Below are 44,013 nucleotides of genomic sequence, written 5' to 3' on the forward strand. Positions count from 1 at the left end.
GTGGAAGAAATCGAATCTGCAATGAAAGGTATGCTTGACCCTGAATTCGAAGAAAAAGTAATCGGGCAAGTAGAAGTGCGTGAAACATTCAAAGTCTCTAAAATCGGTACAATTGCCGGAAGTTATGTAACAGACGGTAAAATTACAAGAGACTCGCGAGTTCGCATTTACCGAGACGATATCGTTATCTTTGAAGGGGAACTCGATACATTGAAACGCTTCAAAGATGATGCCAAAGAAGTCGCTAAAGGGTATGAGTGCGGTATCACGATTAAGAACTTCAATGATATTAAGGAAGGCGATATCATCGAACCTTACATCATGCAGGAAATTAAGCGCGTGTGATTGTTTACGCAGAGTGTTCGTTCATCATTCCAATGGCGGCTTCTCTCAAAGACAAACGTTCTGTGCTTAAACGTATGATAGATCGTGTGAAAAATGGGTATAATGTTTCTATCTCTGAGTTGGATCATCAGGATCTTTGGCAGCGGACTACGCTTGGCGTCGTTGCGGTTGCCTCTTCTGCGGAAGCTGCTGAACGTGAAATCCATCGCGTACAGAGATTTCTTGAGTCCAATCCGGAATGGGAACTGACTGAAATACAGATTGAGTATCCAGGATAGTGAAGCGGGGTGAAACTCCATGTCAATGCGTGTAAATCGAGTCGCAGAACAAATGAAAAAAGAACTCGGTGACATTATAGGTCAACGTTTGAAAGATCCTCGCATTGGTTTCGTCACAGTGACCGATGTGGAAGTAACGGGTGATCTTCAACAAGCGACAATCTATATTTCTGTTCTCGGAAAAGACTCCGAGAAAGAAGCGTCATTAGAAGGGCTTAAGAAAGCAAAAGGATTCATCCGCTCTGAAATCGGAAAAAGGATCCGTTTGAGAAAAACACCAGAAATCGATTTCGCGTTTGATGAATCCGTCGCATACGGCAACCGAATCGAATCACTTCTTCGCGATGTGAAGGAAGACGAGTCGGGCAATTAAACAAATGGGATCGGTATCCAATTGGATTTCCGATCCCTTTTTCATTTTACATAGCTCTTGGATCAACATTCTAAAGGAGGCGCTGAAATGGACGGAATTCTGCCGCTGTGGAAAGAAAAAGGGATGACATCACACGATTGTGTATTCAAATTACGTAAAATCCTTCACACAAAAAAAGTGGGTCATACCGGAACTCTCGACCCGAATGTAGAAGGAGTTCTTCCGATTTGTATAGGTTCAGCTACTAAAGTCGCGACATACATTACAGATTCGGGCAAAGAATACATTGCTGAAGTATCCATCGGAACAGCGACTGAAACTGAAGACGCAGATGGCTCCATTGTTGAAAGTGATTTATCAGAGAAGGTCATCACCCGTGAACAAGTATTGCAAGCTCTAAGTTCTTTAACCGGCCATATTACACAAATTCCCCCTATGTATTCTGCAGTTAAAGTGAATGGCAGAAAGCTTTACGAGTATGCAAGAAAAGGAATTGAAGTTGAACGGCCAGAACGTAAGGTCGCCATTCACGAAATCGATTTGATCAGTGAAGATGCGCTGTTTCAGGGAATCGAACCTCGGTTCACGATCAGAGTGAGTTGTGGAAAAGGCACCTATATACGGACACTTGCGGTTCAAATTGGAGAGCGTCTTGGGTACCCAGCCCATATGTCTCACTTAGTCAGGACAGCCTCGGGGTCGTTTCGGCAACGTGACTGTCGTACACTTGAAGAAGTTCGCGCTATGCAGGATTCAGGTGTCCTGGAATCGTTTTTGAGACCATTGGAAACGGCTCTGCATGACATCGTTGAGGTGCATTTGGATGATGATGAAGAGTTGTTGACAAAAATTTTAAACGGTCAAGTCCTGCCCCTTCATCCGATATTCGAGACAGAGGACCAAGCAGTATTTGTTGAACGCGGCAGGGTCATTGCTCTGTATGCACCACATCCAGAAAAGTCAGGACTAATGAAACCTGTGAAAATGTTCCTTGCGAACAGAGGAGAGGAGGGTGAATATATTGGAAACAATTGAATTGCAAGTTGATCAGGGGATTCCGCATATTGCAGACAAAGAATTCTCATTGGCTGTCGGTTTTTTCGATGGATTGCATAAAGGTCATCAGACAGTCATTCAACGAGCGGTAGACACTTCAAAAAAACTGGGTCTTGTACCAGCGGTCATGACGTTCAATCCTCATCCATCGCATCTGTTTTCCAATGAAAATGGAAAGATCGGTTACATCACTCCTCTGGAAGAAAAACAGAGAATCTTGAAAAGCATGGGAATCGATACGTTATTTATCGTGACGTTCGATCAAAACTTAGCCAATTTGACTCCTGAAGAATTTGTTGTACAAGTATTGAAAGAATTGAATGTCCGTCATGTGACAGCTGGATTTGACTTCACTTTTGGTGCTAAAGGTAAAGGGAATATGGAACAGATGACTTCGTTATCAAATGGGGTGTTTGGCACGACAAGCGTTGAAAAAGTTGCCGAGGGTGGTGAGAAAATTTCGTCCACACGTATTCGTAAGTTACTGGCGGAGGGGAATGTTGCAAAAACGGCATCATTGCTTGGCAGACCTTTTCGATCTATCGGTACAGTAGTCGATGGAGACAAACGTGGAAGACAGCTTGGTTTTCCAACTGCAAATATTATTCCGAGTGATGAGGTCATAGTGCCGCAAAATGGAGTCTATGCAGTACGGTTCACAGTAGATGGGAATAGATATGATGGAGTTTGTAATATAGGTGTCAAGCCAACTTTTGATCATCCGGATGAGGCACGTAAAACGATTGAAGTGAATGTCTTCGATTTCGATGAGGACTTATATGGTAAACAGGTATTTGTTGACTGGATCGATCATATCAGAACTGAACAAAAATTCGATTCAATCGACAACCTGGTCAATCAGATCGCCCAAGATAAAGAAACTGCAAAAAACATTCTTTCTAAAAAAGACTGAAGGTTGCAGTCATTAGTCGTGCATGCTATGATAGGGGAGTGTACAGTGTACACAAACCTTTCCTTGGCATAGCGATTCACCAACGTATGCTTGGGACTTGGGGATATTAAAGAATGGGAGGTGACTAGGATGGCTATAACACAAGAGCGTAAACATGAATTGATCAACGAATTCAAAACTCATGAAAACGACACAGGGTCTGCAGATGTTCAGATCGCTATCCTTACTGAAGAGATCAACAACTTGAACGAGCACTTACGTACACACAAGAAGGATAACCACTCACGCCGCGGTCTTTATAAGATGGTCGGTACACGTCGTCGTCTTTTAAGATTCTTACGTGAAACAGAAGTTGCACGTTACCGTGATCTTATCGCTAAACTCGGCCTACGCCGTTAATATTGACAACCGAAAAAGCGGGCTTTGCCCGCTTTTTTCTATGCAAACGTATGCCGATACAACTGTTGCAAACCCTATATCCCATCACTTAATGAAATATTTCGCAAACCATTGCTTAATTTGATACACTATTACGTAATACATACTACGTATTCAAAGGATGTAAATCGAGAGGAGATCAATCATGACAGAACACAAAAAGTTTACTATGGATTGGGCTGGCAGAGAGCTCACTATCGAAACAGGGCAACTCGCTAAGCAGGCAAACGGGGCTGTTCTCGTACGGTACGGAGAAACGACAGTACTCTCTACTGCGACAGCATCTAAAAAGCCGAAAGCATTAGATTTCTTTCCTCTTACAGTGAACTACGAAGAACGTCTCTATGCTGTTGGTAAAATTCCTGGAGGATTTATCAAACGTGAAGGGCGCCCTTCTGAAAAAGCGATTTTGACGAGCCGTCTAATTGACCGACCAATTCGTCCGCTATTTCCGGATGGATTCCGTAACGACTTGCAAGTCATTTCTCTCGTCATGTCCGTGGACCAAAACTGTTCTTCGGAAATGGCGGCAATGTTAGGATCATCACTTGCGATCTCTATTTCGGACATTCCATTTGACGGGCCGATTGCCGGCGTTCAAATCGGACGAGTCAATGGAGATTTCATCGTGAATCCGACACAGGAACAACTTGAAGCAAGCGATCTCGATTTGGTAGTCGCTGGTACGAAAGACGCGATTAATATGGTAGAAGCAGGCGCGAAAGAAGTGTCTGAAGATATTATGCTGGAAGCAATCATTTTTGGTCACGAAGAAATTAAAAAGCTCATTGCTTTCCAAGAAAAGATCATCGCTGAAGTCGGTAAAGACAAGATGGAAATCGAATTGTTCGAACTCGATCAGGACCTTGTTGCTACGATCAAAGAAAGCTGTAACAGCGATTTAGTCCAAGCAATACAGACTGAAGAAAAGCATGCGCGTGAAGAAGCGATCACTGCTGTGAAGAACGAAGTGATTTCACGTTACGAAGAGAGCGAAGCGGACGATGCGACGATGAAACAAGTCCGCAATGTTTTGGAGAAGCTTGTGAAAGACGAAGTGCGTCGTCTTATCACAGACGAAAAAATCCGTCCGGATGGTCGGGGACTTGAAGAAATCCGTCCACTTTCATCAGAAACAGGAATTCTTCCTAGAGCTCACGGTTCAGGTCTTTTTACACGCGGGCAAACGCAAGCGCTTAGTGTGTGTACATTAGGAGCGCTCGGTGAAGTGCAAATTATCGATGGCCTTGGACTGGAAGAGACGAAACGGTTCATGCATCATTATAACTTCCCGAACTTCAGTGTTGGAGAGACAGGTCCTATACGTGCTCCAGGACGCCGTGAAATTGGTCACGGTGCGCTGGGTGAACGCGCATTGTCTACAATTATTCCAGATGAAAAAGACTTCCCTTACACGATCCGTCTTGTAGCTGAAGTACTAGAATCCAATGGGTCTTCATCACAAGCTTCGATTTGTGCATCGACAATGGCAATGATGAATGCTGGTGTTCCAATCAAAGCTCCGGTTGCAGGAATTGCAATGGGACTCGTGAAAAAAGGAGACAACTATTCGGTGCTTTCTGATATCCAAGGTATGGAAGACCACTTAGGGGATATGGACTTTAAAGTAGCCGGTACATCCGAAGGTATCACTGCACTTCAAATGGATATTAAAATCGACGGTCTTTCACGTCAAATTTTGGAGGAAGCGTTGACTCAGGCGAAAATCGGTCGTATGAAGATTCTTGGCCATATGCTCGAAACAATTGCCCAGCCTTCACAAGAACTTTCAAAATATGCACCTAAGATTATTATGATTCACATCAATCCAGACAAAATCCGCGATGTTATCGGACCAGGCGGAAAAGTCATCAACAAAATCATTGAAGAAACCGGCGTGAAAATCGATACTGAACAAGATGGTACGATTTACATTTCGTCTCCGGATTCCGAAATGAACGACAAAGCGAAGAAGATGATTGAAAACATCGTCCGTGAAGCGAAAGTCGGAGAATATTACATGGCTAAAGTGAAACGTATCGAAAAGTTCGGTGCATTCCTTGAGTTATTCCCAGGCAAAGACGGATTACTCCACATTTCCGAAATTCAGGAAGAACGTACAAAGGCAGTGGAAGACGTAATGAAACTGGGTGACGAATTGTTCGTCAAAGTCATTGAAATCGACAACCAAGGCCGCGTTAACTTATCCCGTAAAATTGTCATCAAAGAAGAAAAAGAAAAAGCGGAACAACAAGGCGAGTAATTCAAATCGCAAAAGCCTCCCTCCCACAGTTGTGAGAGCGGGGCTTTTTTGTTTACGTACAAAAAGGGAGGCAACATAATGATTACCATTCAAACACTGGACAATGGCGTAAGAGTCGTCAGTGAACCTATTTCACATGCTCGTTCTGTATCGCTTGGCATATGGGTTAAAGTAGGGTCTGCTGACGAGTTGACTCATGAGGAAGGCATCGCGCATTTCATAGAGCATATGCTTTTTAAAGGTACAGCATCACTAACCGCAAAAGAAATCGCACAACAATTCGATCGTTTTGGCGGAGACATCAATGCATTTACTACAAAAGAAGCAACTTGTTTCTACGCAACTGTTTTAGAAGACAGAGCTGAAGACGCAGCACGCATATTAGCAGACATGTTATTGAATTCCAAATTGGATGAACAGGAAATGACCAAAGAAAAGTCCGTCATTATCGATGAACTTGCATCTGTTGAGGATTCGCCGGAAGAAGATGCAGACGAACGATTATGGGCTCTTATGTATCCAGACCACGCAATTGGGAAACCGATCGGCGGGACACCTGAACGTGTCCAATCTTTCACGAGACAGAAACTTGTCACTTTCATGGATTATTATTATACACCTGAGCGGATTGTTGTCTCTGTTGCAGGAAAGTTTAATGACTCGCTTTTACAAGAGATCGGGAAAATATTTGGGAATTTCAGCAAACCGGTTCAAAAAGAGACACGTCAATCAGTAGGAACAGCCCGATTTATAAATGGGGAAGGACGAAAAGAAAAAGATATTGAGCAGTCTCATCTATTCTTGGGCTATCCAGGACTTCCTCTGAAGCACCCTGACATATATAGCTTAGCACTGCTCGATAGTATTCTCGGAGGTACGATGTCATCACGGCTGTTTCAAGAAGTGAGGGAGGAAAAAGGGCTGGCGTACTCAGTCTACTCTTATTACGCATCTCATGCTCAAGAAGGAGCATTTGTCATTGGTTGTGCAGCTTCGCCGGAAAATGAAAAACTGTTATTTGAAACGGTCCAATCAGTGATTAAAGAAATCATCGAGCATGGAGTCACTGCAGAAGAACTCCAGAATGCGAAAGAACAAATGCGAGGCAGCTACTTAATCGGCTTGGAGACTACTGAAGCAAGAATGCATCGCAATGGTAACAACGAGTTGATCCATGGTGAACACCGCACGGAGGAAGAAATCATAGCTCGCATCGAAGCGGTTACAACCGAAGACGTAGCAACTATGGCAAATACCTTGTTAGGAAATACGCCTGCAATTTCCATACTATCTCCAAAACAAGACTAATCAGGCGGATTGTCAGCTTTTCACATGTTCAATCATAGACTGATGGTAAAGAGACTAGGAGGAATGCATGTGTTATTATCTGAACTCGCTCAAAAAGAGCTGATTCAAGTGGAAGAAGGAATCCGTTATGGATTTTTAGCGGATACGGATCTGCTATTCGATCGGTCGAGCGGTACAATCATTGGATTTGAAATTCGAGACCGAACGAGTAAAATACCGTTTCTTCAAAAGAAAGAAGCGTCAAAGCAATATATTCCATGGAGCGAAATTGTATTGATCGGAGAACATCGTATTTTGTTCGGACGCACTCACTTCCTCGATGGAGCGGAATTCGATGAGTGAAGCGCGTTGGCTGTTAATAGGGTCCGATCGACGGATAGAAGAGACTGCACGACTGTTCAAAGCAAAAGGGTTGGATGTAACTGTCCACTTAAAGGATGAAGTGACAAATGAGCTTACCGACAAGATTGCCGAAATTCATCCTACTCATATCGTATTGCCGATACAAGGGTTGAAGGGAATACTCGACACCCAGCGATTGCCGGTAGGAACTGTGTTTTTTACAGGAATTATTTCTGACATCCAGGAAACCGAATTGAAATCTGCAGGTCTTTTTGTTTCCAGCTATTTGAAGGATGAACGGTTTGTATGGAATAATGCCCGACTCACCGCCGAAGGTTTCGTAAAAGACTTTTACCTGGACACGAAAGCCCCGATTGCAAACACGCATTTCCAAATCGCTGGTTTTGGAAGGGTAGGAAGAATGCTTGCGCATGTCCTGGCGGCAGCAGGAGCCCAACTGACGATTTTTGCACGATCAGAAGCTCAACTTGGAGAAGCGGAAGCTTTGGGGTTTGAAGTGGAGAACCTATCGCACGATGTGGAATTCAAACCCGGGTATCTGGTCAACACCATTCCAGTGCAATGGCTTGAGTTACAGGAAGGCGATCCTCTGCGTGTGTTTGATTTGGCGTCTAAGCCTGGGTGCCTAAAGCCCGGCATGACCTCTGCATACTATACGTTACACCTCGGACTGCCGGGAAAACACTTCCCACAAAGAGCGGCAAGCTATCTGGCAGATACACTTTTGAGGATGTGCAGAGGAAAGGAGTAAAAAAATGCTTGAAAACAAACGTATCGGTCTTGGGATTACAGCGTCCCATTGTACGTACGAAGAATTATTACCCATGATTACCAAGCTCCAAGATGCGGGTGCGACTGTTGTACCTGTCATTACTCACTCTGTCCTTACAGCAGCTACCCGTTTCGGAACGGGAGAAGAATGGATCCAAAGGATTGAACAGGCAACCGGAGAAAAAGTGATCTCATCGATTGCGGGCGCCGAACCTTTTGGGCCGTCCACTCCCGTCGACTGCATGATCATCGCTCCACTTACAGGAAATTCGATGAGCCGTTTTGCGAATGCGGCCACCGATTCCCCTGTTCTAATGGCTGCGAAAGCTACATTACGCAATCATTCACCTGTCCTATTAGGAATCTCGACGAATGATGCATTAGGACTGAATGCCTCAAACCTAGTCAAACTACTGAACATGAAAAATGTATTCTTCATCCCATTTGGGCAAGATGACCCCTACAAAAAACCGAACTCCCTCATTAGCGACTTTTCATTGATTGTTGAAGCGGCAGCTGCTGCAATTGACAAGGAACAACTACAGCCTCTTTTGATCGTTCATTCTTCAAAGAAATAAAGCTCCCGACTATTCATTGTTATGGTATAATTCCTGCAATACGAATTATCGGTGTTCTTATTTCAAAGGGCATCGTGTTAAAGAAGGAGAATCATCATGCAGACTTATACGATTGCGATTGTTGGTGCGACAGGTGCAGTGGGTGCCAAAATTCTTGACAAACTCATTGAGCGGGCGTTTCCGTTTCGGACAGTAAAGTTGTTAGCTTCTTCACGGTCAGCAGGAACAGTTATTCAAGCGGGTGGAAGATTATTCACAATCGAAGAAGCGAAACCAGAGTCATTCAATGGCGTCGATTTTGCTTTTTTCAGTGCGGGTGGGGCTATTTCAGAGCAACTTGCAAGTGAAGCCACGCGTCGTGGAGCGATTGTGATTGATAATACCAGTGCGTTCAGAATGGATGCAGGGGTTCCACTCGTAGTTCCTGAAGTCAATCCCAAAGCACTGAATACCCACAGCGGTCTGATCGCAAATCCGAACTGTTCAACGATCCAGATGGTCGTTGCACTTAATCCTATAAAAGAAGCATTCGGCATTAAGAAAATTCTCGTATCTACTTATCAAGCGGTTTCTGGTGCAGGTGCGGACGCCATCTTAGAGTTGAAATCCCAGAGTGGGCAATTTGACAACAGAGCGGAAAATGCAGCATCCCAGCTGCCGAGTGCGGGCGCTGAACGCCACTATCCAATAGCGTTCAACGCGATCCCTCAAATCGATTCATTTGACGACATGGGGTATACGAAAGAAGAATGGAAAATGATCAAAGAAACAAAAAAAATCTTCAATGATCCGTCCATCGCCGTTTCTGCAACGTGCGTCAGATTGCCAGTCGTCACAGGACATTCGGAATCGGTTTATGTGGAGATTGATAAAGAAGGGATTACTGCTGAGGAATTCAGTAGGGCGATTGCAAAAGCGCCAGGCGTAGTCGTCCAAGATAATCCTGCAACACAAACGTATCCAATGCCGCTTTTTGCTGAAAACAAGGACGATGTCTATGTGGGACGTATCCGGAAAGATCCAGATCATCCTAGAGGCTTTCACTTGTGGATTGTCGCGGATAACTTGCTGAAAGGCGCAGCGCTGAATTCTGTTCAAATCGCAGAACAGCTCCTGAAGAACCGCGAAGCACAAAACAACTAGATCACTGTAAAGGAATGGTGCGAGTGGAGTTAGGTTCGATTGGTACAGCGATGGTCACACCGTTCAACGAAGATGGTAAGATTGACTACGAAGTGACAGCACTTCTGATAAATCACTTAATCGATAACGGAACAAATTCGCTCATTGTCAATGGAACGACTGGAGAATCACCTACTTTGTCGGACGAAGAAAAAGAGCAATTGCTAACTCATGCAATTTCGATAGTGGATGGACGAATTCCTGTCATTGCCGGTACAGGAAGTAATGATACCCAAGCTTCCATACGAGCAACTAAACGGGCAGAACAGCTTGGTGCGGATGGTGCAATGTTGGTTGTCCCTTATTATAATAAGCCCGATCAACAAGGCATGTATGAACATTTCAGACGGATTGCTGAAAACACATCACTGCCGATCTTGTTGTACAACATCCCGGGGAGGTCTGGGGTGAATATGTCTGCAGACACAGTGATTCGATTATCAAAAATAACGAATATTGAAGCAGTGAAAGAAGCGAGTGGAGATTTGGCACAAATGGCTGCAATTATTGAAGGTACAAACGATACATTCAACGTTTACAGTGGTGATGATGCGCTAACGCTGCCACTGTTGGCAATTGGTGGTGCGGGAGTCGTTTCTGTATCCTCGCATATTGCGGGACTTGAAATGCAGCGCATGATCTCCGATTTTCAAAATGGAAATACAGCCTCTGCTGCAACACACCATCAAACTCTCATGCCGCTTTTTCAAGCTGTATTCTCAAAACCTAATCCAGTCCCCATCAAGTATTTCTTGAGAAAGGCCGGTCTTCCGGTCGGTGATGTACGACTTCCGCTTGTAGGGATTTCAGGGGAAGATTCTTATTTGGACCTTACGATGCAAACATTTAAACGACATTTCGGATCGAAAAAGGAATAGCCGGCGAGACAGCCGGCTTTTTTTGTTTGTGCAGAAGTGCTCTGTCAAGTATAATGAGAACTAGTCGTTTAGCGCGGGAATTTTATATAGGAGGAAACAATGTGACTAAAGTCAAAAACGAAGTAATAAAAGTCATTCCGCTTGGCGGAGTGGGAGAATTAGGGAAATCGATGTATGTGGTAGAAATCGACGATGAATTATTTGTTGTCGATGCGGGCCTGATGTTCCCAGAGGAAGAAATGCTGGGGATCGATTTCGTGATTCCGGATATGACATACCTAGAAGAAAACAAAGATCGCGTCAAAGGGATTTTCTTAACACACGGTCATGAAGATGCAATTGGAGCCATTGCGTATTTACTTCAAAAAGTACAAGCTCCAGTCTATGGTTCAAAACTGACCCTTGCACTTGCGAAAGAGCATTTGAAAGTGATGCCTGCTCCTTCTAATGTGAAGTTCTTCGAAGTATCTACGAAGAGTCGTATGAATTTCAAAAAGACATATGTGACGTTTTTCAATACGACGCATAGTATTCCGGATGCGCTCGGCATTGTGTTCCATACGAGTGAAGGAGCAATTGTTCATACAGGTGAGTTCAAATTCGACCAGGCGGCAAAAGGGCCCTACAAGCCTGACCTTGGAAAAATGGCAGCACTTGGTGAAGAGGGTGTATTCATATTAATGTCCGATTCAACAGAGGCTGAACGACCTGGTTATACAACGTCGGAAACTGTCGTCGAAACCCAACTATCAAAAACTTTTTACGGCGCTGAAGGTAGAATTCTAGTGGCGGTCTATGCTTCGAATTTCCTGCGGATCCAGCAAGTTCTAGATAAGGCGGCCGAGACAGGAAAGAAAGTGGCCGTTGTCGGGAAGAGTTTGGAAAGCTATTTTGAAGTCGGCGTTAAACTTGGGTATTTGAATGTGGGAGAAGACATCGTCGTTTCAGTGAAAGATATCGGGAACTATGATGATAGCGAAGTTGTCATCATTCTGACAGGCAACCAAGGCGAGCCCCTGGAAGCACTTGAAAAAATCGTCCGTAAACATCATCGGGATATTCGTATTAAAGATACAGACACGGTCCTGATCACTGTCACGCCTTCACCTGGATCTGAAGTCTCTGTCTATTCCATGATGAATGAATTGGCAAAAGCGGGTGCGACGGTATTGACATCAGCCCGGAATGTCCATGTTTCTGGACACGGGAGTCAAGAAGATCTAAAAATGATGCTCAATCTGATGCAGCCTAAAAACTTCATACCGGTAACGGGAGAATACAGAATGTTGATTGCTCATTCAAAACTGGCACAACAGATCGGTATGCGCAAAAACCAGATCTTCATTGCGGACAAAGGCGATATCGTTGAATACAAGAATGGTAAGATCCGAATGAGCGGCCGTGTAACCGCAGGGAACATTTTAATCGACGGAATTGGTGTAGGGGACGTTGGAAATATCGTCTTACGGGATCGCAAACTGCTATCTCAAGACGGTATCTTTACAATCGTCATTACATTGAGCCGCAAGCAAAAGAAAATCGCGGCAGGCCCGGAAATCGTCTCCCGTGGATTCGTCTACGTTCGTGAATCAGAAGAGTTGCTAGAAGAAGCATCCAATCTGATACGCAAAATTGTAGAAAAATATGTGAATAAAGAAACGTTTGAATGGACAAACATTAAACAAGAGATCCGAGACACGCTCAGCTCATATTTGTATCAGCAAACGAAACGACGACCAATGATTATTCCGATTATTATGGAGTATTGATCGAAAGATTCTACTAAAGGATTTCCTTGCCGTCAGGCAGGAAATCCTTTTTTCGCAAAAAGGAGGTACAGCATGTCGAAGAAAGTCTCAAAAAAGAAAAAGAAACGTGCATCCAGTAAGAAAAAAGGGAAATCCCCCTTGAATCCGCTTTTATTTGAAGTTATCGGTCTCGCGATGCTTGCCCTTGCTGTCATCATGATTTTTGAATTCGGGATTGTAGGAAGAGGGCTCGGCTCATTCGGGAGATTCCTATTCGGTAATTGGCATGTAGCGTTGCCATTCATACTGATTGTCCAGGCATTACTGTTCATGGTGAAACGCGGAGAACTTGGTTGGAAAAACCGGATTGTCGGAGGAAGTCTTTGCATACTTGCGAGTCTGCTCTTATTCAGTCATATCTTGTTGTTTAAAGAACTATCTGCAAGTCATGTCCTCATGACTGATTCCGCACTCAAGGAAACATGGAAAGTACTCATCTCAAATGAAGGGATCAGTACGCGTAGCGGTACGCTTGGTGGCGGCATGACCGGAGCCGTCCTTTTTGCGATGTTCTATTCGCTCTTCGATTCAGCAGGTGCAACAGTCGCAGGAATCTTGTTATTGTTGACAGGGCTGATCCTTATTTCCGGTAAAGCGTTGGCGCCCTATCTTGCTGAGTGGTTCCCTCGTGCATTTTCATCGGTTACACAGAAGCTGAAAGGCATTAATTTAAGGACTGCACCTAAAGCAGTACCGGAAAAGAAACCAAAACCGGCTCGTGCGACACGATCAAGCAAACATCAGAAGGAAACTGGTCAAGAAAGTGACCCGGTATCGCATCCTATGATTGCAGATCCTGAAGAAGATGAACCCTATGTTCAGCCGATTATTTCAGCATTCAATGAGCGGAATGATGAAATGGAACTGCAGACTGTCAAAGAGCCGGAACCTGTACATCGCACCGAAACGAAGGAAACGGATCCTGTTGAAGTATCCAAAAATCCCTATCAAGGTGTATCTGGAGAAGAAGAAAACGAATCGTATCAATTACCATCGTTCAACTTATTAAAACAACCCCCTGAAAATGATCAGTCAGGAGAATACAATGCAATCCAAGCAAACGCTCAAAAACTGGAACGTACGTTTCATAGTTTCGGTGTGAAAGCACGAGTTACTCAAGTTCACTTGGGACCGGCTGTAACTAAATATGAAGTACTGCCGGATACCGGTGTGAAAGTGAGCAGGATTGTCAGCTTGGCGGATGATATTGCGCTGGCATTGGCAGCAAGTGGAATCAGGATCGAAGCACCTATCCCAGGGAAATCAGCTGTAGGAATTGAAGTCCCTAATACTTCGGTTGCAGTTGTGAGTTTACGGGAAGTATTGGAAGCGAAAGAAAACAACCGTCCCGATTCGAAACTGCTTATTGCATTAGGACGAGATGTTACAGGAGAAGCCATGCTCTCTGAACTGAACAAGATGCCGCACGTGCTTATTGCAGGAGCCACTGGCAGTGGTAAGAGTGTTTGCGTAAACGGAATCATCATCAGCATTATTATGAGAGCCAAACCTCATGAAGTGAAAATGATGATGATAGACCCTAAGATGGTCGAATTGAATGTCTACAACGGAATCCCCCATTTACTGGCACCTGTCGTTACGGATCCAAGGAAAGCGGCACAGGCATTGAAGAAAGTCGTATCAGAAATGGAAAGGCGTTATGAGTTGTTTTCGCATACAGGTACACGCAATATCGAAGGATATAATACACACATCAACACGTGGAATGAAGAAAATGAGGAAAAACATCCGAGAATGCCGTATATCGTAGTCATCGTGGACGAGCTCGCAGATTTGATGATGGTTGCCTCCAATGAAGTGGAAGATGCAATCACCCGACTTGCTCAAATGGCGAGGGCTGCTGGCATCCATTTGATAATCGCAACACAGCGGCCTAGTGTAGATGTCATTACTGGAATCATCAAGGCGAATATTCCATCCAGAATTGCATTCGCAGTCTCTTCTGCTATCGATTCCCGGACGATTCTGGATAGTGGCGGTGCGGAAAAACTTCTAGGCAGAGGGGACATGCTCTTTCTCCCAGCAGGCGCCTCCAAACCAACGCGCGTCCAAGGGGCTTTTGTGTCAGATCGTGAAGTGGAAGCTGTTGTCGACTTTGTTATCCAACAGCAGAAAGCACAGTACCAGGAAGAGATGATTCCAACAGAGATCGAAGATGTACATCAGGACGATGAGACCGATGAGCTTTATGATGATGCAGTCCAATTAGTAGTGGAGATGCAAACTGCTTCTGTATCCTTATTACAAAGACGTTTCCGTGTTGGGTATTCACGAGCAGCACGCATTGTAGATCAGATGGAAATGCGCGGAGTCGTAGGGCCGCCTGAAGGCAGCAAACCGAGACAAGTCCTGCTAGGAAAAGATTCTTCAGACATATAACACGGGAATTTGACAGATTTAGAACAATAAGCAAGCTTTGAAAATATTTTTTTGAAACGATGTTTATTTTCTCTTTGTTAAATGTTATAGTATGGGTGAATAGAACGATGTTAAACATCAGAGGTCTGACCTCGGCCGGAGGGAGATAGATTGATGATTAAGGCAGATCAAAGACATTTATATGTCCAAGTCATCGAGCATATAAAGCAGGACATTGAAGCCGGCGTATTTAAAGAAAATGAAAAATTCCCTTCGGAGTTTGAACTGGCCAGGACGTTAGGTGTGAGCCGTGCAACATTGCGGGAGGCACTCCGCGTATTGGAAGAAGAGAAAGTAATTGTCCGTAAACACGGTGTAGGGACATTTTTGAAAGCGCGTCCATTGTTCACTTCGGGCATCGAAGAGCTATCTAGTGTTTCCTCCATGATACGGGATGCCGGTATGGAACCGGGGACGATATTTCTTGAAGTTTCCAACGCACTAGCAACCGAAGACAGCATTGAAAAGTTCGATTGTGCCAAAGAGGACTCCATTGTTACGATTAAGAGAGTTCGAACAGCTGACGGGGAACCCGTCGTTTATTGTGTAGACCAAGTGAACGAGAAGAACCTTCAAACGGAAGCGACAGCTCTTATGAGGAATTCTATTTTTGATGCGCTTGAGAAAAATGGGGATATCTATATAACCCAAGCGATTGCGCATATTGAACCAGTAGGGTACGATCATGAAGCATCTTCCATACTTAGGTGTGGTGTAGACGTCCCGCTGCTTGTGTTACTTCAAAAGCACTACACGGAAACTGGTGAAATGGTCTTGCTTTCAAAGAACTATTTCCGAGCTGACAAATTCAGCTTCCATGTAGTCCGTAAACGGGTATAAGGCGATTTTCGCCATAATCATACCAACATATAAATGGGGAGGTCACAAAATGAGTAAACGCAGATTTGGTCTTGCACTGTCCCTTGTACTTGCTGCAGGTACAGTTTTAGGCGCTTGTGGTTCAGACAAAGAAGATAGCAAGGGGAATGACAAAGGTTCATCTTCTGACGGAGGCAACGCATCTGAATTCTCTCTTGGGATGGTAACGGATGTCGGGGGCATTGATGACAAATCGTTCAACCAATCCGCTTGGAAAGGGATTCAGGATTTCGGTTCGGAAAACAGCTTGAAAAAAGGCAACGGAGGATTTGACTACTTGCAATCACAAAGTGATGCAGATTATACAACAAATCTGAATGCACTCGCTCGTCGTGATTTCAACTTGATCTTTGGAGTTGGATTCCTCATGGAAGATGCAATTGATACAATTGCACAGCAACAAAAAGATACTGAGTTCGCAATCATCGATGGTGTTGTTGAACAGCCAAACGTAGCAAGTGTTCTCTTTAAAGAGCAAGAAGGGGCTTACCTTGCAGGTGTTGCTGCAGCTCTAATGACTAAATCCGATAAAATCGGTTTTGTTGGTGGTATGGAAATCCCGGTAATCGAACGTTTTGAAGTCGGCTTCCTTGAAGGTGTCAAAGCAGTGAATCCTGACATCAAAGTAGACGTTCAGTACACAGGCGCATTTGATAAAGCGGAACTTGGTAAAGCAGCTGCAAACCGTATGTATTCATCAGGCGTAGATATTATCTTCCACGCAGCTGGTGGTAGTGGTAATGGTGTATTCAGTGAAGCCAAGGAACGTAAATCAGCGGACAAAGATGCTTATGTATGGGTAATCGGAGTTGACTCTGACCAGTACGATGAAGGTCAGGTTGGGGACGATAACGTTACATTGACTTCAATGTTGAAGCGTGTAGACAATGCAGTAAACGATATTGCGAAGCTTGCTAAGGAAGGTAAATTCCCAGGCGGCGAAACAAAAGTTTACGGTTTGCAAGATGAAGGTGTAGCACTTGCGGATTCACGCGGCGCGATTCCTGAAGATGTACTTGCTGAAATTGAGAAGTACAGCAAAGACATTTCCGAAGGTAAAGTCGAAGTTCCAGGTGAAAAGTAAGAGGACTCTCAATGAGAATAATGAGGGCCGGTTCAAACCGGCCTTCGTTGTTTTTTGTATACATAGTCAAAAACGGAATTTCCTAAATTGCCAGACTAAAGGATTCTTTACGGAATCTTTTATTGTGATAATTTAACAACCTAAACTAGTAGAAACTATAAGCAAGGAAGTGAGATCAGTGGAATACGTCATCGAGATGCTGAATATTAAAAAGAAATTCGGTACTTTCTATGCGAATAACAATATTACGCTTCAGTTGGAAAAAGGTGAGATTCATGCGCTCCTCGGCGAGAATGGCGCAGGTAAGTCTACATTGATGAACGTATTATTCGGTCTATATCAGCCAGATGGCGGAGAGATTAGAGTCAATGGCAAAAAAGTCGACATCACAGATCCTAACGTAGCAAACGATTTGGGAATCGGTATGGTTCACCAACACTTTATGCTTGTTGAGAATTTAACGGTTACGGAAAATATTATCCTTGGCAGTGAGCCTACTAAGATGGGCATGCTCAACATCAAAGACTCATCGAAGAAAGTAGCGGAAATTTCAAAGCTGTACGGGCTGGATGTTGACCCCTATGCGAAGATTGAAGACATATCGGTCGGAATGCAACAGCGCGTTGAAATTCTTAAAACACTTTATCGGGGAGCGGAGATCCTTATATTTGATGAGCCGACAGCATCCTTAACACCACAGGAAATAGACGAATTAATCAGAATTATGCATAAATTAATCGAAGAAGGAAAGTCAATTATTCTCATTACACACAAATTGCAAGAGATCATGTCGGTTTCAGATCGCGTAACGGTTATCCGTAAAGGGGAAGGGATCGGGACGGTAACAACTGCTGAATCGAATCCTGAAGAACTTGCTACGCTCATGGTAGGACGCCAAGTGACGTTTAAAACGGAAAAAGGACCTTCCCATCCCGCAGAAGAATTATTGAACATTGAAAACTTGGTAGTGACAGATTATCGCGGTATTGAAAAAGTGAAAAATTTGAATCTTTCTGTGCGTCGAGGTGAAATCGTCGGTCTAGCTGGAATTGACGGTAATGGTCAGTCCGAACTGATAGAAGCGATTACAGGACTACGGAAAGTGAAATCCGGCAAAATCATTATGGGCGGTAAAGATGTGACCAATAAGAACCCTAGACAGATTACTGAAAATGGATTAGGTCATATACCACAAGACCGTCATAAACACGGACTTGTCTTAGATTTCAGTGTTGGATACAATGCGGCATTGCAGTCTTATTATCAAAAACCGTATTCTTCGAATGGGCTTATGAATTACAAGGAAGTAACAAAGCATGCGAACAAACTCATTTCGGATTTTGATGTGCGGACGCAAGGTGAACATGAGCTTGCTCGTGCTCTTTCCGGAGGAAATCAGCAAAAGTTGATCATCGGTCGCGAAGTGGACCGAAACCCTGATCTATTGATTGCGGCACTGCCTACCCGGGGGCTTGACGTCGGGGCGATCGAATTTATTCACAGACGTTTGATTGAACAACGTGATCAAGGGAAAGCGGTTCTTTTAATTTCTTTCGAGCTTGATGAAATAATGAATGTATCTGACCAGATTGCCGTTATTTATGATGGAGCGATTGTTGACACTGTAATCCCTGCTGAAACGAGTGAACAAGAACTTGGGCTCTTCATGGCAGGTCACAACAAAAGTGAAATTGTCGAAGGCAAAGACGGTGCTGTATTGAAAGAAGGTGATGACAACCATGTCTAATCGATTAATTAATGTGCTCGTACCTGTAATTTCAATCATCCTCGGATTACTAGTCGGAGCGGTTGTCATGCTTGTAAGCGGCTACGATCCAGTCGCTGGTTATAGTGCGCTTTGGAACGGTATTTTTGGTGATTCCTATGCGATTGGGGAAACCATTCGTCAAATCAGTCCATATATCCTTGCTGGACTAGCGGTTGCGTTTGCTTTCCGGACGGGTCTATTCAATATCGGAGTGGAAGGTCAGCTAATCGTAGGTTGGTTCGCAGCGGCATACGTTGGGATGGCTTTTGAATTGCCGAAGATCATCCACTTGCCACTTGCATTGTTAGCGGCAGCAGCGGCAGGAGCTCTTTGGGGCCTGATTCCAGGTATACTGAAAGCGACATTGAAGGTCCACGAAGTAATCGTCACGATTATGATGAACTATATTGCATTGCATCTTGTCAATGCGCTTATTAAGGTCGTGGCTAAAGGCGGATTCAAAACGGATAAAATCCAGGATACAGCATCACTCCGATCGGATTTCCTATCTGAGCTAACGGACTTTTCAACGCTTCACTACGGTATCTTTGTAGCACTCTTCATGGTATTCATCATGTGGTTCATCCTGGAAAGAATGAAGCTGGGATATGAGTTGAAATCAGTAGGCTTCAATGAAAATGCTGCGCAATATGCGGGCATGAGTGTTAAGAGAAACATAGTGATGGCAATGGTCATTTCAGGAGCGTTCGCTGGTCTGGGCGGCGCTATGGAGGCACTTGGAACATTCGGCAACATGTCGACAAGGGCTGGTTTTACAGGAATCGGATTTGACGGAATTGCAGTGGCCTTGTTAGGTGCGAATACTCCACTCGGTGTAGTTTTCGGAGCAAGTTTGTTTGGTTCGCTTAAATATGGAGCAAACAATATGCCGAATGCTGCAGATATTCCGATTGAAATTGTTTCAATTGTGATCGCGCTGATCATCTTCTTTGTAGCATCTGGTTATATCATCCGCGTTGGATTACAACGAATGGGCAAGAAAAAGGAGGCGAAGTAAGATGGGTGGCTTTCTCGATATACTCTATTTCATCGTTCCAATATCGATTGCTTACGCTGCGCCTCTAATTTTCACCGCTATTGGCGGTGTGTTCTCTGAACGATCAGGTGTTATCAACATCGGTCTGGAAGGACTAATGGTGATGGGGGCATTCGTAGGGATTGTCTTCAACCTGTTTTATGTAGATACTTTCGGAGCATGGACGCCATGGGTTTCGATTTTAGCTGCAATGCTCGTATCGGCAATTTTCTCTCTCATGCATGCAGTCGCATCGATTTCCTTCCGTGCCGACCAGGTCGTCTCGGGTGTAGCGATTAACTTACTTGGTATTGCAATTGCTTTGTTTTCAGTGAAAATGATCTATGGAAAAGGACAGACTGACTTTATTCAGAAAAAGATTCCGCGGTTCAATATTCCTTTTCTACAAGACATTCCAGTAATTGGACCGATGTTCTTCAAGTCAGTTTATGGATCTTCTATTTTAGCCGTTGCAGTTGCTATTCTAGCTTGGTTTATCATCTTTAAGACGCCGTTCGGCTTACGCTTGCGTTCTGTAGGGGAACATCCGATGGCAGCAGATACGATGGGGATTAAAGTCAAACGCATTCGTTATATTGCGGTTATCATTTCCGGAGGTCTCGCTGGTATGGGTGGCGCTGTTTATGCACAAACTATGACAAATGACTTTGGTCATGCAACGATCAATGGTCAAGGCTTCATGGCATTAGCTGCAATGATCTTCGGGAAGTGGCATCCAATTGGAGCAATGGGAGCAGCGTTGTTCTTCGGTTTCGCTCAAGCGCTTGCAATCAGTTCTTCTGGAATACCATTTATGCAAAATGTCCCTTCTGTATTTTTGTATATTTTGCCTTATGCACTTACGATTATTGCGCTTGCAGGGTTTATCGGAAAAGCGAACGGACCAAAAGCTCTCGGAGATCCATACATCAAAGGATCCCGATAATCATAAACTGCCCGAATTGTCCGGCCAAGGACCCTTCGGGCAGTTTTTTTCATGAATCCCTTCACTTGTATGAGAACGTTTGGAAATGTATAGTGAAGTTGGAAAGAAGCATACTACCTGAACACGTGATTTGCGTGAGAATATCACCATATACTTATCCTATAGATTGAGGTGTTTTTTACATGTTCGATAAAACCGAACTTCAATCTGGCGTGAATTTGTATACACGTCAGACTGCGCAATTTAAAACCGTAAGTGTTGCTATTAAATTCACAGCTCCTTTGACGGAAGAAAATGCAGCGGCGCGTACGGTACTGGCCAATGTGCTGGAGGATTCATCTGCACAGTATCCAACCCGTACCAAGCTGCGGCAAGCGTTGGAAGAATTATATGGCGCTGTGTATTATACTGACACAGGTAAAAGAGGGAACGAGCATATCTTTACAATTTATGCGGAGAGCGTTAACGAAGAGTATTTGCGTAATCCCGATGTACCTGTTTTCGAGCAACTTCTGACCCTAGTTACAGAAAGCCTATTTAACCCGAATTTGATAGATGGCACTTTTGACGGAGCCATTGTAGAAAGGGAAAAACAAACGGTTATTGATCGGATAGGCTCCGTCTATAATGACAAAACCCGATTTGCAAATAAGCGGATGCTTGAACTGATCCGAGCAGGAGAGTCGGCATCACTATCCGCTTCCGGAACAGAAAAAGCGGTCTCAGCCGTAACTAAAGAGTCCCTGAAAACGACGTACGATCGGATGATGGACGAGGATACAATCGATATTTATATTCTCGGAGATGTCGATACCGATCAGCTCAAAGATCGCGCGCTAACATTATTCCCTTTTTCAAGCGGATTGCGGAAGTCTGGCCCGGTCATACAACCGCAGACGCATGAGGTCGCATCAGCTGCTAAGCATGTTCGTGAAAAACAAGACATGAAGCAAGGTAAACTGAACATGGCATTCAGTACACCAGTCGGTTTCAAACATCCTGATTACCCGAAAATGCAAATGATGAACGGTGTATTAGGAGGATTTGCGCATAGTAAGCTGTTTATTAATGTGCGGGAAAAAGAAAGTCTCGCTTATTATTGCTCCAGCTCCTATGCGTCCCATTATGGATTGCTTTATGTCATGTCTGGAATAGATGCTGAACAAGAAGAAAAGACAGCTGCACTTATCGATCAACAGATAGAAGCGCTGCGGAATGGTGATATTTCTGATTTGGAAATTCGTCAAACCCTCGCTCTATTATCGAACAGTATCCGCAGTTCATTTGATTCTGCTAAGGGACAAATCGAAATTTACGACCAGTATAAATTATTGGACGAAAACTTTTCAGCAGAGAAACTCATTGAGGAATGGAAGCGTGTGACGAAAGAGGATATCCGACAGATGGCCACGTTATTGACGAAAGAAATCACGTATCTTCTTTCCGGAAGGGAGGCAATGGACCATGAATAAAATCCATTTTGACCAACTACAAGAAACACTTTATCACCAAAAACTTGATAATGGACTGGACGTATATGTCCTCCCAAAAGAAGGGTTCTCAAAGACATATGTTACGTTTACAACAAAGTATGGTTCAGTGGATCGGTCGTTCATCCCTCGGGGCGGAAATGAGCTTGTAACGGTGCCTGACGGGATTGCACACTTCCTGGAGCATAAAATGTTTGAGAAAGAAGATGGAGACGTATTCCAACAGTTCAGTGAAAACGCGGCTGCAGCGAATGCATTCACTTCCTTCACAAGGACATCGTATTTGTTTTCCTCGACATCCGAGTTGTATGAGAATACCAAAACATTACTCGACTTTGTTCAACAACCGTATTTTACAGAAAAAACGGTTGAAAAAGAAAAAGGGATCATCGCCCAAGAGATTACGATGTATGATGACCAGGCAGATTGGCGCCAATACTTTGGAACTATTGAAAACTTGTTCGAAAATCATCCAGTCCGTATTGACATTGCTGGAACGGTGGAAACGATTCAAGACATCACAGCGGAGCATCTGTATGAGTGTTATGAAACATTTTACCATCCGTCCAACATGGTGTTCTTTGCGGTAGGGAACGTTGATCCTGAAAGAATGCTGCAGTTTGTGGAGAAGGATCAGCAGGAGAAAGCATTCGAAGCGCCGGAACCAGTAGTGCGCAGTTACCCGGATGAGCCGGACCATGCTGCCAAAAAACGAAGTGAACTCTATATGGACGTGTCGAAACCGAAGTTAATGGTAGGAACAAAGTGCCGGAATACGACTATGTCCGGGAAAGAAATGCTCATCCGGGAATTGGCATCTGATGTGACCCTGGATATCTTGTTTGGCAGATCTTCCGAGTTCTATACGAAAGCCTACAATGAGGGCTTGATCGACGAAACGTTCTCTTATGAATTCAATCTGGAAAGCGGATTCGGTTTTGCAGCTATAGGGTCTGATACTGAAAAGCCGAAGGAACTTGAAAAACTGATATTAAGTGTTCTTGACGATGCGAAAAATAGCTGGTCCATCACGGAAGATCAGCTTGAGAGAATCCGGAAAAAGCGGATCGGGCTATTTATGAGGGCTTTGAATTCCCCCGAATATATTGCGAACCAGTTCACGCATTACAACTTCAATGAGATGAATCTGTTCGACGTTGTCCCTGTATTGGAAGGGTTAACAACAGATCAGTTGAAAGCTGCGTTTGAGGATCTTTATTACGAAGAGGGTCAAACGATCATGACAATCCTTCCTTCGGAGCAATCCAAGTGAGTTCAGATCGCCGTGCCCTTGTGCTCGGCGCTTCTGGTGGAATTGGTGAAGCCATCTGTAGAAAGTTAGCATCAGAAGGATGGTCTCTGTACATGCATTACAACAGTGGGGACGAAGTGGTTATTAAGATGCAAACGGAACTCACTGAAAACTACCCAACAGGTCATTTTGACTGTGTCCAATCGGATTTTAGTCAGCTAGGAGCAGCTGAACGTCTAGCTGCCCAGTTGACTGACGTGCGGGCCGTTATTGTAGCGAATGGGCAATCGATGATGAAACTGTTGTCTGAAACAACGGAAGAAGAGATGGAGTCATTATGGAGGGTGCATGTTCAAAATCCAGTCCGTCTGATTGGATTACTTTCTGCTGCTTTACGTTCCTATACAAGTTCATATATAGTCTTTATCGGCTCGATATGGGGCAACACAGGAGCTGCCGGTGAAGTGATGTACTCAAGCGTCAAAGGTGCCCAGCATGCATTTGTGAAAGCTTACGCGAAAGAAGCTGCATACGGAGGCATACGTGTGAATGGAATAGCCCCTGGATGGATTGAAACAAGGATGAATGAAGACATACCGGAAGATGAAAGACAAATGGTCATGGAAGAAATTCCGCTTATGGTGCCTGGAAGACCTGCAGAAGTGGCCGATCTTGTCGTTTTTTTAATAAGTGGCAAAGCTGATTATATGACTGGGGAGATCCTGAAGTTGAATGGCGGCTGGTATATCTGACCAGTACGTGGCCAACCGGGTCTCCTTGTTTTAGTTTTTCGCTTTCACTCAGGGCCTAATTCAGCTATTATAGAAACTAAGCTGTTGTTTTCTGCGTCCTATTCAAAGAATGGTGAACAGACGAAGGAGGGATTCCGTTGGGTGAGTGGTATCTTGAATATAATTTGCAAGTGAATCGTCCCGGTCTACTAGGGGATATTGCTACATTGCTTGGGATGCTCCGAGTCAATATTGTTACCATCAATGGAGTGGATGGCAATACACGTGGTATGCTTGTGCGGACAGAAGATGATGACCAAATCAGACGGTTTGAATTGATTGCTTCAACGATGGAACAAATTGAGATCAGGAAAATCAGGGAACCGAAGCTGCGAGACGTTCTCGCTGTGCGGCACGGACGCTATATCCAGCGGACGGTCGATGATCGAAAAACATTTAGATTCCTGCGAAGCGAGTTAGGGGTTCTTGTGGACTTCATGGCGGAAATCTTTAAAACAGAGGGCCATAAACTCGTGGGGATTCGAGGAATGCCGCGGGTTGGGAAAACTGAATCTGTTGTCGCTGCAAGTGTCTGTGCAAACAAGAAGTGGATCTTCCTTTCTTCCACGATGATCAAACAGACGGTCCGCAACAGTTTAATGGGTGATGAATTTTCAAAAGATAATATTTTCATTTTAGATGGGATTGTCACGAGGAAAGCGGAAGATGAACGTCATATGCAACTAGTTCGTGAAATGATGCGACTCCCTTCTACAAAAGTTGTCGAACATCCTGACATGTTCGTCCAACACTCGGAATATTCAATCGAAGATTTTGATTACATTATCGAACTGCGTACAACACCCGAACAGGAGATTACATATGAGGTCATCCAAAATAGTGGATTGACTTCTGGCCGTGATGGCGCGGGCGGCCTTGGCATGTTCAATTTTTAAAACAGGCAGGTGATGAAGTTGTCCGGTTTAGGCAATCGTCTGAAAGAGGCGAGGAAAGCAAAAGGATATACCTTGGATGACTTACAAGCAATTACTAAGATTCAGAAACGGTATTTGGCTGGAATTGAAAACGAAGACTACAGCATGATGCCAGGTTCATTTTATGTCCGGGCATTCATTAAGCAATACGCTGAAGCTGTGGGGCTCGATGCACAAGAAATGTTGTCATTGTATCGTGAGAATGAATCCTCGGAACAAATGAAAGAAGAGGAGATTCAGCGCAGTGCTCCCCAGTTGTCCCAAAAAGCAGGATTTATGAAATCAGGTCGGATGAATGAAGTGCTTCCTAAAATCATTACCGCCCTGTTCATCATCGTCATTCTTGCTGTCGTTATTTTTCTTTATAAACACCAGGCGAATACATCGAAACCTGAAGAATTAGAGACATCCGATGAGATTACAGTTGATAACAACAAGAAAGATGATATTAAAACTGATGTGAACAAAGGTGACGCTGGCAAAGAATCTGCAACGAAAGATGATGTGCCAGACGAATCTGAAGAGAAGCCTGTGGAAGACCCAGCACCCGAACAGACGCTGACACAAGGCGCTGTAAACGGTCCGACAACCACGTTTACGCTGGGAAATACAGATGCTTTTAAATTATCCATCAAAGTGAAAGATGGAGGAGAATCTTGGATTGGAGTTACCGATCAAAACGGGAAAGAACTTCTATCTCAAGGTGCACGTGTCATGAAAAATGGAGAGGCAGAGGAACTCGAATTAACAGACCAGCCGTCTGCCAGAATTCGTGTCGGACGTACTCAATTTACAGAAATCCTTGTAAATGGACAGCCGCTTGCTTATCCGAATGATACGGTCACACAAAATATTATTATAGAATATAAAAAATGAAAATAGTCATCTGCGAAGATGACTATTTTCTTTAAGTCCTGCTGAAAGGCAGGGCTTTTCAAAGAGTAAATCTTACGAATAGAGGGTGCTTATGACATGAACTTGCCAAATAAAATAACCGTTTCGCGCGTTTTGCTGATTCCCGTATTCATCGTATTCATGTTGGCTGACTTCGGTATGGGTGATCTTACAATTGGTGGAACTACACTGCCTATAGAACAATTCATCGGCGGTCTACTATTCATATTTGCTTCAGCCACAGATTGGTTGGATGGATACATTGCTCGGAAAAACAACCTAGTCACCAATATGGGGAAGTTCTTGGACCCACTAGCAGACAAACTGCTTGTATCTGCAGCATTTATCATATTGGTAGAATTCGGATTAGCCCCTTCATGGGTCGTCATTATTATCATTAGCCGTGAATTTGCCGTTACCGGATTACGGCTTCTATTAGCAGGTGAAGGGGAAGTTGTGGCTGCCAATCAGCTGGGAAAAATTAAAACAGTCACTCAAATCCTGGCAATATCCTCCCTGTTATTGAATAATATTTTCTTTGAGGCGATCAACGTTCCTTTTGGCACAATCATGTTATACATTTGTCTCTTCTTTACAATATGGTCGGGATTGGATTATTTCATGAAGAATAAGCACGTTCTTACGAAATCTATGTAAAGGGGCAAATCGATCATGCGAGCAGAAATCATAGCGGTCGGATCAGAGTTATTGCTTGGTCAAATAACCAATACCAATGCCAAATTTATATCTGCTGAACTTGCTGATATCGGAGTGGATGTACATTATCAAACTGTCGTTGGGGATAACCCCGCACGATTGGAAGAAGCCATCCGGATCGCTGAGAAGCGAGCGGATCTCATCATCTTCTCAGGCGGACTAGGACCGACTAAAGACGATCTGACAAAAGAGACCATTGCCAGACACACAGGAGTTGAACTTGAGCCTGACAACCGGGCGTTATTATCTATTCAAGCTTACTTCGAGCGAACGGGAAGACCTATGACGGAAAATAATAAAAAACAAGCACTAGTTCTTAAAGGCTCAACCGTCCTGGAAAATCGCTACGGGATGGCCCCTGGAATGGCGATTACAGTCAACGGAAGAACGTATATGCTATTGCCTGGACCGCCGCATGAAATGGAACCCATGTTCAGAGACGAAGCCATTCCCTACTTACAGCGAGTTTCAGGAAGTCAGGAAATAATTGTTTCTACTGTTGTGAAATTTTTCGGAATCGGAGAAGCGGAACTTGAGTATAAAGTGCAAGACTTATTGGCAGCTCAGACGAATCCGACCATCGCTCCACTTGCTTCAAAAGACGCCGTTACCCTTCGCGTGACTGCTAAAGCGCGAACAGCAGAAGAAGCCCACCGTTTAATAGAACCGGTATTAGCTGAACTGCACAACCAAGTTGGAGAGAACATTTATGGCACTGATGACGAGACGCTGTCTTCAAAAGCGGCTTCTTTACTAACGGGAGCGGGTCTCACAATTTCGGCAGCAGAAAGTTTAACGGCCGGACTCTTCACGGCTTTACTTGCAGAAGAACCCGGGATCAGTGCCTCGTTTAAGGGCGGTATGACAGTTTATGATGCTGAAGCCAAAACGAAGCATCTCGGAATTGAACGGCAACTGATTGATACTTACGGTACAGTCAGTGCCGAATGTGCAGAAGCGTTAGCAGAGAAGATACGTGACCACTTCCAGACGGATATTGGCATCGGGTTGACGGGTGCTGCGGGACCGGACTCCCATGATGGACAGCCGGCAGGGACAGTTTGGATAGGGCTTTCATACAAAGAGACATCAGAAGCCTATAAACTTAGATTATCTGGATCCCGAAATACCAATCGATTACGTGCAGCGAACTTCGCCTTGTTTTATCTCATCCGCAAGCTTGAATCTGAAAAGGTTTAAATAAAGAATATCGCTTGAATTCTCAATTAAAATCCGAATATGAGGTGAATTCTCAATTAAAATGAGAATATCCAATTGAAAGTAGAATACTCGTTCGCTTTTTTCTTGTTTATTTTTCTCATAAGGAGTATAGTAGAGATAGATAGAAAACACCTTGAAGGAGGAATTATTTTTGAGCGAACGTAAAGCGGCTTTAGATCAAGCACTTAAACAAATAGAAAAACAGTTTGGTAAAGGCTCTGTCATGAAGCTGGGCGAGAAGACGGACAGAGAGATTTCAACGTCCTCCACTGGTTCACTGGCACTCGACTCAGCATTAGGGGTCGGCGGTTATCCCCGAGGACGGGTCGTTGAAATCTACGGACCGGAAAGCTCAGGTAAAACAACCGTTTCCCTTCATGCAATCGCAGAAGTACAAGCTACGGGAGGAACAGCCGCTTTTATAGACGCCGAGCACGCTCTCGATCCTGTCTATGCTCAAAAACTTGGAGTAAATATCGATGAGCTCCTATTATCACAACCGGATACAGGTGAGCAGGCATTAGAAATCGCTGAAGCTCTCGTACGGAGCGGTGCGGTCGATATCATTGTTATCGACTCGGTAGCAGCCCTTGTTCCTAAAGCGGAAATTGAAGGGGAAATGGGAGACTCACACGTGGGTCTGCAAGCACGGCTAATGTCCCAAGCTTTACGTAAGCTTTCCGGAGCCATTAACAAATCGAAAACGATAGCTGTTTTCATTAACCAGATCCGAGAAAAAGTTGGCGTCATGTTCGGTAACCCCGAAGTTACACCGGGTGGACGTGCCCTCAAATTCTATGCATCTGTCCGTCTTGAAGTCCGTCGTGGGGAAGCTATTAAGCATGGTAATGAAATTATGGGGAACAAAACAAGAATCCGTGTTGTAAAAAACAAAGTTGCTCCGCCTTTCCGTACAGCTGAGGTTGACATCATGTATGGAGAAGGGATTTCCAAAGAAGGCGAAATCGTCGATTTGGGTGTTGAAGTGGAAGTCGTTCAGAAGAGTGGGGCTTGGTATTCCTATGAAGGCGAACGCATGGGACAAGGCCGTGAAAATGCTAAGCAGTTCTTAAAAGAAAATCCAGCAATCCGTTCGGAAATTTCCGATAAAATCCGCAGCAGCTATGGGTTGACAAGTGAAAATTATGTTATTGCCGCTCACGACTCAGAGGATGACGATGAATTGGAGTTATTTGACGAAAAGGAATAACTTATCGCTGTATGATCATAAACCGGCTTTCCTCGTTGAGGGAAGCCGGCTTTTTAAATGTGTTTTCCTGCAAGCGACCTTCTACTCAGCATAGGAGAATCATAGTCTCTTCACTTCTCCCGTCTTGACATGGGAATATGACATCGATACAATTAGAGTTGTATAATTCTCACCATTTGAAAAGAATTTGGCGGTATGTTGAAAGTTGATGTACAAGCCGACTGAAAATGAAAAAATAAGCATTAGGAGGTGACCTGAATGGGTACTATTATCATCTCCGCTTTGCTCGGTCTCATCGTCGGTGCAGTTGTTATGTTTGTGTACAACAAAAACGTGAATGAATCAAAAGTGACAGGTGCAAAGCACTCCGCCGCATCAATCGTTGAAGAGGCGAAGCGTGAAGCGGAGGCATTGAAAAAAGAAGCACTTCTTGAAGCGAAGGATGAAAATCACAAATTGCGCGTTGAGGCAGAAACGGAAATCCGTGAACGAAGGGCAGAACTTCAGAAACAGGAAAACCGGTTATTGCAGCGGGAAGAGAATATGGACCGCAAAGATGATTCCCTCAACAAGCGAGAAGCAAGTCTGGAGCGTAAAGACGACGCGCTATCCGGAAGACAACAGCATATTGAAGAGATGGAACGCAAGGCGGAAGAGCTGGTTGCTATACAGCAGACAGAACTTGAAAAAATTTCAGCTTTGACACGCGATGAGGCAAAGCGTCTGATCCTTGATGATGTGGAAAGGGAACTTTCTACAGATATCGCTGTGATGACGAAAGAGTCTGAACAACGTGCAAAAGAAGAATCCGAAAAGAAAGCACGTGAAATCCTATCTCTGGCTGTCCAGCGTTTCGCAGCAGATCATGTGGCTGAAACGACAGTATCTGTCGTCAATTTGCCTAATGATGAAATGAAAGGGCGAATCATAGGTAGGGAAGGACGGAATATCCGAACTCTCGAAACTTTGACCGGTATTGATCTGATCATTGACGATACGCCAGAAGCGGTTATTCTTTCTGGTTTCGATCCAGTCCGACGGGAGATTGCAAGGCTGGCTCTCGAGAAATTGGTAGCTGATGGAAGAATTCACCCAGCTAGAATTGAAGAGATGGTGGACAAGGCTAGGCGTGAAGTGGACGAGCTGATCCGGGAAACTGGAGAGCAAACCACCTTCGACATCGGTGTGCATAATTTACATCCGGATCTTATTAAAATTCTAGGTCGCTTGAAGTTCCGGACTAGTTATGGTCAAAACGTATTGAAACACTCAACAGAAGTTGCATATCTTGCTGGATTGTTAGCAGCGGAACTGGGCGAGGATGTCACCTTAGCACGTCGTGCCGGATTGCTTCATGATATTGGAAAGGCGATTGATCATGAAGTGGAAGGCAGCCACGTACAAATTGGTAAAGAACTCGCAGTCAAGTACAAAGAGCATCCAGTAGTCATTAATAGTATTGCTTCTCACCACGGTGATGAAGAAGCAACATCGGTAATAGCCGTACTTGTTGCTGCAGCAGATGCATTATCAGCTGCCCGTCCAGGTGCACGGAGTGAAACACTTGAAAACTACATTAGACGTCTCCAGAAATTGGAGGAAATTTCCGAGTCTTATGAAGGCGTTGAGAAATCCTTCGCGATTCAAGCAGGTCGTGAAGTTCGAATAATTGTACGTCCCGACATCATTGATGATATTACAGCCCATCGACTTGCTCGTGACATCCGGAAACGGATTGAAGAAGAGCTGGACTACCCGGGACATATTAAAATTACTGTTCTCCGGGAGACTAGGTCGGTTGAGTACGCAAAATAAGGGAAAAGGCTTCCTGCTGATTGCTGGAAGCCTTTTTCTTTTTGGAAATGAGGAAAAGAAATGAAAGTTTTATTTATTGGAGATATCGTTGGTTCACCAGGAAGAGATATGGTTTTTGACTACCTTCCCCGTTTGAAAAGAAAATATGAACCAGATGCAGTCATTGTGAATGGGGAAAATGCTGCATCAGGAAGAGGAATTACAAAAGCCATTTTTGACGATCTACTTCGTGCTGGTGTGGACGTGGTCACGATGGGAAATCATACGTGGGATCACAAAGAGATTTATGATTTCATTGACGAAACGGATGCTTTGATCCGACCTGCAAACTTTTCAGAAGAAGCACCGGGTCAGGGAATGACTTACATTGACCGCGGTGGCGTCCAACTGGCTGTCCTGAATTTGCACGGACGAACATTTTTACCGCCACATGACGATCCGTTCAAAAAAGCAGATGATCTCATAAAAGAAGCAAAGGAAAGAACTCCTCTTGTCTTTGTCGATTTCCATGCAGAAGCAACGAGCGAAAAAATAGCAATGGGGTGGCATCTGGATGGACGCGCCTCTGCAGTTGTTGGAACACACACGCATGTCCAAACTGCAGATAGCCGGATCTTGCCGGAAGGAACGGCTTATATTACAGACGTTGGGATGACAGGACCCTACGATGCGATTTTAGGCATGAAGAAAGAAGATGTCATTTATCGATTCCAAACAAATATGCCTGTCCGTTTTCAAGTCCCTAAACAAGGAAGAACTCAATTGAATGGCGTCATCATTGACATTGACAATCAAACTGGGCGTGCACGTTCCATAGAACGATTGATGATCAATGAAGATTCGCCGTTCCAGTCTTGAATTGAGCGTCTAATTGTTTCTTCTTCTTCATAGGATAGTGCATGGAGAACTGCATTCCATACACTTTTTCTTACAAGGAGGAAATACCATGAATCCATTAAAAGTATCATCTCGCTCAAATCCTAATTCAGTTGCAGGCGCTCTCGTTGCAGTCATTAGAGATCAGGGGTTTGCTGAAATGCAGGCTGTAGGTGCAGGTGCCTTAAACCAGGCGGTGAAAGCAGTCGCGATTGCTCGTGGCTTTGTAGCTCCGAGTGGGAGTGATTTGATATGTGCACCGGCTTTTGCAGATATTGAAATTAATGGAGAAGGCCGGACTGCTCTTAAGTTATTTGTCGAGAAAAGAACGCGACAGCAATCCTTATGAAACCGAAACTGTGGAGTATTTTCCTCCACAGTTTTTTTCTGTGACAAATGGGGGACAATCCCTTATGTTCGTATACAGATGTCAATCGCTTCAGTATAATGAGGATACCTACTGTTTGGTTTCAACTAGATGAACAGAATCAAGAGAGGGGCTTATCGCATGAACGAAGAACAACGGCTTGCGGGCCAAGTACCTGTGACAAAGGAAAAGGACTATAGTCAATATTTTCAATCCGTCTATACGCCGCCATCTTTAAAAGAGGCTAAAAAACGAGGCAAAGAAGAAATTTCATATCATGATGATTTTATGATAGATGAACAATTTCGCGGAATGGGTATAGGACGCAAATTTTACATAAGGACATATGGATGTCAAATGAACGAACATGATACCGAAGTCATTGCCGGGATTTTAGTAGGGCTAGGGTATGAACCGACAGACACCGTCAAAGATGCGGATGTCGTTCTTTTGAACACGTGTGCAATCCGGGAGAACGCTGAAAACAAAGTGTTCGGTGAACTGGGGCATTTGAAGCCTCTTAAACTGGAACGTCCTGACATGCTGATTGGTATATGCGGATGTATGTCACAAGAAGAATCCGTGGTCAATAAGATCCTCAAAACGTACGATCAAGTAGACATGGTTTTTGGAACGCACAACATCCATCGGCTGCCTGAAATTTTACGCGAAGCATACTTATCAAAAGAAATGGTAATAGAAGTATGGTCCAAAGAAGGCGATATCATTGAAAACCTTCCCCGCGTTCGGAAAGGCAACATTAAAGGGTGGGTCAATATTATGTACGGCTGTGATAAATTCTGCACGTACTGCATCGTCCCTTACACACGTGGAAAAGAACGCAGTCGTCGACCAGAAGATATAATCCTGGAAGTCCGTCAGTTAGCTGCAGCTGGCTACCAGGAAATCACCTTACTCGGTCAAAATGTCAATGCTTATGGAAAAGACTTTGAAGGTGAGAACTATCGATTAGGGGATCTTATGGACGAGCTTCGCAAAATCGATATTCCTCGAATCCGTTTTACGACGAGCCATCCACGTGATTTTGATGATCATCTCATTGAAGTACTCGCTAAAGGCGGTAACTTAGTGAATCATATTCATTTGCCGGTTCAATCCGGTTCGAGTGAAATCCTGAAACTGATGTCTAGAAAATATACACGGGAACACTTCTTGGAACTTGTTTCTAAAATTAAGCGGGCAATACCGGGTGTCACGTTAACAACGGATATCATTGTCGGGTTTCCAAATGAGACAGAAGAACAATTCCAAGAAACCATTTCGTTGTATAATGAAGTGGGATTTGACATGGCCTTCACTTACATCTATTCTCCAAGAGAAGGAACCCCTGCCGCCAAGATGCAAGATAATGTTCCAATGGAAGTGAAGAAGGACAGACTGCAGAGACTGAACAAAGTCGTCAATGATTTCTCAGCAGCAGGCATGAAACCCTATCAAGGAAAAATAGTGAATGTATTAGTTGAAGGGGTAAGTAAGCGGAATGAGGAAGTACTCTCTGGATATACCGAGAAAAGCAAATTGGTGAATTTCCGAGCGCCATCAAATGTCATCGGTAAAATTGTTCAAGTGCGTATTACTGAAGCGAAGTCATGGTCGCTTGACGGAGAATATATCGGAATAATAGAAGAGGAAAAGGTGATGTTATAATGGAAAAGCTGTATACAAGAGAAGATATTATTGAAAAGTCAAGAGAGCTTGCACACATGGTCGCAAACACGGAGCAAGTGGAATTATTCAAGAAAACGGAAGCGCACATTAATGAAAACAAAAAAGTGCGGGAGAAGATTGCAAGCTTGAAGTCCTTACAGAAACAAGCCGTCAACTTCCAGGAGTACGATAAGGAACGTGCCCTCGGCATCATAGAGAAGAAAATCGAGCAGATTGAAAATGAGATCGACGATATTCCATTGGTTCAAGAATTCAAGCAATCTCAAAATGATGTAAATGATTTACTGCAACTGATTGCCAATACGATTTCCAATCGGGTAACTGATGAAATCATCGAGTCTACTGGTGGAGATGTACTAAAAGGCCAAACTGGATCTTACGTACAAAGCACACAGCATAAGCCTTTATCCTAACTTTCAAGTCGGGGGAGAAAAATTCTCCTCCGATTTTTTCACTTTCTGGGCTCCTGTTGCATAGGATGTAAAGAAGTCCACGAAGGAGGAAGAAAACTGAAGAATCTACGACAAGTCGTTACGAAGGCAGTGATTGCAAAAGGGAAGCAGCGTACGGAAAAGGAAGTTACGCTACTCCCGCCTAACCGCCCTTCCAGTATTCTTGGCTGCTGGGTAATCAACCATACCCATAGTGCCAAAAAAACTGGTTCGTCCATTGAAGTAACTGGCAAATTCGATGTCAACGTCTGGTACTCTCATCATGACCACTCCAAAACTTCAGTATTTACAGAGACGGTGACGTACAAAGACAAAATCCGTCTCCGCTATCGGGATGAACCCTCATCTTCAAAAGAAGAAATCCGCGTAGAAGTATTGCAGCAGCCTAATTGCACAGAGGCAATCATTTCGGATTGCAAAGAAAAATTCCTGATCAAAGTGGAACGGGAGCTCGTGGCAGAAGTAATTGGTGAAACAAAGGTCATGATTACAGTACATCCAAATGACTTTGAAGAAGAGTGGTCGTTCGACGATGAATCATCCCACCATCAAAGTCATGCAAACGAAGGCGGTTCAAGAGTAGGAAAAGACAATTCACAGTTTTAAAAGCCGAAGCATGTTTTCGGCTTTTTTTCTTTTTATGGAATGCTAGCAACAGCGCTTTCGTAAACGATATCAGTGATCTTCTGTTATACTTAAGGAATACTATTTAGGCTGTGAGGGAACTAGAATGACAACACATACACCAATGATGCAACAATACTTGCAAATAAAATCACAATACGAAGACGCCTTTCTTTTTTTTAGATTAGGTGACTTTTATGAAATGTTTTTTACGGATGCAACAGAAGCATCTCACATACTAGAAATCACATTGACTAGCCGTGAAGGTGGAGAGTCTGGAAGAATTCCAATGTGCGGGGTTCCTTACCATTCTGCTCAAGGTTACATAGAAACACTTGTCCATAAAGGTCATAAAGTTGCGATTTGTGAGCAAACAGAAGACCCGAGACACGTGAAAGGGATTGTGAAACGGGAAGTCGTGAAAGTTATCACGCCGGGGACAATCACGGAAGGTAAAAATATCGATGCCCACTCCAATCATTTCATAGGATCATTCGATAGGATTTCCGAAAACGTTTGTGCATTTGCATATGTGGACCTGGCAACCGGAGAAGGCACGGTTGAGCATATTCAAGGTGACGAAAGTGCGCTTGCAGCTGCAGTGGAATCTCTCGGGATGAAAGAAGCAGTTGTCGATGAACAAATGCAGCTAATGCTCGGTGATTTCAGTCAAAATAAAGGAATTGTCTTATCTCTGTGTGACCGGGAACTATACGAACCTCAAGGAAGAGAACTCTTCGGAACAATTCCGGAAATGGCAACAGGTGCGTGTAAACGTCTCATCGCCTATCTTCAGCAAACACAAAAGACAAGCTTGGAACACTTGCAGCCCTTTAAGTTTCTAGCTCGGGAATCCAAGCTGACGATTGACGCAAACTCTATGAGGAATTTGGAGCTCGTGCAATCGATCCGTTCTGGAGGCAAGGAAGGAACATTATTCTGGTTACTGGATGAAACGAATACAGCTATGGGCGCACGGAAACTGAAAACTTGGATCCGCCAACCGCTTGCAGACCGCTTGGAAATCGAGCATAGGCTGGAAACGGTATCCGAACTGATGGATGCATACTTTTTAAGAGACGATCTAAAACAAGCTTTGCGGGAAGTGTATGACCTGGAACGGTTGGCAGGAAGAATTTCAATGGGCAGTGCAAGTGCACGTGACCTTGCACAGCTACGTAACTCCCTGCGAACAGTTCCAGTTTTGAAACAACAGCTTGCTGATTCAGCGAAGTCAAATTTAGTGGATTTTTCAAAGAGGATCAATCCATGTGCTGACCAATGTGCAGTGCTTGAGTCGTCTATTGCAGAGGCACCCCCTCTTTCGGCAAAAGAAGGAGGCGTCATCAAAGATGGTTATCATGACAAGCTGGATACGTATAGGGATGCCTCTAGAAACGGTAAACTGTGGCTTGCCGAACTTGAACGGGAAGAACGTCAAAAAACAGGGATTAAAGGACTGAAAATCGGATACAATCGAATTTTTGGCTATTTCATCGAGATCACGAAATCCAATTTACATCTTGCAGACCTGACACGCTATGAACGTAAACAGACATTGGCTAACGCTGAGCGTTATATAACCCCTGAGCTGAAAGAAAAAGAAGAGCTGATTTTAAGCGCGGAATCCGAAAGTCTGGATCTCGAGTACACATTATTTGCAGACATTCGGGAACAGATGAAACAAGGGATCGAACAAATCCAGCAACTAGCTTCTGTTCTAAGCGAATTGGACGTTTTGCTCGCTTTCGCTGAAATCTCAGAATCACAAAACTACGTTAAACCGATCTTTACAGAAGACAGATCACTCGATATCCGCAACGGTAGACATCCAGTCGTCGAAAAAATGATGGACCATTCGCTGTATGTGCCAAACAGCTGCAAGTTGGCAAATGACGCCAATATGTTATTGATCACGGGCCCCAATATGTCCGGTAAAAGTACTTACATGCGCCAAGTCGCGTTGACAGTAGTTATGGCGCAAATCGGTTGTTACGTTCCATGTGAGTTTGCCTCACTGCCGATCACTGACCAAATCTTCACCAGAATTGGTGCTGCGGATGACTTAGCATCAGGGCAAAGTACATTCATGATGGAAATGTTGGAATCCCAACAAGCGATTGCGCATGCCACAGATCGAAGTCTGCTGTTGTTCGATGAAATCGGAAGAGGAACCTCCACATATGACGGTATGTCACTAGCACAAGCGATGATGGAATATATCCATGACGAAATCGGTTCAAATACGCTATTTTCAACTCACTATCATGAATTGACTACTCTCGATGAACAGCTGGAAAGACTGATGAATGTCCATGTTGCAGCAATGGAACAGGAAGGTAAAGTTGTATTCCTCCATAAAGTGATGGCTGGACCAGCAGATAAGAGTTACGGGATCCATGTTGCAGAACTAGCGGGCTTACCGTCTGCTTTACTGCAGCGCGCAAGGGAACTATTGGAAGGCTTCGAGAATCAGAAAACTGCGGAAAAAATCATTCTGCCGTCGAGTGAACAAATAAGCTTCTTTGACTTGCCATCCGAAGAACCAGTTTCTGTGCAGCCTGTTGAAGGAATGGAAATTCTTGAAGAGCTAAAAGCTTTAGATTTAGCGAATACGACACCGCTTCAGGGGTTACAGCTACTATTTGAACTAAAAGCTAAACTGAAGTAAGAAAGGAGCAACCCGATGGATATCATAAAGGTGATGGACCAACCCTTAGCAAACAAGATTGCTGCTGGAGAAGTTGTAGAACGACCTGCGTCCATCGTAAAAGAGCTTGTAGAGAACTCGATCGACGCAGGAAGTACATCGATTGAAATAACACTGGAAGAAGCCGGGTTAACGAGTATCCACATAACGGATAATGGGAAGGGCATGACTACTGCAGACGCAGTTCGAGCGTTTGAGCGGCATGCAACGAGTAAAATCGATAATGAGCACGATCTGTTCAGGATCCGTACCCTTGGTTTTCGCGGAGAGGCTCTTGCCAGTATCGCGGCTGTTTCGAAAGTGCATCTTTGGACTTCTGATGGGATCAGTGGTACCGAAGTGGATATCGAAGGTGGCAATGTCTTGAACCATCGGGCGGCATCCCTCCGTCAAGGGACGGATATAACAGTATCACAAGTATTCTACAATACACCTGCACGGCTTAAATACATGAAGACGATCCAAACTGAACTAGGACATACGATTGACCTAGTCAATCGACTTGCTATCAGCCACCCGGAGATTGCATTCCGCTTAGCGCATGGTCAGCAACTAATATTGAAAACGTCAGGATCGGGTGATTTACAGCGCGTATTATCCGATGTGTATGGTATTGCGGTAGCCAAAAAAATGATCCCTTTTCATGCTGAAAATGCAGACTACAAAGTGAGTGGCTATGTGACGCTTCCCGAAATGACACGGGCATCAAAAAACTACATGACCGTTCTGATTAACGGCCGATGGGTTAAAAGTTATTCTGTGAATAAAGCTGTGTTGGACGCATTGCATACGTATTTGCCGATTGGCCGGTTTCCAATCATTGTATTGCGTGCAGAAGCGGACCCCTATCTGACTGATGTCAATGTTCATCCTTCAAAGCAATATATTAAAGTAAGTAAAGAAGGGGAACTTTTAGCTGCTGTTCGGGAAGGAGTCCATGCGGCAGTAAAGAAAGCGATCATTGTTCCCGATGCAATTGTGAAGGAGAAGAAAAAAACAAATTCACCGAGTGTCCAGGAATCGTTTTGGAGACACCCGGAACGCAATACTGAACCGGTTCAAAGTTTTCATACGACAAGTCAGTATCCTTCCCGGGAAAAGCCCTCTTGGACGGTTGAAGAGAAGCTTTCAAATGAAGATTTGACGAACAATCCAGAAGCCCGACCGAAACCTATCGAGGCCGGCGAAACTTCCAACACTGAAGAAGAATTTGTGGCATTCACTGGCCAAGAAGAGGTTGCAGAACCGGCCGCTCACTCCGAACCGAAAGCATCATTTCCGAAGCTGCTACCTGTTGGACAAGTCCACGGGACCTATATTGTGGCACAAAATGATGACGGTTTTTATATGATTGACCAGCATGCTGCACAGGAGCGTATTAAGTATGAGTATTTCCGTACGAAAATCGCGGAAGTGGATCATGAGGAACGACAAATGTTGTTGATGCCTTTGATTTTCCATTACTCAGCAGACGAGCAGCTGAAGATAGAAGAACGGCTGGATGCACTAGAGGAAGTCGGTATTTTCCTTGAACAATTCGGGCCTTCTTCATACACCGTAAAAGAATACCCTTCCTGGTTCCCTGCTGCAGAGGCCTCTTCGATTATTGAAGAAATGATCGAACAAGTCCTTCATACACGGCAAGTGAACATTGCAAAATTACGGGAAGACACCGCAATTATGATGAGCTGCAAAAAATCCATAAAAGCGAATCATTATTTGACTACTGAGGATATGAACCGCTTGCTGGATGATCTCGGGAAGTCGGAAAATCCGTATACATGTCCCCACGGTCGACCTGTATTAATTCACTTCACAACGTATGAACTTGAAAAGATGTTCAAGCGAGTGATGTAAAGGAGGAATGGTGATGAACGAACAGCTACTTACGATGTCTGATGGCGCTATACTTGATGCCTATACTTTGAAACCTTCAGGAATTCCGCGCGGACACATGTATCTTGTTCATGGCATGGCGGAGCATATAGGCCGATATGAGTCAGTGATGTACGATCTTGCACAAGCAGGATACGTTGTAACGGGTTTTAATCAGCGAGGTCACGGACGGAGAGCACTGGATAATGACCAACTTGGTGATTTCGGGGATGGGGTTACGTTTGATCGATTGGTTGAAGACGTGCTTGAAGTAATGGATTCCTTAAAAGTGGAGAATCCTAACCTGCCTCGTATTTTGTTCGGGCATAGTATGGGGTCGTTCGTTGTGCGTCGTTTCTCTCAAAAATATGGCGCGGAAATTGACGCGCTCATCTGTTCAGGAACCGCTGGTAAACCTGGTCTCACAAGAGTAGGCGGAAGTCTATTAGCTTCCATCTTATCTTTCAAAGACGGTCCCCATGCACCTAGTGAGCTTCTCGATTCCATCGGTTTTGGCGGTTACAACAAAATCGTTTTAAACCCGGAAACGAAGTTCGACTGGCTTTCAACAGATCGGCAAACTGTGCATGACTACATTGAAGATCCTTTATCAGGGGTGGTGTCCACGAATCGTTTTTTCCAAGTCTTATTTGACGGTTTGAAAAAGATCAGTACAACATCCGCCTATCGATCGGTCCCTGAAAAATTACCCATTCTTATGTTTGCAGGGACAGAAGATCCTGTAGGAAACATGGGGAGTGGAATTTTTGAGGCAGCAGAAATGTACAGGGATGCCGGAGTTGAAAACGTCACAGTGCATCTCTTAGAAGGCGTAAGACATGAAGCTTTGCAAGGAGCTTCCAGAGAACCTGTTTTGAATATGATGAAGCAGTGGGTGGAGAAACTATGAATCATTCAGCGGATGTACTAGCGATTGCGGGTCCGACAGCTTCAGGAAAGACCGCGCTCGCGGTAGGCCTAGCTCAATGTCTCGATGGGGAAGTGATAAATGGGGATGCGATGCAAGTCTATCGAGGTCTGGACATTGGGACAGCCAAAATCACTCCGGACGAAATGGAAGGCGTTCCCCATCATTTGTTTGATATCAAATCTCCAAGTGAATCATTCTCAGCTGCAGAATATCAGCAGATTGTCCGGGCAAAAATTTCAGAGATCCAGTCACGTGGAAAATTGCCTATACTTGCAGGGGGGACCGGATTATATATGCAGTCTGTACTTTTTGACTACCGATTCACGGAAGCAGCTGCCGATCTTGCTGTACGAAGCCGACTGGAAGAGGAGCTCGAAACTCTAGGTGCAAAGGCATTATACGAGCGCCTGCTCCAACTAGATCCCGTGAGCGCTGAAAAAATTCATCCGAACAACCACCGACGGCTCATCAGGGCTTTGGAAATTCTGGAAGTGAGCGGGGAGACAAAGGCAAATCACGAAGCGGATCAAGGGGCGACACCGATGTATCATACTTTTATTATCGGTCTCGATCTGCCAAGGGAGATCCTTTACGACCGGATTGACCGGCGCGTCGACCAGATGCTGGAAAAAGGATTGGTTGATGAAGTGAAAGTGTTATGGGAACGAGGGATTCGCGATGTGCAGTCTGTTCAAGCGATTGGCTACAAAGAATTGTACCAAGTAATTGAAGGTAAGCTGTCCATAGAGGAAGCTATTGAACTCATTAAAAAGAATACACGTCACTACGCTAAACGGCAGATGACATACTTCCGTAATAAGCTAGAAGTCAATTGGTATGATGCAACGACAGAGAAAAAACTGCTAGTTCAGAAAATATGCAACGAAGTAAAGGGATTTCAGTTGCAAGTAGCGAATACAAAAAGCAAGCATTAATTGCGAATAAGAACTTTAGGGGGAAGCAAGATGGCAAATGCCAATATGCAAGATACATTTCTGAATTCACTAAGAAAGAACAACACGTTTGTAACCATTTTTTTGACAAATGGTTTTCAGCTAAAAGGGATGATTAAGTCGTATGATAACTATACAGTTCTTTTGGAATCAGACGGCAAGCAACAACTCATTTATAAGCACGCAATTTCAACGTATGTTCCCGCAAAACCGGTTATCCTGAAAGATGAGCAATAAAAAAAGGCCATGGCGGCCTTTTTTATTTTGGCAACAAAGAGCGCTGGGGCAGCTGCCAGTGAAATTTGATGGATAACATTCGCAGAGCAGCTGTAACGACAAGCAGAATATAGAGGGCAGCGTCATGGATATACGTATCGAATCCGACTATTACCCCAGCAAGTGCAGCCCAGACTGCATATATGTCACTTTTAAAGACGAGTGGCTGACGTCCAGCAAGTAAATCGCGGATGACTCCCCCTCCCGCTCCAGTCAGAACCGCAGCCGCTACAACGGCAAAAAGGGACATCTCCAGTTCAACAGCCATTAAAGCACCTTGGATCGCAAAAGCTGCCAATCCGACTGCATCAAAATAGGATCCCCATCTATTCCAAGTTTTCAATAAGTATCCTGAAAAGAAAAAAATTATGACTATAAGTATTGAAGCAACTGTAAAAAACAGTTCCTGTCCCCATAGGACCGATACGGGCACCCCGATAAATACATTACGGACTGCCCCACCGCCAAATGCAGTCACCATTCCTAAAATATAGACTCCGAACATATCAAAATCTTCTTCCATCGCTACAATCGCACCTGAAATCGCAAATGCAGCTGTACCAATCAGACTGAACACATCCCATGTCACTTAAAAGTCCCTCCGTTCAACACGTTTTAAAAGTAACTGAATGCGTCTTCCGTTTACCCAAAGCGTTCTACCTGCTAAAATGGACAATGAACCTAAGGTATAGATTGGAGCATCCTGAATGAGTATACAGCAATTGAATGACGAAATCTTGATTCGTGCAGAAAAAATAGAAACCGAGCTGCAACCTTACGCAAAAGCAACAGAACGCATCGCTTTTTTGAATCAAAAAAAAGTATTGGCGGCGTTTAGAAAAAATCGGGTGAGTGACTTTCATTTAACTGGATCCACTGGATATGGATATGATGATGCAGGAAGAGAAGTGCTTGAACAAGTATACGCCGATGTATTCGGAGCGGAAGCTAGTTTAGTACGCGGTCAAATCATTTCAGGCACACACGCGATCGCAATCAGTCTTTTCGGGATTTTGCGTCCAGGGGACGAACTGCTCTATATAACAGGGAAGCCGTACGACACATTGGAATCCATCGTGTCAGGAGGAGAGCAAGATACCGGTTCTTTGCGGGACTTCAACATTGGCTACCAACACGTGGAGTTATTGGAAGATGGAACTGTCGACTTTGATGAAGTAGAACGTCAAATTAGCCCACAGACAAGAATGATCGGAATACAGCGTTCAAGAGGATACGCGGATCGACCTTCCTTTACAGTTTCTGAAATTGCTGACATGGTGCAGAAAATAAAAGCGAACCACCCTGATATGATAATATTTACAGACAACTGCTATGGTGAGTTCGTCGAAGAACTGGAGCCGACTGATGTAGGCGTGGATCTTATGGCAGGATCTTTGATTAAAAATCCTGGTGGCGGGCTCGCTCGCACTGGAGGGTATATTGCGGGCAGAAAAGTTTTGATTGAGAAATGCGGATATCGCATGACCTCTCCTGGTTTAGGTGCTGAAGCCGGCGCCTCGCTCGATACGTTACGGGAGATGTACCAAGGCTTTTTCTTAGCTCCCCATACGGTGAGCCAAGCTGTAAAAGGAGCTCAATTCACTGCAGGGATGCTTGAATCCTATGGACTTGTAACGTCTCCTCATTTCTCTGCAACACGAACGGATCTGATTCAATCGGTGTCGTTCAAAAATGCAGAGCAAATGATTGCATTCTGTCAAATGATCCAAGCCAACTCACCAATCGATGCACACGTGAGCCCAGTGCCATCTTATATGCCAGGTTATGCAGATGATGTGATCATGGCAGCCGGGACCTTCATACAAGGATCGAGCATCGAGTTGACAGCTGACGGCCCAATACGACCGCCTTATACAGCTTACGTACAAGGCGGTCTCACTTACGAGCATGTAAAAGTAGCCATCCTCTCCTCAATCGAGCGCCTGATCGAACATGAACTGATCACGCCTTAACTAGGAGTCTGGCGGAATGGATACGAGGGATCATTAACGCTGGAAAGTGATCATAAAACTAGGAAAATGCTCATAAATACAGGAAATCGCTCGTAACCAATCAAGCCTTCCAAAACGGTGTGGTCCTTATCACCTGAAAAAACTGGTTCTAAATCAAATGTTGGGGTGATGTGAGTTGCACGTCACCCTTCAACCTAAATGAATCCCAATTTCTTTATACTTCATGTTTAATAAGATCTTCGCTCTGAAGTGATCG

The 44,013-nt window shown here is 44.2% G+C and carries 41 protein-coding genes (1 of these 41 cut by a window edge); 40 read left to right on the plus strand and 1 reads right to left on the minus strand.

The features are described from left to right. From infB to hfq, 39 genes are all read left to right on the plus strand, one after another. Window positions 1-345 carry the final stretch of a translation initiation factor IF-2 gene (gene infB / locus ABE021_RS07115; protein WP_430287742.1) on the plus strand. The gene continues 2,115 nt to the left of window position 1, outside the view, so 345 of the gene's 2,460 nt are visible here — the last part of the coding sequence; its start codon lies beyond the left edge, outside the window; the stop codon is at window positions 343-345. Then, window positions 342-623 carry a DUF503 domain-containing protein gene (locus tag ABE021_RS07120; protein WP_430287744.1) on the plus strand — a complete coding sequence of 94 codons (282 nt, stop codon included), beginning with the start codon at window positions 342-344 and terminating at the stop codon, window positions 621-623. Before infB ends, ABE021_RS07120 begins: the two co-directional genes overlap by 4 nt. A 19-nt stretch (window positions 624-642) precedes the next feature. After that, window positions 643-996 carry a 30S ribosome-binding factor RbfA gene (gene rbfA, locus ABE021_RS07125; protein ID WP_191688209.1) on the plus strand — a complete coding sequence of 118 codons (354 nt, stop codon included), beginning with the start codon at window positions 643-645 and terminating at the stop codon, window positions 994-996. Window positions 997-1,083: 87 nt separating this feature from the next. Further along, window positions 1,084-2,031 (plus strand): tRNA pseudouridine(55) synthase TruB, encoded by a 948-nt coding sequence (gene truB / locus ABE021_RS07130; RefSeq protein ID WP_430287745.1) that lies wholly within the window; start codon window positions 1,084-1,086, stop codon window positions 2,029-2,031. Then, window positions 2,009-2,965, plus strand: a complete 957-nt coding sequence (locus tag ABE021_RS07135) for a bifunctional riboflavin kinase/FAD synthetase (protein ID WP_430287747.1) — start codon at window positions 2,009-2,011, stop codon at window positions 2,963-2,965. Before truB ends, ABE021_RS07135 begins: the two co-directional genes overlap by 23 nt. Window positions 2,966-3,094: 129 nt before the next feature. Beyond that, complete coding sequence (gene rpsO / locus ABE021_RS07140) at window positions 3,095-3,364, plus strand: 30S ribosomal protein S15 (RefSeq protein ID WP_430287749.1); 270 nt, start codon at window positions 3,095-3,097, stop codon at window positions 3,362-3,364. Window positions 3,365-3,548: 184 nt separating this feature from the next. After that, window positions 3,549-5,666, plus strand: a complete 2,118-nt coding sequence (pnp, locus tag ABE021_RS07145; protein ID WP_430287750.1) for a polyribonucleotide nucleotidyltransferase — start codon at window positions 3,549-3,551, stop codon at window positions 5,664-5,666. Window positions 5,667-5,744: 78 nt separating this feature from the next. Beyond that, window positions 5,745-6,974: a M16 family metallopeptidase gene (locus tag ABE021_RS07150; protein WP_430287752.1), complete on the plus strand. Its 1,230-nt coding sequence runs from the start codon at window positions 5,745-5,747 to the stop codon at window positions 6,972-6,974. A 63-nt stretch (window positions 6,975-7,037) separates the two neighbouring features. Continuing rightward, on the plus strand, window positions 7,038-7,316 hold the full coding sequence (locus ABE021_RS07155; protein ID WP_371257560.1) for a YlmC/YmxH family sporulation protein: 279 nt from the start codon (window positions 7,038-7,040) through the stop codon (window positions 7,314-7,316). Further along, window positions 7,309-8,088 carry a hypothetical protein gene (locus ABE021_RS07160; RefSeq protein WP_430287755.1) on the plus strand — a complete coding sequence of 260 codons (780 nt, stop codon included), beginning with the start codon at window positions 7,309-7,311 and terminating at the stop codon, window positions 8,086-8,088. Before ABE021_RS07155 ends, ABE021_RS07160 begins: the two co-directional genes overlap by 8 nt. 4 nt (window positions 8,089-8,092) lie before the next feature. Then, entirely contained in the window at window positions 8,093-8,686 is a 594-nt protein-coding gene (locus tag ABE021_RS07165; RefSeq protein ID WP_430287756.1) for a dipicolinate synthase subunit B, read from the plus strand. A 96-nt stretch (window positions 8,687-8,782) separates the two neighbouring features. Beyond that, on the plus strand, window positions 8,783-9,829 hold the full coding sequence (locus tag ABE021_RS07170) for an aspartate-semialdehyde dehydrogenase (RefSeq protein ID WP_430287758.1): 1,047 nt from the start codon (window positions 8,783-8,785) through the stop codon (window positions 9,827-9,829). A gap of 14 nt (window positions 9,830-9,843) precedes the next feature. After that, window positions 9,844-10,746, plus strand: coding sequence for a 4-hydroxy-tetrahydrodipicolinate synthase (dapA, locus tag ABE021_RS07175; protein WP_430287759.1), 903 nt, complete (start codon window positions 9,844-9,846; stop codon window positions 10,744-10,746). Between the two features lie 101 nt (window positions 10,747-10,847). Further along, window positions 10,848-12,515: a ribonuclease J gene (locus ABE021_RS07180; RefSeq protein WP_430287760.1), complete on the plus strand. Its 1,668-nt coding sequence runs from the start codon at window positions 10,848-10,850 to the stop codon at window positions 12,513-12,515. Window positions 12,516-12,587: 72 nt separating this feature from the next. After that, window positions 12,588-14,954: a DNA translocase FtsK gene (locus tag ABE021_RS07185; RefSeq protein ID WP_430287762.1), complete on the plus strand. Its 2,367-nt coding sequence runs from the start codon at window positions 12,588-12,590 to the stop codon at window positions 14,952-14,954. A gap of 150 nt (window positions 14,955-15,104) precedes the next feature. After that, entirely contained in the window at window positions 15,105-15,833 is a 729-nt protein-coding gene (locus tag ABE021_RS07190) for a GntR family transcriptional regulator (RefSeq protein WP_430287765.1), read from the plus strand. A 49-nt stretch (window positions 15,834-15,882) separates the two neighbouring features. Further along, window positions 15,883-16,956, plus strand: coding sequence for a BMP family lipoprotein (locus tag ABE021_RS07195; RefSeq protein ID WP_430287766.1), 1,074 nt, complete (start codon window positions 15,883-15,885; stop codon window positions 16,954-16,956). A gap of 178 nt (window positions 16,957-17,134) precedes the next feature. Further along, window positions 17,135-18,703, plus strand: a complete 1,569-nt coding sequence (locus ABE021_RS07200; protein WP_430287767.1) for an ABC transporter ATP-binding protein — start codon at window positions 17,135-17,137, stop codon at window positions 18,701-18,703. Further along, the gene (locus ABE021_RS07205) at window positions 18,696-19,742 is read left to right on the plus strand and encodes an ABC transporter permease (protein WP_430287768.1); all 1,047 of its coding nucleotides are present in this window, start codon (window positions 18,696-18,698) and stop codon (window positions 19,740-19,742) included. The genes ABE021_RS07200 and ABE021_RS07205 overlap by 8 nt, the downstream gene beginning before the upstream one ends. 1 nt (window position 19,743) lies before the next feature. Further along, entirely contained in the window at window positions 19,744-20,706 is a 963-nt protein-coding gene (locus ABE021_RS07210) for an ABC transporter permease (protein ID WP_430287769.1), read from the plus strand. Window positions 20,707-20,888: 182 nt separating this feature from the next. After that, entirely contained in the window at window positions 20,889-22,178 is a 1,290-nt protein-coding gene (gene yfmF / locus ABE021_RS07215) for an EF-P 5-aminopentanol modification-associated protein YfmF (protein WP_430287770.1), read from the plus strand. Further along, a complete protein-coding gene (gene yfmH, locus ABE021_RS07220) occupies window positions 22,171-23,469 on the plus strand; it encodes an EF-P 5-aminopentanol modification-associated protein YfmH (protein ID WP_430287771.1) in 1,299 nt (432 codons plus the stop codon). The genes yfmF and yfmH overlap by 8 nt, the downstream gene beginning before the upstream one ends. Further along, window positions 23,466-24,200 carry an elongation factor P 5-aminopentanone reductase gene (ymfI, locus tag ABE021_RS07225; protein ID WP_430287772.1) on the plus strand — a complete coding sequence of 245 codons (735 nt, stop codon included), beginning with the start codon at window positions 23,466-23,468 and terminating at the stop codon, window positions 24,198-24,200. Before yfmH ends, ymfI begins: the two co-directional genes overlap by 4 nt. 137 nt (window positions 24,201-24,337) lie before the next feature. Next, window positions 24,338-25,135, plus strand: coding sequence for a DUF3388 domain-containing protein (locus tag ABE021_RS07230; RefSeq protein ID WP_430287773.1), 798 nt, complete (start codon window positions 24,338-24,340; stop codon window positions 25,133-25,135). A 12-nt stretch (window positions 25,136-25,147) separates the two neighbouring features. Beyond that, window positions 25,148-26,050: a helix-turn-helix domain-containing protein gene (locus ABE021_RS07235; protein ID WP_430287774.1), complete on the plus strand. Its 903-nt coding sequence runs from the start codon at window positions 25,148-25,150 to the stop codon at window positions 26,048-26,050. A gap of 96 nt (window positions 26,051-26,146) precedes the next feature. Further along, on the plus strand, window positions 26,147-26,725 hold the full coding sequence (gene pgsA, locus ABE021_RS07240; protein WP_430287776.1) for a CDP-diacylglycerol--glycerol-3-phosphate 3-phosphatidyltransferase: 579 nt from the start codon (window positions 26,147-26,149) through the stop codon (window positions 26,723-26,725). 15 nt (window positions 26,726-26,740) lie between these two features. Further along, window positions 26,741-27,985, plus strand: a complete 1,245-nt coding sequence (locus ABE021_RS07245; protein WP_430287777.1) for a competence/damage-inducible protein A — start codon at window positions 26,741-26,743, stop codon at window positions 27,983-27,985. Between the two features lie 172 nt (window positions 27,986-28,157). After that, on the plus strand, window positions 28,158-29,216 hold the full coding sequence (gene recA, locus ABE021_RS07250) for a recombinase RecA (RefSeq protein WP_430287778.1): 1,059 nt from the start codon (window positions 28,158-28,160) through the stop codon (window positions 29,214-29,216). 258 nt (window positions 29,217-29,474) lie between these two features. After that, on the plus strand, window positions 29,475-31,031 hold the full coding sequence (gene rny / locus ABE021_RS07255) for a ribonuclease Y (RefSeq protein ID WP_430287779.1): 1,557 nt from the start codon (window positions 29,475-29,477) through the stop codon (window positions 31,029-31,031). A gap of 60 nt (window positions 31,032-31,091) precedes the next feature. Beyond that, window positions 31,092-31,889 (plus strand): TIGR00282 family metallophosphoesterase, encoded by a 798-nt coding sequence (locus tag ABE021_RS07260; RefSeq protein ID WP_430287780.1) that lies wholly within the window; start codon window positions 31,092-31,094, stop codon window positions 31,887-31,889. 88 nt (window positions 31,890-31,977) lie between these two features. Further along, window positions 31,978-32,256, plus strand: a complete 279-nt coding sequence (locus ABE021_RS07265; protein ID WP_039041983.1) for a stage V sporulation protein S — start codon at window positions 31,978-31,980, stop codon at window positions 32,254-32,256. 159 nt (window positions 32,257-32,415) lie between these two features. Then, window positions 32,416-33,942 (plus strand): tRNA (N6-isopentenyl adenosine(37)-C2)-methylthiotransferase MiaB, encoded by a 1,527-nt coding sequence (miaB, locus tag ABE021_RS07270; protein ID WP_430287781.1) that lies wholly within the window; start codon window positions 32,416-32,418, stop codon window positions 33,940-33,942. Further along, window positions 33,942-34,376 carry a RicAFT regulatory complex protein RicA family protein gene (locus ABE021_RS07275; RefSeq protein ID WP_430287782.1) on the plus strand — a complete coding sequence of 145 codons (435 nt, stop codon included), beginning with the start codon at window positions 33,942-33,944 and terminating at the stop codon, window positions 34,374-34,376. Before miaB ends, ABE021_RS07275 begins: the two co-directional genes overlap by 1 nt. Before the next feature lie 96 nt (window positions 34,377-34,472). Next, window positions 34,473-35,021 carry an outer spore coat protein CotE gene (gene cotE / locus ABE021_RS07280; protein WP_430287794.1) on the plus strand — a complete coding sequence of 183 codons (549 nt, stop codon included), beginning with the start codon at window positions 34,473-34,475 and terminating at the stop codon, window positions 35,019-35,021. Between the two features lie 124 nt (window positions 35,022-35,145). Beyond that, window positions 35,146-37,710 (plus strand): DNA mismatch repair protein MutS, encoded by a 2,565-nt coding sequence (gene mutS, locus ABE021_RS07285; RefSeq protein ID WP_430287783.1) that lies wholly within the window; start codon window positions 35,146-35,148, stop codon window positions 37,708-37,710. Window positions 37,711-37,725: 15 nt separating this feature from the next. Continuing rightward, complete coding sequence (gene mutL / locus ABE021_RS07290) at window positions 37,726-39,606, plus strand: DNA mismatch repair endonuclease MutL (RefSeq protein ID WP_430287784.1); 1,881 nt, start codon at window positions 37,726-37,728, stop codon at window positions 39,604-39,606. A gap of 13 nt (window positions 39,607-39,619) precedes the next feature. After that, on the plus strand, window positions 39,620-40,534 hold the full coding sequence (locus ABE021_RS07295; RefSeq protein WP_430287785.1) for an alpha/beta fold hydrolase: 915 nt from the start codon (window positions 39,620-39,622) through the stop codon (window positions 40,532-40,534). Next, entirely contained in the window at window positions 40,531-41,490 is a 960-nt protein-coding gene (gene miaA / locus ABE021_RS07300) for a tRNA (adenosine(37)-N6)-dimethylallyltransferase MiaA (RefSeq protein WP_430287787.1), read from the plus strand. Before ABE021_RS07295 ends, miaA begins: the two co-directional genes overlap by 4 nt. 30 nt (window positions 41,491-41,520) lie before the next feature. Next, window positions 41,521-41,745, plus strand: a complete 225-nt coding sequence (gene hfq / locus ABE021_RS07305) for an RNA chaperone Hfq (protein ID WP_191688176.1) — start codon at window positions 41,521-41,523, stop codon at window positions 41,743-41,745. A 22-nt stretch (window positions 41,746-41,767) separates the two neighbouring features. Here the strand turns inward: hfq and ABE021_RS07310 are convergent, their stop codons facing one another. Further along, window positions 41,768-42,373 (minus strand): trimeric intracellular cation channel family protein, encoded by a 606-nt coding sequence (locus ABE021_RS07310; protein ID WP_430287789.1) that lies wholly within the window; start codon window positions 42,371-42,373, stop codon window positions 41,768-41,770. A 118-nt stretch (window positions 42,374-42,491) separates the two neighbouring features. Between ABE021_RS07310 and ABE021_RS07315 the strand changes: the two genes are divergently transcribed. Further along, window positions 42,492-43,757: an aminotransferase class I/II-fold pyridoxal phosphate-dependent enzyme gene (locus ABE021_RS07315; protein WP_430287790.1), complete on the plus strand. Its 1,266-nt coding sequence runs from the start codon at window positions 42,492-42,494 to the stop codon at window positions 43,755-43,757. The last annotated feature ends 256 nt before the right edge of the window (window positions 43,758-44,013 follow it).

It is taken from the genome of Sporosarcina gallistercoris, from assembly GCF_050459885.1.
Lineage (GTDB): Bacteria > Bacillota > Bacilli > Bacillales_A > Planococcaceae > Sporosarcina > Sporosarcina gallistercoris_A.

Coding starts and splice junctions, on each gene's coding strand:
- ABE021_RS07295 (WP_430287785.1), top strand. CDS start 39,620: ATGAACGAACAGCTACTTACGATGTCTGATGGCGCTATACTTGATGCC.
- truB (WP_430287745.1), top strand. CDS start 1,084: ATGGACGGAATTCTGCCGCTGTGGAAAGAAAAAGGGATGACATCACAC.
- ABE021_RS07265 (WP_039041983.1), top strand. CDS start 31,978: ATGAATCCATTAAAAGTATCATCTCGCTCAAATCCTAATTCAGTTGCA.
- ABE021_RS07170 (WP_430287758.1), top strand. CDS start 8,783: ATGCAGACTTATACGATTGCGATTGTTGGTGCGACAGGTGCAGTGGGT.
- rbfA (WP_191688209.1), top strand. CDS start 643: ATGTCAATGCGTGTAAATCGAGTCGCAGAACAAATGAAAAAAGAACTC.
- yfmH (WP_430287771.1), top strand. CDS start 22,171: ATGAATAAAATCCATTTTGACCAACTACAAGAAACACTTTATCACCAA.
- ABE021_RS07315 (WP_430287790.1), top strand. CDS start 42,492: ATGAGTATACAGCAATTGAATGACGAAATCTTGATTCGTGCAGAAAAA.
- ABE021_RS07210 (WP_430287769.1), top strand. CDS start 19,744: ATGGGTGGCTTTCTCGATATACTCTATTTCATCGTTCCAATATCGATT.
- ABE021_RS07235 (WP_430287774.1), top strand. CDS start 25,148: ATGAAGTTGTCCGGTTTAGGCAATCGTCTGAAAGAGGCGAGGAAAGCA.
- rpsO (WP_430287749.1), top strand. CDS start 3,095: ATGGCTATAACACAAGAGCGTAAACATGAATTGATCAACGAATTCAAA.
- pnp (WP_430287750.1), top strand. CDS start 3,549: ATGACAGAACACAAAAAGTTTACTATGGATTGGGCTGGCAGAGAGCTC.
- miaA (WP_430287787.1), top strand. CDS start 40,531: ATGAATCATTCAGCGGATGTACTAGCGATTGCGGGTCCGACAGCTTCA.
- dapA (WP_430287759.1), top strand. CDS start 9,844: ATGGTGCGAGTGGAGTTAGGTTCGATTGGTACAGCGATGGTCACACCG.
- hfq (WP_191688176.1), top strand. CDS start 41,521: ATGGCAAATGCCAATATGCAAGATACATTTCTGAATTCACTAAGAAAG.
- ABE021_RS07155 (WP_371257560.1), top strand. CDS start 7,038: ATGCATGTGTTATTATCTGAACTCGCTCAAAAAGAGCTGATTCAAGTG.
- rny (WP_430287779.1), top strand. CDS start 29,475: ATGGGTACTATTATCATCTCCGCTTTGCTCGGTCTCATCGTCGGTGCA.
- yfmF (WP_430287770.1), top strand. CDS start 20,889: ATGTTCGATAAAACCGAACTTCAATCTGGCGTGAATTTGTATACACGT.
- ABE021_RS07275 (WP_430287782.1), top strand. CDS start 33,942: ATGGAAAAGCTGTATACAAGAGAAGATATTATTGAAAAGTCAAGAGAG.
- pgsA (WP_430287776.1), top strand. CDS start 26,147: ATGAACTTGCCAAATAAAATAACCGTTTCGCGCGTTTTGCTGATTCCC.
- ABE021_RS07150 (WP_430287752.1), top strand. CDS start 5,745: ATGATTACCATTCAAACACTGGACAATGGCGTAAGAGTCGTCAGTGAA.
- mutL (WP_430287784.1), top strand. CDS start 37,726: ATGGATATCATAAAGGTGATGGACCAACCCTTAGCAAACAAGATTGCT.
- ABE021_RS07195 (WP_430287766.1), top strand. CDS start 15,883: ATGAGTAAACGCAGATTTGGTCTTGCACTGTCCCTTGTACTTGCTGCA.
- ABE021_RS07185 (WP_430287762.1), top strand. CDS start 12,588: ATGTCGAAGAAAGTCTCAAAAAAGAAAAAGAAACGTGCATCCAGTAAG.
- miaB (WP_430287781.1), top strand. CDS start 32,416: ATGAACGAAGAACAACGGCTTGCGGGCCAAGTACCTGTGACAAAGGAA.
- mutS (WP_430287783.1), top strand. CDS start 35,146: ATGACAACACATACACCAATGATGCAACAATACTTGCAAATAAAATCA.
- ABE021_RS07165 (WP_430287756.1), top strand. CDS start 8,093: ATGCTTGAAAACAAACGTATCGGTCTTGGGATTACAGCGTCCCATTGT.
- ABE021_RS07260 (WP_430287780.1), top strand. CDS start 31,092: ATGAAAGTTTTATTTATTGGAGATATCGTTGGTTCACCAGGAAGAGAT.
- ABE021_RS07205 (WP_430287768.1), top strand. CDS start 18,696: ATGTCTAATCGATTAATTAATGTGCTCGTACCTGTAATTTCAATCATC.
- ABE021_RS07160 (WP_430287755.1), top strand. CDS start 7,309: ATGAGTGAAGCGCGTTGGCTGTTAATAGGGTCCGATCGACGGATAGAA.
- ABE021_RS07245 (WP_430287777.1), top strand. CDS start 26,741: ATGCGAGCAGAAATCATAGCGGTCGGATCAGAGTTATTGCTTGGTCAA.